Source organism: Tumebacillus amylolyticus (assembly GCF_016722965.1).
Taxonomy (GTDB): domain Bacteria; phylum Bacillota; class Bacilli; order Tumebacillales; family Tumebacillaceae; genus Tumebacillus; species Tumebacillus amylolyticus.
The window spans coordinates 168,115-225,785 of the sequence record NZ_JAEQNB010000002.1; the positions used below are offsets into that span (position 1 = coordinate 168,115).

General features: G+C 55.0%; 53 protein-coding genes and 1 riboswitch (2 of these 54 only partly in view). Of the genes, 15 read left to right on the forward strand and 38 right to left on the reverse strand.

What is annotated here, in order from left to right:
- A protein-coding gene (gene paaD, locus JJB07_RS07750) for a 1,2-phenylacetyl-CoA epoxidase subunit PaaD (RefSeq protein WP_201633221.1) crosses the window boundary here: on the forward strand, positions 1–264 show its 3' portion. The gene continues 207 nt to the left of window position 1, outside the view; the window shows 264 of its 471 coding nt (coding positions 208–471); its start codon lies beyond the left edge, outside the window; the stop codon is at positions 262–264.
- A gap of 40 nt (positions 265–304) precedes the next feature.
- Here the strand turns inward: paaD and JJB07_RS07755 are convergent, their stop codons facing one another.
- A complete protein-coding gene (locus JJB07_RS07755) occupies positions 305–943 on the reverse strand; it encodes a pyridoxamine 5'-phosphate oxidase family protein (RefSeq protein ID WP_201633223.1) in 639 nt (212 codons plus the stop codon).
- Positions 944–1,057: 114 nt separating this feature from the next.
- The gene (locus tag JJB07_RS07760) at positions 1,058–7,075 is read right to left on the reverse strand and encodes a cadherin-like beta sandwich domain-containing protein (protein WP_201633226.1); all 6,018 of its coding nucleotides are present in this window, start codon (positions 7,073–7,075) and stop codon (positions 1,058–1,060) included.
- A 304-nt stretch (positions 7,076–7,379) separates the two neighbouring features.
- On the opposite strand from JJB07_RS07760, the gene JJB07_RS07765 reads away from it, so the two are divergent.
- From JJB07_RS07765 to JJB07_RS07790, 6 genes are all read left to right on the forward strand, one after another.
- On the forward strand, positions 7,380–7,886 hold the full coding sequence (locus tag JJB07_RS07765) for a phage tail protein (protein ID WP_201633229.1): 507 nt from the start codon (positions 7,380–7,382) through the stop codon (positions 7,884–7,886).
- 16 nt (positions 7,887–7,902) lie between these two features.
- Complete coding sequence (locus JJB07_RS07770; RefSeq protein WP_201633232.1) at positions 7,903–8,400, forward strand: phage tail protein; 498 nt, start codon at positions 7,903–7,905, stop codon at positions 8,398–8,400.
- An 18-nt stretch (positions 8,401–8,418) separates the two neighbouring features.
- Positions 8,419–8,955 (forward strand): phage tail protein, encoded by a 537-nt coding sequence (locus JJB07_RS07775; protein WP_201633235.1) that lies wholly within the window; start codon positions 8,419–8,421, stop codon positions 8,953–8,955.
- A 122-nt stretch (positions 8,956–9,077) separates the two neighbouring features.
- Entirely contained in the window at positions 9,078–10,082 is a 1,005-nt protein-coding gene (locus tag JJB07_RS07780; protein WP_201633237.1) for a G1 family glutamic endopeptidase, read from the forward strand.
- Positions 10,082–10,588, forward strand: a complete 507-nt coding sequence (locus JJB07_RS07785; protein ID WP_201633239.1) for a hypothetical protein — start codon at positions 10,082–10,084, stop codon at positions 10,586–10,588. The genes JJB07_RS07780 and JJB07_RS07785 overlap by 1 nt, the downstream gene beginning before the upstream one ends.
- Before the next feature lie 60 nt (positions 10,589–10,648).
- Positions 10,649–11,146 (forward strand): hypothetical protein, encoded by a 498-nt coding sequence (locus JJB07_RS07790; RefSeq protein ID WP_201633242.1) that lies wholly within the window; start codon positions 10,649–10,651, stop codon positions 11,144–11,146.
- A gap of 45 nt (positions 11,147–11,191) precedes the next feature.
- On the opposite strand, the gene JJB07_RS07795 is transcribed toward JJB07_RS07790, so the two are convergent.
- From JJB07_RS07795 to JJB07_RS07870, 16 genes are all read right to left on the reverse strand, one after another.
- Entirely contained in the window at positions 11,192–12,220 is a 1,029-nt protein-coding gene (locus JJB07_RS07795; RefSeq protein WP_201633244.1) for an ion channel, read from the reverse strand.
- 179 nt (positions 12,221–12,399) lie between these two features.
- Complete coding sequence (locus JJB07_RS07800) at positions 12,400–13,932, reverse strand: MDR family MFS transporter (RefSeq protein WP_201633247.1); 1,533 nt, start codon at positions 13,930–13,932, stop codon at positions 12,400–12,402.
- A 141-nt stretch (positions 13,933–14,073) separates the two neighbouring features.
- A complete protein-coding gene (locus JJB07_RS07805) occupies positions 14,074–15,360 on the reverse strand; it encodes an APC family permease (RefSeq protein WP_201633249.1) in 1,287 nt (428 codons plus the stop codon).
- Positions 15,357–15,680, reverse strand: coding sequence for a cupin domain-containing protein (locus JJB07_RS07810; protein ID WP_201633252.1), 324 nt, complete (start codon positions 15,678–15,680; stop codon positions 15,357–15,359). Before JJB07_RS07810 ends, JJB07_RS07805 begins: the two co-directional genes overlap by 4 nt.
- A 15-nt stretch (positions 15,681–15,695) precedes the next feature.
- Entirely contained in the window at positions 15,696–16,475 is a 780-nt protein-coding gene (locus JJB07_RS07815; protein WP_201633255.1) for a YqcI/YcgG family protein, read from the reverse strand.
- A 166-nt stretch (positions 16,476–16,641) separates the two neighbouring features.
- The gene (locus JJB07_RS07820; protein WP_201633258.1) at positions 16,642–17,196 is read right to left on the reverse strand and encodes a cupin domain-containing protein; all 555 of its coding nucleotides are present in this window, start codon (positions 17,194–17,196) and stop codon (positions 16,642–16,644) included.
- Positions 17,197–17,229: 33 nt separating this feature from the next.
- Positions 17,230–17,889, reverse strand: a complete 660-nt coding sequence (locus JJB07_RS07825) for a methylthioribulose 1-phosphate dehydratase (protein WP_201633261.1) — start codon at positions 17,887–17,889, stop codon at positions 17,230–17,232.
- The gene (locus JJB07_RS07830) at positions 17,886–18,557 is read right to left on the reverse strand and encodes a 2-hydroxy-3-keto-5-methylthiopentenyl-1-phosphate phosphatase (RefSeq protein ID WP_201633265.1); all 672 of its coding nucleotides are present in this window, start codon (positions 18,555–18,557) and stop codon (positions 17,886–17,888) included. The genes JJB07_RS07825 and JJB07_RS07830 overlap by 4 nt, the downstream gene beginning before the upstream one ends.
- Positions 18,558–18,583: 26 nt before the next feature.
- Positions 18,584–19,828 carry a 2,3-diketo-5-methylthiopentyl-1-phosphate enolase gene (locus tag JJB07_RS07835; RefSeq protein WP_201633268.1) on the reverse strand — a complete coding sequence of 415 codons (1,245 nt, stop codon included), beginning with the start codon at positions 19,826–19,828 and terminating at the stop codon, positions 18,584–18,586.
- Between the two features lie 99 nt (positions 19,829–19,927).
- Positions 19,928–20,049: riboswitch (SAM riboswitch) on the reverse strand.
- An 89-nt stretch (positions 20,050–20,138) separates the two neighbouring features.
- Positions 20,139–21,305: a pyridoxal phosphate-dependent aminotransferase gene (locus JJB07_RS07840; protein ID WP_201633270.1), complete on the reverse strand. Its 1,167-nt coding sequence runs from the start codon at positions 21,303–21,305 to the stop codon at positions 20,139–20,141.
- A gap of 125 nt (positions 21,306–21,430) precedes the next feature.
- Positions 21,431–22,057, reverse strand: coding sequence for a C39 family peptidase (locus tag JJB07_RS07845; RefSeq protein WP_201633273.1), 627 nt, complete (start codon positions 22,055–22,057; stop codon positions 21,431–21,433).
- Between the two features lie 140 nt (positions 22,058–22,197).
- A complete protein-coding gene (locus JJB07_RS07850) occupies positions 22,198–22,728 on the reverse strand; it encodes a PCYCGC motif-containing (lipo)protein (protein ID WP_201633276.1) in 531 nt (176 codons plus the stop codon).
- A 42-nt stretch (positions 22,729–22,770) separates the two neighbouring features.
- Entirely contained in the window at positions 22,771–25,413 is a 2,643-nt protein-coding gene (locus JJB07_RS07855; protein WP_201633279.1) for a heavy metal translocating P-type ATPase, read from the reverse strand.
- Positions 25,414–25,440: 27 nt separating this feature from the next.
- Complete coding sequence (locus JJB07_RS07860; protein WP_201633282.1) at positions 25,441–25,806, reverse strand: ArsR/SmtB family transcription factor; 366 nt, start codon at positions 25,804–25,806, stop codon at positions 25,441–25,443.
- 100 nt (positions 25,807–25,906) lie between these two features.
- Positions 25,907–26,479: a TlpA family protein disulfide reductase gene (locus JJB07_RS07865; RefSeq protein WP_201633284.1), complete on the reverse strand. Its 573-nt coding sequence runs from the start codon at positions 26,477–26,479 to the stop codon at positions 25,907–25,909.
- Between the two features lie 18 nt (positions 26,480–26,497).
- The gene (locus tag JJB07_RS07870) at positions 26,498–27,223 is read right to left on the reverse strand and encodes a cytochrome c biogenesis CcdA family protein (protein WP_347338326.1); all 726 of its coding nucleotides are present in this window, start codon (positions 27,221–27,223) and stop codon (positions 26,498–26,500) included.
- A gap of 122 nt (positions 27,224–27,345) precedes the next feature.
- Between JJB07_RS07870 and JJB07_RS07875 the strand changes: the two genes are divergently transcribed.
- Positions 27,346–28,605 carry an MDR family MFS transporter gene (locus JJB07_RS07875; protein WP_201633290.1) on the forward strand — a complete coding sequence of 420 codons (1,260 nt, stop codon included), beginning with the start codon at positions 27,346–27,348 and terminating at the stop codon, positions 28,603–28,605.
- Between the two features lie 266 nt (positions 28,606–28,871).
- Here the strand turns inward: JJB07_RS07875 and JJB07_RS07880 are convergent, their stop codons facing one another.
- Positions 28,872–31,175, reverse strand: coding sequence for a GGDEF domain-containing protein (locus tag JJB07_RS07880; protein WP_201633292.1), 2,304 nt, complete (start codon positions 31,173–31,175; stop codon positions 28,872–28,874).
- Positions 31,176–31,336: 161 nt separating this feature from the next.
- On the opposite strand from JJB07_RS07880, the gene JJB07_RS07885 reads away from it, so the two are divergent.
- Positions 31,337–32,551, forward strand: a complete 1,215-nt coding sequence (locus tag JJB07_RS07885) for a spinster family MFS transporter (RefSeq protein ID WP_201633295.1) — start codon at positions 31,337–31,339, stop codon at positions 32,549–32,551.
- Positions 32,552–32,564: 13 nt separating this feature from the next.
- On the opposite strand, the gene plsY is transcribed toward JJB07_RS07885, so the two are convergent.
- The 7 genes from plsY to JJB07_RS07920 form a co-directional block, all read right to left on the reverse strand.
- Positions 32,565–33,266: a glycerol-3-phosphate 1-O-acyltransferase PlsY gene (plsY, locus tag JJB07_RS07890; RefSeq protein WP_201633298.1), complete on the reverse strand. Its 702-nt coding sequence runs from the start codon at positions 33,264–33,266 to the stop codon at positions 32,565–32,567.
- Between the two features lie 81 nt (positions 33,267–33,347).
- Positions 33,348–34,181 (reverse strand): glycerophosphodiester phosphodiesterase family protein, encoded by an 834-nt coding sequence (locus tag JJB07_RS07895; protein ID WP_201633301.1) that lies wholly within the window; start codon positions 34,179–34,181, stop codon positions 33,348–33,350.
- 33 nt (positions 34,182–34,214) lie between these two features.
- Entirely contained in the window at positions 34,215–34,595 is a 381-nt protein-coding gene (locus tag JJB07_RS07900; RefSeq protein WP_201633304.1) for a hypothetical protein, read from the reverse strand.
- A 14-nt stretch (positions 34,596–34,609) separates the two neighbouring features.
- Positions 34,610–35,272 carry a DUF1802 family protein gene (locus JJB07_RS07905; protein WP_201633307.1) on the reverse strand — a complete coding sequence of 221 codons (663 nt, stop codon included), beginning with the start codon at positions 35,270–35,272 and terminating at the stop codon, positions 34,610–34,612.
- 5 nt (positions 35,273–35,277) lie between these two features.
- Positions 35,278–35,922, reverse strand: coding sequence for a VTT domain-containing protein (locus JJB07_RS07910; protein ID WP_201633310.1), 645 nt, complete (start codon positions 35,920–35,922; stop codon positions 35,278–35,280).
- A gap of 222 nt (positions 35,923–36,144) precedes the next feature.
- On the reverse strand, positions 36,145–36,531 hold the full coding sequence (locus JJB07_RS07915; protein ID WP_201633312.1) for a hypothetical protein: 387 nt from the start codon (positions 36,529–36,531) through the stop codon (positions 36,145–36,147).
- A 36-nt stretch (positions 36,532–36,567) separates the two neighbouring features.
- Positions 36,568–38,184: an ATP-binding protein gene (locus JJB07_RS07920; RefSeq protein ID WP_201633315.1), complete on the reverse strand. Its 1,617-nt coding sequence runs from the start codon at positions 38,182–38,184 to the stop codon at positions 36,568–36,570.
- Between the two features lie 116 nt (positions 38,185–38,300).
- Between JJB07_RS07920 and ftsW the strand changes: the two genes are divergently transcribed.
- Both ftsW and JJB07_RS07930 read left to right on the forward strand, forming a co-directional pair.
- Positions 38,301–39,491 (forward strand): putative lipid II flippase FtsW, encoded by a 1,191-nt coding sequence (ftsW, locus tag JJB07_RS07925; protein ID WP_201633318.1) that lies wholly within the window; start codon positions 38,301–38,303, stop codon positions 39,489–39,491.
- 13 nt (positions 39,492–39,504) lie between these two features.
- Positions 39,505–40,458: an MBL fold metallo-hydrolase gene (locus tag JJB07_RS07930; protein WP_201633321.1), complete on the forward strand. Its 954-nt coding sequence runs from the start codon at positions 39,505–39,507 to the stop codon at positions 40,456–40,458.
- A 60-nt stretch (positions 40,459–40,518) separates the two neighbouring features.
- On the opposite strand, the gene JJB07_RS07935 is transcribed toward JJB07_RS07930, so the two are convergent.
- The 7 genes from JJB07_RS07935 to JJB07_RS07965 form a co-directional block, all read right to left on the reverse strand.
- Entirely contained in the window at positions 40,519–42,234 is a 1,716-nt protein-coding gene (locus JJB07_RS07935) for a methyl-accepting chemotaxis protein (RefSeq protein WP_201633324.1), read from the reverse strand.
- Between the two features lie 163 nt (positions 42,235–42,397).
- Entirely contained in the window at positions 42,398–44,107 is a 1,710-nt protein-coding gene (locus JJB07_RS07940; protein WP_201633326.1) for a methyl-accepting chemotaxis protein, read from the reverse strand.
- 148 nt (positions 44,108–44,255) lie between these two features.
- Complete coding sequence (thpR, locus tag JJB07_RS07945; RefSeq protein ID WP_201633329.1) at positions 44,256–44,816, reverse strand: RNA 2',3'-cyclic phosphodiesterase; 561 nt, start codon at positions 44,814–44,816, stop codon at positions 44,256–44,258.
- A 28-nt stretch (positions 44,817–44,844) separates the two neighbouring features.
- Positions 44,845–45,567, reverse strand: a complete 723-nt coding sequence (locus JJB07_RS07950) for a phosphocholine cytidylyltransferase family protein (protein WP_201633332.1) — start codon at positions 45,565–45,567, stop codon at positions 44,845–44,847.
- Positions 45,568–45,585: 18 nt separating this feature from the next.
- Positions 45,586–47,424 (reverse strand): aminotransferase class V-fold PLP-dependent enzyme, encoded by a 1,839-nt coding sequence (locus tag JJB07_RS07955; RefSeq protein ID WP_201633335.1) that lies wholly within the window; start codon positions 47,422–47,424, stop codon positions 45,586–45,588.
- 10 nt (positions 47,425–47,434) lie between these two features.
- A complete protein-coding gene (locus tag JJB07_RS07960; protein WP_201633336.1) occupies positions 47,435–48,145 on the reverse strand; it encodes a CDP-alcohol phosphatidyltransferase family protein in 711 nt (236 codons plus the stop codon).
- Positions 48,146–48,371: 226 nt separating this feature from the next.
- Positions 48,372–48,866, reverse strand: coding sequence for a GAF domain-containing protein (locus JJB07_RS07965; RefSeq protein WP_201633339.1), 495 nt, complete (start codon positions 48,864–48,866; stop codon positions 48,372–48,374).
- A gap of 155 nt (positions 48,867–49,021) precedes the next feature.
- Between JJB07_RS07965 and JJB07_RS07970 the strand changes: the two genes are divergently transcribed.
- Positions 49,022–49,777 carry a tRNA threonylcarbamoyladenosine dehydratase gene (locus JJB07_RS07970; RefSeq protein WP_201633341.1) on the forward strand — a complete coding sequence of 252 codons (756 nt, stop codon included), beginning with the start codon at positions 49,022–49,024 and terminating at the stop codon, positions 49,775–49,777.
- Positions 49,778–49,914: 137 nt separating this feature from the next.
- Here JJB07_RS07970 and JJB07_RS07975 read toward each other — a convergent pair whose 3' ends face one another.
- From JJB07_RS07975 to JJB07_RS07995, 5 genes are all read right to left on the reverse strand, one after another.
- The gene (locus tag JJB07_RS07975; RefSeq protein WP_201633344.1) at positions 49,915–50,364 is read right to left on the reverse strand and encodes a hypothetical protein; all 450 of its coding nucleotides are present in this window, start codon (positions 50,362–50,364) and stop codon (positions 49,915–49,917) included.
- 94 nt (positions 50,365–50,458) lie between these two features.
- Positions 50,459–50,737 (reverse strand): hypothetical protein, encoded by a 279-nt coding sequence (locus tag JJB07_RS07980; protein ID WP_201633346.1) that lies wholly within the window; start codon positions 50,735–50,737, stop codon positions 50,459–50,461.
- A 130-nt stretch (positions 50,738–50,867) separates the two neighbouring features.
- A complete protein-coding gene (locus JJB07_RS07985) occupies positions 50,868–52,154 on the reverse strand; it encodes a sensor domain-containing diguanylate cyclase (RefSeq protein WP_201633349.1) in 1,287 nt (428 codons plus the stop codon).
- A 113-nt stretch (positions 52,155–52,267) separates the two neighbouring features.
- A complete protein-coding gene (locus JJB07_RS07990; protein WP_201633351.1) occupies positions 52,268–54,910 on the reverse strand; it encodes an immunoglobulin-like domain-containing protein in 2,643 nt (880 codons plus the stop codon).
- A 176-nt stretch (positions 54,911–55,086) separates the two neighbouring features.
- Positions 55,087–55,956, reverse strand: a complete 870-nt coding sequence (locus JJB07_RS07995; RefSeq protein WP_201633354.1) for a tyrosine-type recombinase/integrase — start codon at positions 55,954–55,956, stop codon at positions 55,087–55,089.
- 171 nt (positions 55,957–56,127) lie between these two features.
- Here JJB07_RS07995 and queD point away from each other — a divergent pair, with 171 nt between their 5' ends.
- The 3 genes in view from queD to queC are tightly spaced (at most 4 nt apart) and all read left to right on the forward strand, a layout consistent with a single transcriptional unit that may run on beyond the window.
- Positions 56,128–56,547 carry a 6-carboxytetrahydropterin synthase QueD gene (gene queD, locus JJB07_RS08000; protein ID WP_201633357.1) on the forward strand — a complete coding sequence of 140 codons (420 nt, stop codon included), beginning with the start codon at positions 56,128–56,130 and terminating at the stop codon, positions 56,545–56,547.
- Entirely contained in the window at positions 56,534–57,190 is a 657-nt protein-coding gene (locus tag JJB07_RS08005; protein WP_201633360.1) for a radical SAM protein, read from the forward strand. The genes queD and JJB07_RS08005 overlap by 14 nt, the downstream gene beginning before the upstream one ends.
- Before the next feature lie 4 nt (positions 57,191–57,194).
- Positions 57,195–57,671, forward strand: partial view of a 7-cyano-7-deazaguanine synthase QueC gene (gene queC, locus JJB07_RS08010; protein WP_201633363.1) — the 5' portion only. It continues 234 nt past the right edge of the window; 477 of the gene's 711 nt are visible here — the first part of the coding sequence; its start codon is at positions 57,195–57,197; its stop codon lies off the right edge, out of view.

Consider the following 57,671-nt stretch of genomic DNA (forward strand, 5'->3'; position numbering starts at 1 on the left):
GTGCAGGAAGTCCGCGTGCAGTTCGTCTTCGAACCTGCTTGGACCTCCGATCGCATCTCCGACGTGGGACGTGAGAAGCTCAAAACGTTCGGCATCGCCCCGCCGCCGGAGCTGTTGCAAATCGAAGAGAGCTTCGACGTTCCGTGCCCGTTCTGCGGCTCGTCGAATACCCGCCTCGACAATCTCTTCGGCCCCGCCGCTTGTCGGAGCATTCTCTATTGCGATTCCTGCAAGAACCCGTTTGAAGCAATGAAACCCGTCTAGGAAAAAACGCCCGTGTGCGCAGAGCACAGCGGGCGTTTTTTTAATACAGTCGTTTCGTGTAGCTCTCTTGCAACGACTGCGCGATGTCTTCTGTTGTGAGGCCGGGGAGTTTGCAATGATCGCGCAGCATCTGCGCAGGATTGGGAAGTTGGTCGCGGGAGGCCCACGATTCCGGCTGCCAGAGCTTGGAGCGTTTGAGAGCTTTGGCGCAGTGGACGAAGCATTCCTCGACTTCGACCCCGATGCCGAGTGTCGGTGCCTTGCCTTGTGCGCTCATCGGTTCCAACACGTCCGGGTCGCGCACGATGCAGGCACGCCCGTTGATTCGAAGCGTCTCTTCCAGACCGGGGATGAGGAAGATCAGCCCGATCCTCGGATTGTTCAAGATATTGCGAAGCGAATCGGCTCGTTTGTTGCCGGGGCGTTCCGGGATGACCAGACGATTTTCGTCCAGCACCCGTACAAACCCCGGTGCATCGCCGCGCGGCGACACATCACAAGATCCGGACGCATCCGAAGTGGACACCACGACAAACGGGGACTTTGCCAGAAAGTCTCGGCAATGCTCGTCCAATTCCGTGATCACTTTGTTCGCCGCGAGTTTTGAAGGAGTGGAGCCCAGCAGAGATTGCAGTTCATCTTCACTGGACACGGTTTGTCCGAATGCACCATTGCTCATCTCGTGAATTCCTTTCGTACTTTCATCGGATTTTAGGGGAAAGTATAGCACAAAATTGTGGAAAAGGAAGCTGAAAAAAATCCCCCGCCTTTTACAGGAGGGGGATTTTTTGACTTACGGTTTCCAGACTTCAAGACCGTTTGTGAGGATGAGATACGAGTGGAAAACGGACGCTTCCATGATGTCGGCGTAGGCCCAGAATGTGGGCGGGACGTCTTTCCATCTCGGAGTCTCGGCGACGTAGGACGGTTTGCGATCCAGCAGTTTGTTGAAGATGACGACCGTTTCTGCGCGGGTGAGCATTTGTTCCGGACGGTAGGTTCCGTCCGGATACCCGCTGACGAGACCGGCGGAATAGGCTTGGAGGATGTAGTCTCGTGCCCAGTGGCCGGTGATGTCGGTGAGCATCGTTCTGACGCCCGGCGGTGCGTATCTCAATTTGGAGAGCACGACGGCGATCTCGGCGCGGGTGACAGCTTGATCCGGGTAGAAGTTGCCGTCCGGGCTGCCGATCATGATCTTGTGCTGGCTGACTGCCGCGATGGAACCTGCGGCCCAAGAAGAAGTTGAGACGTCGCGGAAAGGAGTTTGTTGGGGAGACGTTGCTTCATAGTGAAGGATTCGTGCCAAGATGGCGGCCAGTTCCGCGCGGGTGATGCTTTGGTCCGGGTGGAAGGTTCCGTCTTGGTAGCCGTAGATGTAGGGTGAGTGTTCTCCTTGGTTGGTGGATTTGGGGGTGAGTTGGATGTTGCGTTCGACGGCGGTTTGGTCGATGTGAAGGAGTTGGGAGCGAGAGTCGTAGGTTTCGTAACCGTCACGTTCGGCGATGAAGTAGTAGTCGGCTTGCGAGATGACTTTGAAGCTGTACGTGCCGTCGTCTTGGGTGAATTGCGGGTTGGTGTTGGGTTGGTTCAAGACGACTTGGGTTCCCGGCGTTCTGCCGTAGAGTTGGTTCAGTGCTGTGTCTGCCCAGTAGAGAGTGAGTTTGACGTTGTTGAGTGTTTGTTGAGTGATTGCATCGCGCACGACTCCGTAGGGTCCGACGATGGTGTTATCGGTTGGAGTAGGCGGTGCGTTGCGAGTGATGGCGAGTGTGTACGTTTTTTGAGTGGTGTTGTCTTGGGCGGTGACTTGGATGGTGAAGGTGTTCAGGCCCTCTTGGAGATAGATTCTTTGTGCGGTTCCGCTGGTTACGGCGGTTCCGTTGAGTTTGAGTGTGGCCGTGTTGTCAGCTGTGGTCGGGGTGAGGTCGAGTGAGATCGTTCGATAGGATACGCTCGTTGCGTAGGTCGTTGTCCCCGGTGTGAAGGTTGGGAGAATCGTTCCTTTGTTCAACGTAAGGTTCCCGAGATCGGCGTTGCTCGACGGAGCACGGGTTATGGTGACGGTGTATGTTTTTTGGGTGGTTCCGTCTTGGGCGGTTACTTGGATGGTGATGGTGTTGTCACCTACGAGGAGTGGCAACGTGACTGCGTTTCCACTGGTTGCGTTAGTCCCGTTGACCTTCAAGGTCGCCGTTCCGTCTGCAATCGTCGGTGTGACATCCAAATTGGTTACTGCATTTCCGACACTCGCTGAGTAAGTCGTGGTTCCTGATGCAAATACAGGTGTCAGTGTTCCTTGGCTAAGTGTCAGGTTGCTGAGGTCAGCGTTACTCGATGGAGCACGAGTCACCGTGACGGTGTATGTTTTTTGCGTCGTCCCGTCTTGGGCGGTTACTTGGATGGTAATCGTATTGTCACCTACGACCAGTGGCAACGTAACTGCGTTTCCACTGGTTGCGTCAGTTCCGTTGACCTTCAAGGTCGCCGTGCCGTCTGCAATCGTCGGCGTGACATCCACACTCGTTACTGCATTCGCGACACTCGCCGTGTAAGTCGTGGTCCCTGATGCAAATACAGGTGCCAACGTTCCTTGGCTGAGTGTCAGGTTGCTGAGATCAGCGTTGCTCGACGGAGCACGAGTCACCGTGACGGTGTACGTTTTTTGCGTTGTTCCGTCTTGGGCTGTTACTTGAACGGTGATCGTGTTGTCGCCTACGAGGAGTGGCAACGTAACTGCGTTTCCACTGGTTGCGTCAGTTCCGTTGACCTTCAAGGTCGCCGTTCCGTCTGCAATCGTCGGCGTGACATCCACACTCGTTACTGCATTTGCGACACTCGCCGTGTAAGTCGTGGTTCCTGATGCAAATACAGGTGCCAACGTTCCTTGGCTGAGTGTCAGGTTGCTGAGATCGGCATTGCTCGACGGAGCACGAGTCACCGTGACGGTGTATGTTTTTTGCGTCGTTCCGTCTTGGGCGGTTACTTGGACGGTGATCGTGTTGTCACCTACGAGGAGTGGCAACGTGACTGCGTTTCCACTGGTTGCGTCAGTTCCGTTGACCTTCAAGGTCGCCGTGCCGTCTGCAATCGTCGGTGTGACATCCACACTCGTTACTGCATTTGCGACACTTGCCGTATAGGTCGTGGTTCCTGATGCAAATAAAGGTGCCAACGTTCCTTGGCTGAGTGTCAGGTTGCTGAGATCAGCGTTGCTCGACGGAGCACGAGTCACCGTGACGGTGTACGTTTTTTGCGTCGTTCCGTCTTGGGCAGTTACTTGGATGGTGATGGTGTTGTCGCCTACGACCAGTGGCAACGTGACTGCGTTTCCACTGGTTGCGTCTGTTCCGTTGACCTTCAAGGTCGCCGTGCCGTCTGCAATCGTCGGTGTGACATCCACACTCGTTACTGCATTCGCGACATTCGCCGTGTAAGTCGTAGTTCCTGATGCAAATACAGGTGCCAGCGTTCCTTGGCTGAGTGTCAGGTTGCTGAGATCAGCGTTACTCGACGGAGCACGAGTCACCGTGACGATGTACGTTTTTTGGGTGGTTCCGTCTTGGGCTGTTACTTGGACGGTGATGGTGTTGTCGCCTACGAGGAGTGGCAACGTAACTGCGTTTCCACTGATTGCGTCAGTTCCGTTGACCTTCAAGGTCGCCGTGCCGTCTGCAATCGTCGGTGTGACATCCACGTTAGTTACTGTATTCGCGACATTCGCCGTGTAAATCGTGGTTCCTGATGCAAAAACAGGTGCCAACGTTCCTTGGCTGAGTGTCAGGTTGCTGAGATCGGCGTTGCTCGACGGAGCACGAGTCACCGTGACGGTATACGTTTTTTTCGTCGTCCCGTCTTGGGCGGTTACTTGGACGGTAATGGTGTTGTCACCTACGAGGAGTGGCAACGTAACTGCATTCCCACTGGCTACAGCGCTCCCATTGACCTTCAAGGTCGCCGTTCCGTCTGCAACTGTCGGCGTGACGTCCACACTCGTTACTGCATTTGCTACACTCGCCGTGTAAGTCGTGGTTCCTGAGGCAAATACAGGTGCCAGCGTTCCTTGGCTGAGTGTCAGGTTGCTGAGATCAGCGTTGCTCGATGGAGCACGAATCACCGTGACGGTATACGTTTTTTGCGTCGTCCCGTCTTGGGCGGTTACTTGGACGGTAATGGTGTTGTCACCTACGACTAGTGGCACCGTAACTGCATTCCCACTGGTTGCAGCACTCCCATTGACCTTCAAAGTCGCCGTACCGTCTGCAATCGTCGGCGTGACATCCACACTCGTTACTGCATTCGCGACATTCGCCGTGTAGGTCGTGGTACCAGACGCAAATACAGGTGCCAACGTTCCTTGGCTGAGTGTCAGGTTGCTGAGATCGGCGTTGCTCGACGGAGCACGAGTCACCGTGACGGTGTACGTTTTTTGCGTCGTTCCGTCTTGGGCTGTTACTTGGACGGTAATGGTGTTGTCACCTACAACTAGTGGCACCGTAACTGCATTCCCACTGGTTGCAGCACTCCCATTGACCTTCAAGGTCGCCGTTCCGTCTGCAATCGTCGGTGTAACGTCCACACTCGTCACCGCATTCGCGACATTCGCCGTGTAAGTCGTGGTCCCTGATGCAAATACAGGTGCCAACGCTCCTTGGCTGAGTGTCAAATTGATGAGATCAGCGTTACCTGACGGAGCACGAGTCACCGTGACGGTATACGTTTTTTTCGTTGTTCCGTCTTGGGCGGTTACTTGAATGGTAATGGTGTTGTCACCTACGACTAGTGGCAATGTAACTGCATTCCCACTGGTTGCAGCACTCCCATTGACCTTCAAGGTCGCCGTTCCGTCTGCAATCGTCGGTGTAACGTCCACACTCGTCACCGCATTCGCGACATTCGCCGTGTAAATCGTGGTTCCTGATGCAAATACAGGTGCCAACGCTCCTTGGCTGAGTGTCAAATTGCTGAGATCAGCGTTACCTGACGGAGCACGAGTCACCGTGACGGTGTACTTTTTTTGCGTCGTTCCGTCTTGGGCTGTTACTTGGACGGTGATGGTGTTGTCACCTACAACTAGTGGCACCGTAACTGCATTCCCACTGGTTGCAGCACTCCCATTGACCTTCAAAGTCGCCGTACCATCTGCAACCGTCGGCGTAACATTCACACTCGTCACCGCATTCGCGACATTCGCCGTGTAGCTCGTGGTTCCAGACGCAAATACAGGTGACAGCGTTCCTTGGCTGAGTGCCAAACTACTCAAATCCGCATTGCTCGACAACGCAGCCGCTCGCGTCACAGTCACGGTGTACGTTTTCTGCGTTGTTCCGTCCTGGGCGGTCACCAACACGGAAATCGTGTTCGCCCCCACATTCAACGGTACCGTTACGGCATTCCCGCTCGTCGCCGCCGTACCATTTACAGTCAATGTGGCCGTGCCGTCAGCAACCGTTGGCGTAACATTCACGCTGGTCACCGCATTCGCCACACTTGCCGTATAACTGACCGTCCCGGCAGCAAAAGCGGGCGACATCGTCCCTTGACTCAGCGTCAACGTACTCAAATTCGCATTGCTCGACAACGGTGCCGCTCTCGTCACCGTCACTACATAAGGTTGCTGCGTAGTTCCATCCTGCGCCGTCACCAACACGAGAATGGAATTCGATCCAACATTCAACGGCACAGTTGCCCCGCTGCCGCTTGCCGTCGCCGTACCATTTACCGTCATGGTAGCCGTCGCATCTGCCGTCGTTGCCGTCACGACAACGCTAGACACACCGTTCGCCACACTTGCCGAGTAACTGGTAGTTCCTGAAGCAAACGCCGGCGACAACGTGCCTTGGCTCAGCGTCAACCCGGACAAATTCGCGTTGGTGCTCAACGGTGCAAACTGCGAGACAATCAACCCCGACTGCCCCACCGCTATGAGTTGACTTCCACCATACGCCACGAAGTTAAAATATTTCGGTGTGCCCGACGTTTCCGCGCTCCACGAAATCGTGTCGCTCGACGAGAGAATCGTGCCACTGTCCCCAACAGCGACAAACTTCCCGCCCCCATACGTCACGCCGTACAAACTAATGGTTCCACTCGGCACACTTCGCTGAGTCCAACTGACCCCGTCTGCTGAGGTGAGCAGCGTACCAACATCCCCTACGGAAACATACTTCCCTCCCGCATACGAGACGGCGTACAAAATCTGACTCGTTCCCGAAGTCCTTGGCGTCCACGCGGTTCCATCCGGAGAGGTGGCAATCACTCCGCCGTCCCCAACCGCGACAAAAAGACCGCCCGCGTACGTAACACCGTTGAACCTCGCAGCGCCGACCGTCGCTTTCGACCAAATAACTCCGTTCGTCGAAGTGAGGATCGTCCCTCCGGCTCCCACCACGACAAACCGAGTCCCGTCGTGCGCGACCGAGATCAAGTCATTGCTCACGCCAGACGTGCGTGACGTCCACGTCGTGCCGTTCGACGATGTATAGATCTTGCCGGCCATTCCCACGATGACCCACTGGCCTCCTGCGTACGCAACGGCCATCGGAGAGATCGTCAACGTCTGGAAGCTCCAACTCACACCGTCTGTTGAAGTGACGACATTGCCGCCGTTTCCGACTGCGACCCAGCGACCTCCTCCGTACGAAACTCCATTGAGATCCGCCGCAACATTGGACGTCTGGGTCGACCATGTGCTGACCGCCTGCGCCATGTGAGCGAAATTCCCCGCTCCACTGGCTGCCAGCATCAACAGAAATACCAAGAACGAACACCACGACCTCCGATATCGCTTCATCATGCGATACAACCTCATGACATCCCTCCCCTCACAGGGTCCTCACCTGTACATGAGTCCCGTAAACTACCGAACGATACATCTCTTCATCTACTAGCTGAGTCGCCACTACCACCTCCTCCTCTTCATTTATTCAAGAACAACCATAAAATACTCAAATTAGTGACTCCATATTTTTTTCGTTTTTAATACTGTTCGTTAATCGGCAATCATACAGTAGGATTATCCCGGGAAAATCAAATCTAAAAAAACCGCGTTTACACGAGGATTTCTCGTGTCCCGCTCCGAGCATGACCCAAAAACCTTCAAGAGGTGACAAAAAATGAGTGAACCCTACATGGGCGAAATTCGGATGTTTGCAGGCAATTTTGCTCCGGTTGGCTGGGCGTTGTGCCAAGGACAAGTACTCAGCATCGCGGAGTACGACGCGCTTTTTGCCCTGCTTGGAACCACGTATGGCGGTGATGGCGTTACCACGTTCGCCCTGCCGGACTTGCAAGGTCGTGTCCCGCTTCAGTCGAATTCCACCTACCCGCTCGGAGCCAAAGCAGGTTCCGAAACGGTTACGCTGATCACCAATCAACTGCCCGCCCATTCACATGCACCGCTCGCCACCACCGCACAGGGCACACAAAACTCCCCCGGCAATGCGATCTGGGCCGCAACGGGTGTCACCGACTACTCGGACGGCAGCGGGTCGACTCCGGTCAACATGAGTCCACAAGCGATCACCGCGGTGGGCGGCAATCAGCCGCATACCAACATGATGCCGACGTTGACCCTCTCGTTCATCATCGCACTGGAAGGCATCTTCCCGTCTCAAAACTAAAAAAGGAGGAGTCAACATGTCGGAACAGTACCTTGGTGAAATTCGCTTGTTTGCCAACGGCTATGCCCCCCGCGGCTGGGCGCTCTGCGAAGGTCAAATTCTCTCGATTCAGCAAAATGCCGCGTTGTTCTCCCTGCTTGGAACCACCTACGGTGGAAATGGACAAACCACCTTCGCGTTGCCCGACCTGCGGGGTCGCGTGCCGATTCATTTCAATTCGAACCACCCGCTCGGAGCTTCGCAAGGAGAAGCCGCCCACACCTTGATCTCCACGGAGATCCCCATGCACACTCATCTCGCCCAAGGCTCGTCTGCAGCGGCAAGCGACATTTCTCCTCAGAACAACGTCTGGGCTACGCAAAGCAACCTCTACGGTCCCGCGTCCTCGCTCGCCCTGATGAACCCGGAATCCATCGCCGCCACCGGAGGCAGCCAACCGCATAACAACATGCAACCGTACTTATCCGTGAACTTTTGCATTGCACTGGTTGGAATTTACCCATCGCGCAACTAACAAGGAGGTTCAGACGACATGTCAGATCAATTTCTTGGAGAAATTCGAGTCTTTGCAGGCAACTTCGCTCCCAAGGGGTGGGCGTTCTGCAACGGTCAATTGCTTCCGATTTCGCAGAATACAGCGTTGTTCTCGATCCTCGGCACCCAATACGGCGGCGATGGCAAAGTGACGTTCGCACTGCCGAATCTGCAAGGCACCGCCCCGATGTGCCAAGGAGCGGGCGCCGGCCTGACTCCGCGTTCCATGGGTGAACTCGTTGGATCGGAGAATGTGACGCTCCTGACCACAGAAATTCCGTCACACACCCACCAAGCCAAAGCGATCGCAGGGGCCGGCAACGCGACCGACCCGTCGAACCACTACTGGGCCGAAACTCCTTTTGAAGGACGTCACCCGGTCCAAACTCCACTCTACGCCCCGACCCCCGACCAAACGCTGAGCCCTGCCGCCCTCTCCGCAAGCGGCGGCAGTCAACCGCACAACAACATGCAACCCTACCTCGCCCTCAACTTCATCATCGCGATGGAAGGCATCTTCCCGCCGCGGGGTTAGGGTAGGAAAAAAGAGTCTGGTTCTCTACCAGACTCTTTTTTCACGTCTTGACGCGGTCATCAAATGGGAATATGATGAATTTTGTTACATTTTTACATATCATAATTCAGAAGGTGATTAATATGAATAAAACCCTTGTAGTCACTGTAACACTCTTGACCTCCATCAGCGCATTAACCACCACTTCTTACGCCTCCACGATGGGGGCGGCAAAAGCTTCCCAAGCAAATGATCCCGTTCTGGTAGAAGCAGCGAAGAAAATCAACTCTGACATGACCGTCAATCTGCCGCCCAAGGGCTTCGATCCTCTTACGGCAACCGAGCAAGAACTACGACAGTACGGATTCCCTCCAAAGCCGAAGGACTCAACCGAACTCAAAGTTTGGGAAGACCACATGAAACAAGCCAAAGAGTTTGTCTTCCCTAATCTGAGTGTAGAACCGCTCAAGAAAACTGCAGCCTATTATGACTCCAATATTTGGTCCGGTTATATCGCAAGCGCAGGATACGATGGTTGGTATTCTAAAGTGGCAGGAGGTTGGACTGTCCCGACTGTCACCAGTTCGACTCAAGATTCGGATGCAGCCTGCTGGGTGGGACTCGGCGGTCAGCAAAGCCGACTTTTGATCCAAGCAGGTACGATTTCAGAAGCCACGACGCACTGGTTAAGCTCGACCACCAGTACGAACTACGCGTTCTGGGAGATGCTTCCGAGCTACCCCAGTGTACAAAAAATCACAGGGCTACCAGTCTCGCCTGGTCAACTGATCTATACGCACATCAACTATGTCTCCAACGGTGCAGAGTTCTATGTGCAAAATCAATCAACTGGGCAATATACCTCCTTTGTCATGGGCAATGCCGCACAGAACTATGACGGCAATACGGCCGAATGGATCATGGAGAGAACAACCTCGAATAAAACGGCCACCGCTCTAGCTAACTTCAGCTATAACAACTACAACAGTTCTTTTGCAGGTACAAACAGTGTTTCAAAATCGGCCGGCGCATGGAGTGCAGCTGCCTTCCGCATGTTCAACACGGGCACAAACAAACAACTCGCACACCCAGGTGCGCTTGATTCTGCAGGTACAAACTTTACCGTGTTCTGGGACAACTATCTCTAATGCCTAGTCGCAAGAAGTTCGTTGCTTGGTCACTCACTTTCTTGCTCGTCTTCACGGCTATAGCCGGAGTCTTCACCTACCAACATCATGCAAAAAGCGTTCAGAAAACCCAACTTGAACAACAACGAGAAACGGAAGTAATTAAAGCCTTCCTATCCGCTTTGGCGCATGTTTCATATCAGGACACAGACTCTCTCGATCTGCTGTCGAAGTTCACACTGCCCGAAGACCTACCTCTTGTAAAAGAGGAACTGTCGCCACTCCTAACTCAAGTCAAGCAACATCAATGGGTTGGTCAAGACGATATGTCCATTGTCTCGTTTGGAACGAGAGCGAACGGGCACTCGGAGTATCATTGTAATGTAGCCTTGACGATGCGTAGCGACCAAACGGGGGTTATCTCAACGTATGCTAACCTACTACTGATCAACGTCAAAAAGGGTCCAAACGGCGAATATGTACTTGCTGGTATCACGCAAGACAACGTGGCTACCCAGACGAACTGAATCCTCGCACAGGTCATATAAAAAAAGGCTCGGTCTCCCGCAGGAGGCCAAGGTTCTCTTTTGAAGAAAAAAGTCCTCACCTGGGCTCTTGGCTTGACGATGTCCGCAACCCTCGTACTCGGATATCTCGTATTTCACCAACATGAAGTGAAGATACAACAAGAGGTCCTCCTGCAACAAAACGGGGCAGCGTTCGTCCAAAACTGTTTCGAGAAACTAGGCTCCCTATCGTACCAAGACTCGGAACCCTTTGCTCCACTTCAAAGGTATGGTTCCAATGAAAATGGGTCTCCTGCACGTATCTACTTAGATCACTTTCTAGAAATCATCCGAAAAAATCAGTGGATCGGCACCGGAAGTCATACCACAGTGACGTATGAGTACGAATCAGATGGCAACTTGTCCTACCATTGTGAGACGTTATTTTTCTTCCGTGACCCTACCGGAAAGCAGGTCTTGCATACTGAACTCCTTGGTGCCAGTATCAAACAGGATCGACCGGACCATTTCGTACTGGTCTCCGTCATAAATGATCCTGTTGGAGCAAGACTTCCTTAATCCAAAAACCCCTTCCAAACCAATTGGAAGGGGTTTTTACCTACATCACTTCACCAACCGCCGATACGTCTCCTGATCACAGATCACAAACAACGAAACACCGTCCGGAATCACTTCATCCAGCCTCCGATTGATACTCTGCTGCGTACTGTCTGAAATCAGTGTCGCTCCTTCTTGCAGCAACTCCGTACACGCATCTCGGTAGGTGTTCCAGTGCGGTTTCTTCCGAAGTTCGTGGAGTTCGTCTCCTTGCCCGCGTTTCAAGAGTTGGGATAGCAAGTTTGAAGTCCCCGGGAAAAACGCAGAGCGAACTGCCAACTGCGCAATCGTATCATGACCCAGAATGAACTCATCGACTTTCACATGCTGGAAGTTCGGCAGGTTCTCCTCATCCTTGATCTCGACGATTGTATGTACATGGTTGTACTTCCGTTCGATAGCCGTGGCGATCAGCAGCGTCTTGCCGTCGATGAAGGAAGCGTCCCGAATCACGACCTGGTTCTCGGTGACGTCGTTTGCGAAAATAAACACCGCTCGTGCCGCCCCCAAGTTGGCGAATTCGAGGACTTCTGATTTGACGGGGTTGCCTTGGATATAATGCACGCGAGGATGTTGGATCGGTGTTTTCTCCAAGGTATCAATAAGCACGATTTCTGCCTTGGGATCCGTTTTGAGGATTTCGTGAATGGCGAGTTCCGAATGTTTGCTCCAATCCACGATGACGAAGTGATTTTGTCCGGCGAACTTCAATTTCCCTTCCTCCTTCTTGCGCTGGTAGACGAACAGTGCATCGACCACTTTGCTGATGGTGACCGAGATCAGACCAATCCCGAAGACGTACAAAAAAATACCCAAACACTTGCCCGCCACCGTATTCGGATAAAAATCACCATACCCCACCGTCGTCAAGGTGGTCATCACCCACCAAAACCCGTTAAAAGGCCGCTCGAACGTCTCCGGCTCCAACCAATACGCCATCCACGAAGAGACCACGATCAAAAAAGCCGCCATGCCAAAAATGAGCCCGTTGCTCATTCGCATGATCCGTACAAACAATTTCGTGAAAAAAATCATCGCTGCCTCCTTGCCGGACGGCTCTCCATATTCAAACGTTGTGACAATTCGTAGTGTTTATACGCAAATACAAGTATTTTCCTTCTATATTATTATACTCCCCTATTTTGAAAAAGGGGTACATGAAAAAACCCTTCCGACACCACTCCGGAAGGGTTTCTTCGTGTTTCATTTATTCGTTAGAGGGCTTTTTTGGCAACCTTGACCTTCTCCGGGACGATCATGCGATCGTTGCCCATCATCAGTACGAAGACGAACGCCAGCACCGCCGGGATCAGCGCCCAAACGAACGTGTGCGCGATCGAAGAAGAGAGGGCGTCGGTGATCTTGGACAAGATCGGGGCCGGGATTTGCGCACGGCCATCCGGAGAGAGCAGAGCTCGCGGGTCCATGTTGGCAAACGAACTGGGCTCTCCACTGCCGCCCGTTCCTGCGAACGCATCTTGCAGATCTTTGGTGAACACGTTGCGTTGCAAGATGCCGTAGATCGTCACCCCAATCGTCATGCCAAACGAACGCACGAACGAAGAAGTGGACGAGGCGGTGCCGCGCTCCCAGTCTTCCATGCCTTGAATCGAAGCCATGCCGACCACGGAGAAGGAGAAGCCAATCCCCACTCCGATGACGATCATATACAGGGTCACCATCAACTTCGATGTGTCAGCGGTGAGCGTTCCGAGCAGATACGTCCCGACCAGCAAGATGACGGCCGATACGATCATAATGTTGCGATACTTGACTTTCTGCGCGGACATCCCGCCGATTTGCGCGGCAAATACAGAACCGAGCATCAACGGCAGCAAGATCAGACCGGAGTTGGTCGCCGTCCCGCCTTGCACACCTTGGATGAAGATCGGGATGTACACCGTCGCCACGATCATCGAAATTCCATAGAAAAAGCCCACTGCCGTACTCGCGGCAAACAACCGGCGTCGGAACAAAGCGAACGGCAAGATCGGTTCCTCCGCCCGACGTTCTGCGATCAGAAACGCCACCAACAGCACCGCAAATCCGGCAAACAAACTCCAGATCGGAGCCGAGTTCCACTCGTACTTGTTGCCGCCAAGTTCCAGCGCGAACATCAAGCAGACGACCGATCCGACGAGCGTAATCGCGCCGGCCCAGTCGATTTTTTGCCGAGCGTGTTCAATCGATTCCTTATAGAACACCCCGATCAGAATCACGGCGATCAACCCGAGCGGCAGGTTGATGTAGAAACACCAATGCCAACCGAACGACTCCGTGATCCACGCGCCAAGCAACGGGCCGAAGATGCTGGACATGCCGAACACCGCGCCGAACAGACCGCCGATTTTGCCCCGGCTCTCCATCGGAATCACGTCAAAAATGATCGTGAACGCAATCGGCATCAACGCACCGCCGCCAATCCCTTGAATCGCGCGGTAGATGCTGAGCTGCACCAAGGAAGTCGCCGTCCCGCACAAGATGGACCCCAGAAGGAACACAATAAGTCCAAACATGAAAAATCGCTTGCGTCCGTACATATCGGACAGCTTCCCAAAAATCGGCATGCCCGCCATCTCGGCGACCATGTAGGCGGATGTGACCCAGACGATTTTGTCGAGCCCCCCGAGATCGGAGACGATCGTGCCCATCGCCGTTGCGACGATCGTGTTGTCCATCGCCGCCATCAAGATGCCAAGCATCAGTCCAACCATGATCAGACCGAATCGATTTCCTTTTTGTGTCATGCGGCAGATCCCCCTCCATTCGCTTTCGTCTCTCCTACTGTACCAATCCCTGGCTGCGTCTGACTTCCGCCCTTAGACGGAGGTTTTGTAAAAAAACACCCCTCGACGCGAGCGTCGAAGGGTGTTCGTTGTCTTCCTCGATCAGGCATTCTGGTGCGTTTGCACGCCTTGCCCTTTTCGCAAACCGGACACTGTGAACCCGATGGCCAACAAGCCGAGCGGGTACAGAATCCACCATGTGAACGTCCCCATGACGAGGATGACGATCAACAGCGTGAGGACGCCGAAAATCTTGAAGGAAGTCCGCTTGACCAACTTCAGATACGCGAGCACGCTCAGGCCGTACAGCAGGAAAAAGTTCTGACCCGCCACTTGCAACAGCGACTGCAGAGAAATGATCTTCGCCGCAGACAGAGCCACCACGCCGGAGAACACGAGGAACACTGTGATCAGTGCAACACGCGGACTTTGCGACTTGGAATCAACAGTGCTCAGCGCGCGAGGCAGCAAGCCTTCACGTGCCGAAGCAAACACCAACCGCGACGCGGCCCACATCGCCCCGACCAAGTTCGCCGCGATGATCACCACGCCAAGCACCCCGACGAGTTGCGAGCTTGCCTTGCCCAAGAAGGAGAACAGCAGGGCGGAGACCGGTGCCGTTGCGACACGCGCATCTGTCGGAGAGAGCGTCAATTGCACAGCGAGCGCAATCCCCAGATAGAGCACGATGACGCTCAAGAAACTGACGGTGACTGCAATCGGGAAGTCACGCTTGGGATTGCGGTACTCTTCCGCTGTGAACGACAGCATCTCCCACCCCGTGTAGGCAAAAAACACCATGCCCATCACCGAGAGTCCCTTCGTCCATTCCGAAATCGGCGCAACTCCGCTGCCTGCGTTCGTATCGCCAAAAATCAACGCAGCACCCGCGACGACAGCGAGCAAAACCACGAGGGTCACAGCCAAAATCTGCTGGATGCGCCCCGATACTTTGGCACCGAAGTAATTGACCAGCGCCGCCATGATCAACAGGCCGAAGGTCGCGGCGATTCCCGTGCCTTCCCCGCCGTTCACCGCCGCCGCAAAGTAATTGCCCCCCGTCGTGGCAATCGCCGGAATCCCGAGCGAGAACGTGCCGAGCAACAACACTTCGGTCGCCGCACCGGCCCGTCTGGAAAAACCGGCTTGCACGAAGCCCGCAATCCCCCCCGCACTCGGGAAGTTTGCCCCCAAGTAGGCGAAGATGACGAGGAGCGGGATGACGATCAGCGCGTCGACGATCCACGAATAGAGCGCCGCTCCGTTCGCTTGCTGATAGGCCAAGCCAGGGAGAACCAGCAGACCGCTTCCCACCACGATGGTGATGGCAAGACCGATAGCTTGTCCAACTGTCAGAGTTTTTGCCAGTTCTGTGGAGTTCTTGCTCATGCAGACTTCATCTCCATCAATTTAATGATGTAGAGACAGCCTTCATCTCCCGCGATGGAGGAATGCAAGGTACCTGCCGGAAGCAACAGACGATCTCCCGAATCACAAGTCCAAGACTGTTCCCCGATGGTGAACGTGATCGTGCCGTCGATAATCAACAGCGTTTCATCGACCGGATGCGTATGCGTGGGATGTTCGCGGTTCGGCGTATCCCGTTGAACTTCTACAGAACCGGTGATCGGCAACAATTCCATGACGGCTTCTTCCATGGTGACGCGAGAGCCGCGCACGATTTCCGGTGTGGCAAAGCGAGTGGTCATGATCTTACACTCCTTTTATTTTTTGTCGCCAAAGAGGGCGTGGAAAGGACATTTGGAAGGCGAGGTGTTCTCGTCGGTGATGAAGTATTGCTTCCATTCGCGGTTGGCTTCGCTGCCATACACGCCCATCGCCGGGTGAACTTCCACTTCGTCGTACTTGGCGAGACGTTGACGCACCAGCGCGCGGCCCTTCTCGCCTTTTTCCCCGTGCAGTTCTTCGAACACCCAGCGGGGTTGGAACGTCATGAGGAACGTCTTGGCGCTGCGGCTCTTGCGCTTTTCGTGCGCCGGCGTGTTGCAGACGACGAAAATCGGCTCCCCGTTGAAGCAGAATTCCCAGAGCGGGTCTTCCGTATCTTGCGGAATGTCGGCGGGCCAAGCTTGCGGATCATGAGCGTTCAAGAAGCGAAGCACGCTCCAGAACAGACTCTGATACTCCTCCATCGCAAGCTCTTCCTCAGACGGTTTGAAAAATGCAACAAACGAGGTGTTCCGGCCTAATTCACGGAACATCCGGGTGTACTCGACGAGTGCGTCGCGCAAGTTCAGCAGGTCATGTTCGTTGTAAGCGTCTTCAAAGAAAGAGTAGCAAAGCAGGTCCTTTTTGAACCCCTCTACTCCAAACACACAAGGGAACGGAGATTCTTCGGAGAGCAGATCGTGTTTCAAAGCATCGTACACGTCTCTCCCCCACTCGGGGATGTTCGCACCTTGCTGTTCGATGTCATTCCTTCTGAAAAGATTCTTGTTGTGAGTATCATGATGTTGGAGTTTGTCAGTAGATACTCGTTCCATTCCTGGCACCTCGTTTTTTTCTTTTATTATACGAAGTGAATTCTATATAGTCAAATAATAATTATATATTTTATGTAGGCTGGTAATAAATGCATTTTACAAATACGAAAAAAAGACCCCTTCGCTCGGCGGGAAGGGGTCTTTTTTGGATAAGAATATGCTATTTTTACAGCACTTTCGCTTTGTCGGTCGGGATCAGGCTCTCGTCATACACCGCGACCCAGCCGTCTTTGCTTTCGAAGATGCGGATCGCTTTGACTTTGCGCAGGTCGGTCAGCGTGAACCAGTGGCGGGTGTACGCCGGGACGGAGATCAGGTCGCCCGGGTAGAGGATGACGTCGTAGTAGGTGTCGTCGTTCGGGCCTTTGATCGTGAAAATGCCTTCGCCGTCGACGATGAAGCGAACTTCGTCCTCCGTGTGGTGGTGCTCGTCAACAAACTTCACGAGCAGGTCTTCAAGACCCGGCGTTTGCTTGGAGAGCACGACGATGTCTTGCGATTGGTAGCCGCGCTTTTCAGACAGGGCTTTAATCTCGGCGCCAAACACGTCGATGATCGCTTGTTGCAGTTCCGGAGTGACTTCGTAGGAGTCTTTCAGTTCGCCTTGCAGACGGGTGATGTCCCAGTTTTCGTAGATGATGCCTTGGGATTCCAGGTACTTCGCAACGTTCTCGGTGCCTTCGATCAACTCTTGCGATTCAACAAAACGGATCACTGCCATAGTTGAATACCCTCCTCTAATCTCTCGTCTCTCTTAGAGAGCCAGCCCGGCCAACGCATCGCGCTGCACGGACAGCTTCAAGAACATGTAATGGAACATCCACTCAAACGCCTGCACATGGCGTTTCGCGGCAAACACGTCCGCGCCCCATGCGTAAATCCCGTGGTTGCGAATCAACACAGCCGGGACTCGCGGGTCGAGCACTTCCCCGATCTCCGCCGCCAACTTCGGGATGTCGGCAAAGTTCTCCACGATCGGGATCTCAATCGCCGCGTTCTCTTCCCAAATGTTCAGCGCTTTGATCAGTTCCAACCCTTGAATGCGCAGCTTGCCTTGCTCGAACAGCAGATCCGAAATCAAGTTGTTGTACAGCGTGTGGACGTGCAGACAAGCTCCTGCTTCCGGCACGCGCTTGTAGACTTCGGCGTGAATCAACGTCTCCGCCGACGGCTTCAAGTTCGTCGGTTCGATGGCTTTGGAATCACCATCCACCGCCAAAATGTCGTGAATGGTGAGGTTTTCCTTGTCCTTGCCGCTTGCCGTTACGCCAAACACCAACGGCTCCCCGCTCAATTTGATCGACAAGTTGCCGGCCGTTGCCGGGAACCAGCCTTTGTTCGCAAAGTTTTTCGCCACGTCCACGAGCTCTTGGGCTACGCGGATGCGGTCTTCTTGGTTAAATGCGTAGGTCACTGGAAAACCTCCCCCTTCACGAGTTGTTGAATTACTTCCATCACGTCATAGAACGTCGAAAACGGTGCATGCGCAAGCCCGAGCGCTTCGCAGTCCTGCAGCAATTTTGAACGCGCGATGACAAAATCGGCAAGCTTCGCCGCCTGCAAGTCGGTAATGGAGTCGCCGATGACGATCTTGAACACATCTTCATCCGGAAACTGTCGCAACACCGACGGCTTGCACATGCCGCAGCCGTTCTCGCACTGCTCATCACACGCATGCGGCCACGTCACTTCAATCGTTTCGCCTGAGAAGTCACTGCCGTTGCAGTAGATCGGGTTCTCGATGGCAAACGGCTCCAACAACGGTTTGACAAAAAAGTCGATGCCGCCGCTCGTCACCCAGAAGTCGATCCCTTGCGCCTTGCAAAACTCCAAAAACTCCGGGAACCCCGCGCGAATCACCGCCACTTCCTGTGCATAGGCAGCGACGTCATCGCGGAGGGTGGAGGAAATTCCGTGGAACAGACGGCCCACGCCGGTCTGAATCGGAATCTCTTGGTGTAAAATCTGATCCTTGGTCGTCTCCCAACCCGGCGCACCGAACCGCTCCATGATCGTAATGATCATGTCGCGCTCGGTGATCGTGCCGTCAAAGTCACAGAAGATGGCGATGCGTTTGCTCATGAGTCCTCCTTCTTTCTACTTACCGATTATTTTTCCGTTCCTGTTTCGGACGGGTTGCCCCACAGATCGAGGGCCGTCCGAATCTCTTGAGAAGTTTCCGCCGCTTCGGAGAGTGTCTTGCCGTTCACAACGGCTGCAATTGCTGCGTTAAACGCACGACCGCCTGCCGCCGAACCGCCCGGATGACCGTGAACCCCGCCGCCTGCATTGATGATTTGGTCGTTGCCCAAATCACGATACAGATACGGAACCAGCCCCGGATGGATGCCCGCACTCGGAACCGGAATCGCACGCTTGAGAACGTGGTTCGGTTCGGTGAGAGCTTGTGCAATTTTCAACGTCTCGCCTCGCTCCAGCGCCACGGAGCCATAAGCGGACGGGTACAGACCGATGTCCGCCCCTGCGATGCGCATCAGTTGACCGAGCACGACATGTGCCGAGATACCGTACTGATGCGACGGATACAACGCGCCCGCGAGTGCCGGGTGCGCCATGATCGGAACGTTGACACGCGGGTCCTCTGCCAGTCGTTGCAACACGTCGTAGCCGTACGTCAGGACATTGAGCAACAACGCCGAAGCTCCTGCGTCCACGGCACGGCGTGCTTTTTCAAAAATCTCTGTGACCGGACCCGTCAAGTTCGCCGCATAGAGGGTGAATTTGCCCGTCTCTGCCTGCGCGCGTTCGGCAGCCGCGCGACACGCCGCGATCCGTTTTTCAAACGGTGCGTAGGTCTCGTCGAAGAAGATCTCGTCATCCTTGACCAAGTCCACACCGCCAAGTGCTTGTTGGTAAAAATGCTCCGCCAACGTCTCCGTGTCGTAGCCGATGACCGACTTGAAAATGCTCATGAGCAGCGGTCGGTCGTAGGCGTTCAGTTGTTCGCGCAGACCGTCGATGCCAAACTTCGGACCGGGGAACCGGCTTGCGAACGTCGGCGGGAGCTCGATGTCCACGAGGCGAATCATGCCGTCCATCGAGAGTTTGCCAAACACGGAGGTCAGCAGAGCCGGGATGTCCGGCGTGAAGTTGATGGTCGGGTACGCGATCGTAAGCATTGCTTGCTCCAAACCGTGCGGGTCGGTGCCGATCTGCTTCACATCGGCGACGTGTCCGAGGTGTTTTTGCATCGCGTCTTTGCGTGCGGCCGGCAAATCGGTCCAAGAGCCGACGGTGAGCCCGACTGCGATCCCGTTGGCTTTTTTCAGCCAGTCGGTGCCGGGTTTGCCGTGCGCCAGATAGGTTACGTGAACAAATTCTGCAGTTGTCATCCAAAAGGTCTCCTCTCGAATCCAAACCAAGAATCCATAAAAAAGCCCCTTTCTCATGAAACAAGAAAGAGGCGTTGCTTATATCATAAGCGTTCGTGCCTCTTATCTTTCAGGAACCATGAAACTTGGTGTATTCCTGTAGGAGGTAGCACCGTGTATGAAAAAACATACCGGTTGCCGGGCGTCATCGGGCCAGTCCCTCAGCCTGCTCTGGATAAGAAGTTCGTGCGTATTGTGTATGCAATTGTCTTGCAACTAGATGATATATTACAGGGTGTACCCCCTGCTGTCAATTCTTTTTTTGTATATGTTACAGGGACATTTTTACCATGCGGTCGACCGCTTCTTGCAAGCGTTGCTCGGAAGTCAAGAGACCCACTCGCACGTAGCCTTCGCCGCTGTCGCCAAATCCGTTCCCCGGTGCAACCATGACATGCGCTTTCTGAAGCAACAGGTCGGAGAATTCCAAGGACGTGAAGCCCTTGGGCACCGGTACCCAGGTGAAGAACGAACCCTTGGGCATCAGCACGTCCCACCCGGCCTCGCGCAAGCCGCCGACGAATACGTCACGACGACGCTGGTAGGTGGCCGCCAACTCGTGTACGCAGTCTTGCGGAGCGGTCAGCGCCGCGACCGCCGCACGCTGGATGAAAGCCGGAAGCGAAACGTAGTAATGGTCTTGGATCAAGTTGATCGCCGAGATGACGTCTTTGTTCCCCAGAGCAAAGCCTACGCGCCAGCCTGCCATGTTGTAGGTTTTGGAGAGCGTGTAAAATTCCACGCCGACTTCCTTCGCCCCCTCTGCTTGGAGGAACGAGACCGGTTTCTCCCCGTCAAAGCCGATGGCACCGTAAGCGAAGTCGGATGCGACGACGATGTTGTGCTTGCGGGCGAATTCGATCGTATCTTCATAGAAGGAAAGCGGAGCCGTTGCCGAAGTCGGGTTGTTCGGGTAGTTCAGGAACATGATCTTCGCTTTGTCGAGCTTGTCCTTGGGAATCTGCGAGTAGTCCGGGAGGAAGGCATTCTCACGGAGCAGCGGCATCATCACCATCTCTGCTTGAGCCAACGCCACACCCGACCAGTAGTCCGGGTAGCCCGGGTCCGGGACGAGCACGGCGTCGCCCGGGTTGCAGAGGCAGACCGGGAGTTCGACGAGGCCGGTCTTGCCGCCGAACAGGATCGCGACTTCCGTTGCCGGATCGAGGTCGACGTTGAATTCAGACTTGTACCATTGGGCGATGGCGATCTTGAGTTCGATCATGCCGGAGAACGGCGGGTATTTGTGCGTAATCGGGTCGAGCACTTCGGTGCGAAGCGATTCGACGATGTGCGGCGGCGTCGGCAGGTCCGGATTGCCTTGGCCGAGGTTGATTACGTCATTCCCTGCTGCGATGGAAGCGTTGACTTTCGCCACCATCGTGGAAAAAAATTGCGTCGGAAGAGACTGCAAACGATCCGCTTGCTTTATGTTCATGGGTAGGAGAAACCCCTTTCTCACAAAAATCATTCTTACTAACTATACAGCGAAGCCGTAAGAAAGAAAAGCAAAAAAGACAGCACAAACCCGAAGGAATGTGCTGTCTTTTTCTCATCTTCAAATTACTTGGAGTATACAACACCGCGGTACGGGGTGTAGGACAGACCGGTGTAGTAGCTCAGGGTGCGGGTTACGCCGCCTGCCGGGTCTTTGATCGTGAAGTCGGACGCAGATGCGCCGGTGGTTGCGTAGCCGGAGATGACGACGAAGTGCGTGCCGCCGGCCGGTTTGTTCATGCCGACGATGTACGGGTGGCCTGCGTCCAGAGCGGATTTCGCTGCGCTGTAGACGGTGCTCCATGCGGTCGGGGAGGACGTGGTCACGTGGTTGACGATCCCGGCGCCTGCCTTCGTGATGGCATCGCCGTAGACGAACGGGCAAGCGGAAGCGCCCATCTTGGAGTTCATTTGACCCGGGTCAATGGAAACGCCGTAATATTTGAAGACCATGGTAGCAGAAGTCAACGTGCAACCTGCTGCAGAGATGGTTTCCGCGCAAGATTGCATCGTTTGGCTGCTCCAAGTTTGGCCGGATTGGCTGTAGAGCGGCACTGCGAGAGATACGGATGCGGTGGTAACGGTGTTGACTTCGGAACCTGCCGAGATCGTTGCGATTCCGGTGTCTGCCATTGCCACTTGCGTGGTCAGGGTCATCGCTGCGGCGACGATTGCGATCAGTTTCTTTTTCATTGTAAAACCTCCCTATGTTCTGTAAATTTATTATATTATGGATAGATATCGTATTTCAATAGTGTTTTTGATATAGTTTGATAATTTTTTGAACAAAAAAAGGACCCCTTCCGCGTGGGAAGGGGTCCTTTTTTCCTATGTTAGGCTTGTGGCATGGGGGTCGGCGTGGGTTGTGCGTAGCCTTCTTTGTATTTGTTGTCGATGTACTGGCGAATGTCGAGTACGGTCTTGCCGGACTGCTTCATCTGCGCCGACTCGAGCGTGATGTTCATACAGGTGTCGCAACGGGTGCCGTGATCGTCCCAGACGACGGTGCCGTCGGGCTTGACTTCATGGATGAAGCAGGACAAGTTGCTCATGTGTCCGGCGCTTTGACCACAGCCGCAGTAGCACGGCATTTGCTTTACGAGGTCTTTGTTCGCGGCGGCCGTTTTGTAGGCGGTCACGATCTTGGGATCGGCGTTGGTTAGAAAAGTCGGTAGGTCGGTTAGAGACTTGGTCTCCTCTTGGATATCACCGTTTGCGACTTGGTGTTGGTGTTGGGTCAGTTGTGCGACAGGCTGATCGGCCACGCCGCTTCCGTTGCTATTCGCGGAATTCGTTGCGGTACAACCGGCAAGCAGCATCATCGAGGCAGACAGCGCGCCGACGGCCAGGTGCGTAAATTTCATCGCAATAGGTCCTCCTCTAAGGTGAATACGTTTCATTGTACGTTAGTTGTCCTGCTTTTTAAACCTGTAGCGCATCAAACGCATGCCGTTGGCGATGACGATCAGCGCAGCTCCGGTGTCGGCGAAGACGGCCATCCAGAGATTGGAGAGACCGACGAGCGTCAGGGCGAGGAAAACGAGTTTGACGCCGAGCGAGAACCAGATGTTTTGTTTGATCACGCCGAGAGCGCGGCGGCTGAGGGCGAAGGCGTTGGGCAATTGGTGCAGATCGTCAGACATCAGCACGATGTCGGCGGTCTCAAGGGCGACGTCGGTGCCGGCGCCTCCCATTGCAATGCCGATGTCAGCTGCGGCAAGGGCCGGGGCGTCGTTGATCCCGTCGCCGACCATCGCGACGGAGCCGAAGCGTTTTTTCAGAGCTTGGATGCGACCGAGTTTGTCCTCGGGGAGCAGTTCGGCTTGCACATCGTCCAGCGAGAGGCGTGAGGCCATGCTGTTTGCAACACGCTGGTTGTCGCCGGTCAGCATCACCGTGTGTGAGACGCCGGCGGAGCGAAGTTGTTGCAGAGTGGATTCGCTCTCGTCACGGAGCACGTCTGCGATGGCGATCAAACCGTGAACCCCGTGTTCATCCGCGAGAAGGACGACCGTACGACCGAGGTCTTGGTGGGTAGATACGGCTCCTGCGGATCCTTGCTTTGCATAATAGGAAACTTTGGGTTCACTTGAAGCATTGGTTTCTCTTGAGGCATTGGTTTCTCTTGAGGCATTGGTTTCTCTTGAGGCATTGGTTTCTCTTGAAGCATTGGTTTCTCTTGAAGCATTGGTTTCTCTTGAGGCATTGGTTTCTCTTGAAGCATTGGCTTCACTTGAAGCATTGGTTTCTATTGAAGCAATGGCTTCACTTGAAGCATGGGCTTCATTCGATGCTTGGGTTTCTGCGATCCATGAGGGGCTTCCTATATAGTAGAGATTTCCGTCGACGATGCCTTGGGCTCCCTTGCCTGCGAGGGCTTGGAAGTTTTGGACGGTGGGCAACGGGTTTGGGTCGAGTTCTTGGAAATGGGCGACGATGGCTCGGGCCAGCGGGTGTTCCGAACGCGATTCGAGCGCCGCCGCCACAGGCAGTATGCGGTCGGGAGCCAAGCTGCCAAACGACTCGATCTGCACGACACGCGGCTTGCCTTGGGTGAGTGTGCCCGTTTTGTCAAACGCGATGGCTTTGACTCGACCTGTCTGTTCGAGAATGGCACCGCCCTTGATCAGCACGCCGTTTCGTGCCGCATTGCCGATGGCCGCCACGATGGAGACGGGGGTTGAGATGACCAGTGCGCACGGGCAGGCGATGACGAGCAAAACCAGCGCCCGATACAGCCACTCATGAAAATTGCCAAGTCCAACCAGCGGCGGTACGATCGCAATCAAGACCGCCAACAAAACGACGATCGGCGTGTAATACGTAGCAAAGCGGTCGACGAATTGTTGAGACGGCGCTTTTTGTGATTGCGCTTCTTCGACCATGTGAATCATGCGTTGAATCGTGGAGTCCTCCACCCGTTTGGTGACACGGAATTCAAAAGCGCCCTGTTCATTGAGCGAACCCGCATAGAGAGTGTCGCCCGGCTGTTTGAAAACGGGAATCGACTCCCCGGTGACAGCCGCTTGGTTGACGTGCGACGAGCCGTCGGTGAGGATGCCATCCATCGGGATTCGTTCTCCCGGACGAACGATCAAGATATCGCCGACACGCAGTTCCGTAAGTGGCAGAATCATTTCTTGGTTGTTGCGACGGACAAGCGCTTGCTTGGGTGTCAAGTTCATGAGGTCGCGAATCGAGCGGCGGGTGCGCTCCATCGTGCGAGCTTGCAACCAGTTGCCGACTGCGAACAAAAATACAACCGTGGCCCCCTCCGACCATTGTCCAATTGCAGCAGCCCCGATGGCGGCAACGGTCATGAGGAAGTTCATGTCGAGCGTAAACGATTTGAGTGCGAACAGTCCGGCACGAGCGGCGTAGAATCCGCCTGTTAGGATGGCGAGCACATACAGAAACAGAGCAACGGACGGGCTGACGTTGCTGTAGTCGAGAGCCATCCCACCTGCGAGAAGGACCCCGGAAATTCCGGTGAGAATCGCACGTAGATTGCGCGTCGGGGAACCTTGGGTGAGGGCGGCGCTTTTTTCCCCTTCGAGGGTGGTGTCGAGCAGGGTTGGTTGGTAGCCGACTTGGGTAACGGCTTTGGCGATGGTGTGGAGTTCCGTTGTGGTGGAGGTGTGGATGATGGTCATCTTGGTGGTGCTGAAATTGACGTCGACGTTGCGGACACCGTCGATTTTGCTGACAACGCGTTGCACCGTGCGGGCACATTCCCCGCAGTCCATGCCATCGACCTGAAAAATCGTGCGAGCCTCGCCCGCTTGCAAGTCCGACCCCGGGGCCGATGCAGTCTCCGAAAGCATCGTAAGTTCCTCAAAGCCCTGCGCAGGCTCACAGCAAGAACCAGAAGAACAGCATGAATCCCCAGAGAGAACCAAAAGCTCGTCGTCAGAAGCATGAGAATGCTCATGGTCGTGCGAATGGCCGTGGTCATGCGAATGCCCATGCTCATGTGAATGCCCATGCTCATGTGAATGTCCATGCTCGTGCGAATGTCCGTGGTCGTGTGAATTTCTTTGGTCGCTCAACTGCTTCCCCTCCTTTCTGACGGTTTGTTATCTATGAGAAACGTGGTGGAGTCCGGTTTCGAACAGGCTGAGGATATGATCGTCGTCTAAACTGTAATAATTCATGCGCCCTGCCTTGCGACGCTTGATGATTCGCATGTTGCGCAAGAGCCGCAATTGGTGGGAGACTGCCGATTGGGTCATTTCCAATGCCGCCGCAATGTCACATACGCACATCTCGCTGACACTGAGCGCCCGAAGGATGCGCACGCGCGTCGGATCGCCCAACGCGGCAAAAATCGCCGCCAAGTCGGTGACTTCCTGTTCCTCCAACCCGGCCGCTCGAACCTGAGCCACCGTTTCTTCATGAATCACGTTGCAACAGGTTTCCGTCGTCGTCTCCTTCGTCTGCATGCTCTCACGCCCCCTTCTTGATGTACCTATATGATAACATATGAGCAAGTGTTCATGTATTGGGTTCCCAAAAAAAGCTGACAGGCCTCCTGCGAGGCTGTCAGCTTTTCTGTGCGGCGATGGTGCGTTGAACCATGCCGTCCATCTGAATTTTGGTGAGTGCGCCCTCGCGACGTTCACGAACGACGCCCTTGCGATCAATCACAAACGTAGTGGGAACGGAATTCACTTTGTACGCAAGTTGAGCGGCACCGTCCACGTCCTTGAGCACAGGCACCGAAATCTGCAGTTCCTGCAAGAACTTGTTAGCGTTCTTGAGATCATCCTGCGACGTGAGATTAATCGCAAAGAAGTTCACTTGATCCCGATACTTCTCATACGTCGCCTGCAAATCGGGCGTCTCGCTCCGGCACGGCCCGCACCACGAAGCCCAAAAATTCACAACCACGGGCTTCCCCTGCAAATCGGCCAGTTTGACGACTTTGTCACTATCCAGCGCCCCCAAAGCAAAAGCCGGAGCCCGATAGCCTGATTGCGGCGCGGGATCAGCCATTGCCGGATCGGTGACCCCGTTGCTCTGCTTGGTATCGCCCTTGTACGTAGTCAGCCAAGCGGCCCCCGCCAGCACGATGAGAACGACGCCTCCGATGATGAGATTTTTGGTACGAGCCATCTCATTTCCCTCCCACGATTAGAAACCGATCCACCCGCCAAACAGACGTTGCAGCCATTGGGTGATCAGCGTCATCCCGTTCGTAATCAGCAAGATGCCCATCAGCACCATGCCGATGCCGCCGATTTTCGAGATGATCTCCGAATACTTCAGCAACCACCGCACAGACCCCAGCGTATACGCCAAGATAATGAACGGAACAGCAAAGCCCAGCGAGTAGAACAGCATCAAACTGCCACCCGAAACCGGATTCGTTGCAGCGATCAACAGAACGGAAGCCAAGATCGGACCCACACAAGGAGTCCACCCGGCCGCAAACGAGATACCGACCACGATTGCGCCGAGATAGCCCACCGGTTTGTTGCGAGTCTGAAACTTCTTGGTCTGCATGAGGAAATCAATCTTGACGACCCCCGCCATAAACAAACCCATCACCACAATGAAAATCCCGCCCACACGGCGAATCAACTCTTGATTGTTGAGAAAAAACGTCCCAATCGTACCCGACGTAAACCCGAGCGCCACGAAGATGATCGAGAAGCCGAGAATAAAAAACAACGAATGAGCCAGAGCTTTTCTCCGAACGAGACGCGTATCGCGTTCGGCCCCATACATCTGGTCATAGGAAACGCCGGTGATAAAAGACATATACGACGGAAACAACGGCAACACGCAGGGCGACACAAACGACAAGAGCCCTGCCAAAAAAGCAATGATAAACGTTGGATTCGAAGATGAGAACACGAAAGTCAGTCCTCCTTTTTGACTGTCTTCTATCATACAGGAGAACCCTTCCCCCTACAAATGAACGTCCTGTGACTAGACCGCTTCGCCTCTAGGCAACTTATAGAAGAGGTGATCCAAACATGCCAATGACCCTTCCACGCCTTGGCACCCAAGTCTGGGTGTTACTTGCGGGCGTGTTGTTCACACACTTAGGAACCTACATGCTCCTCCCTTATCTCTCCATCATCTTCTCCACCGAAAAAGGTCTCTCGCTTGCCCGCGTCGGCCTCGTCCTCGGAGCAGGTTCCGTCGCCTACCTCTCCGGGTCCCTCGCAGGCGGATTCATCGCCGACCGACTCGGTAAAAAAACGACGATGATCGCCGGCCTCCTCATGCGAGCCGCTGGGCTTGCTCTCTTCATCTGGATGGGCTCTTGGATTGCCCTCTTCGTGACCAACCTCCTCGCCGGAGTGGGTAGCGGGCTCTATATGCCCGGGGCGAAAGCCGGAATTGCATCCTCTGTCACCGAAGGCAACAAAACCACAGCTTTCTCCTACCGAGGCATCGCCGCCAACATCGGCGTCACGGTGGGTCCCTTGTTAGGAACCTTCCTACACAACCAATCCAGCGCATCACTTTTTGCGGGAGCAGCCTTCGTCTATCTCGGACTCGCGGTAGCGCATGTCTTTCTCCTAACGAAAGACTGCGTGGGTGCAAACTGTCCCGAAGCTCCCAAAACGAAATTCAGCGACATGTTCACCGACCGTCCGTTCCTCGTCTTCAGCTTCGCGACGATCTTCGTCTGGGCACTGTTCACTCAATTCTCACTAGCCTTGCCATTACGAGCCCAACAAATTCAAGCAGCGCATAACATCGGGATGATTTGGACCATCACATCCATCGTGCTCATCGCCACACAAAGCACCGCCACCAAACTCTTCACCAAGTACCTGCACCCGCTGTCTGCGATGGCCCTGGGCATGTTGATCCTCGGAGTGGCGCTGGGAACCGTGGCGTTCAGCCATTCATTCTGGCATTTGCTTGCCAGCGCCATCCTCTTCACCATCGGTGAAATGTTGATCATGCCGACTTCAGACGCCATCGTCTCTGATCTGTCCCGGCCCGAAACCATCTCGGCGTACTTTGGCGTAGCCTCTTTCGTGTTCGGGGCCGGTGAAGCCTTGGGCAATATCGGAGGTGGGCGTTTGATGCAAGTCGCCGTTGATCGAGACTTTCTCGCCATGCCATGGATTCTGTATGCCGTCGTGGGGATTGTCTTGGCGGTAGCCTATTTCTTCATGTCGCATTGGGCTCCGTTGGCGAAACCGTTAGCGCCTGTGTTGGAGGAGAGTGTGGGGACGGGGCGGTTGGTGGGGAAAAAGAAAAAGCAAAGGACGTAGGTGGGGGTCCGAGGTTGCGAGGGGGGCGGCATTTCCTTCTTGCTCCGGTAGATCAGAAAAGCGCTGATCTAAAGTCGCTCGCAGGAAACGCCGCCCCCCTCGTCCCACCCCAGGCTTCCTTAGGAAGCCTAGCCCGTTTTAAAAGATCTAAGATCAGCGTGGAATGGGGGTTTGTGCTGGGGAGGGAGGGGGTCTGTGGACGCTGCGACTTTAGAAGCTTTTTTCTCACCATATAACGACTTTACTAATTCAAAAGAACAAAAGTTCTACCGGAGCAGCTCCACAGACCCCCGACCTCCCCCACCACCAACCCCGCGCACATACACATCCCCGACTTCCACCTTCGCCACCCTCTTCATCTCGGCCGCCAGCTCTGCGACCCCCGTCGGGTCCATCCCACAATCCTCGGCCACATCAACCGCAGCAATGGACAGCGACAATCCAACCATCTGCTCAGGAGGAAGCAACTGCCGCAACCGTAACCTCACAGCCCGCCCGAACAGCTTCACCGTCTCCTCCCCCAGCAAATCACACCGCTCCAAAGAAGTGAACACCACAAAGTCATCCCCCCCAATATGCCCCAAGAAGTCACTCTCCCCCCCATATCGACTCAACTGCCGCCTCAACAACTGCGACAAAAACAAGATCATCTGATCCCCATGCTCAAACCCGCACCTATCATTAAACCGCTTAAAATGATCCAAATCCACATACAACACCGAAAAAGCCTCCCCACGCCTCACCCGCGTGCGAAGCTCCTCTTCGATGCGCAGATTCCCCGGCAACCCCGTCAAAGGATTGGCATACTTCGCAATCTCAATCTTCACCTTGGACATGACATCCAAAAGAGTCTGCACCGAAACCACCCCTCGGTACTCCCCTTCGTCGGTCACGATAATATCATCATACCGCTTCAAATTATTTCGCCCCGTCGCCAGCGAAGACACCTCGTCGATCATCACATGCTGTTCCACCATCAACGGATGCGTATCCATGACCTGCCGAACCGACCGCTTGTAATACAGAGGAACCCCATACTGCGACCCGAGCATTGCATACAAATGGTCCCTCGTAATCAACCCCAATGGCCGTCCCAACTCAGCCACGACCACCGAAGTAAGCTGCCTCCGGTTCTCCAACAACTCATGCACATCCTTCACCGTAGCGGTCGAAGGCATCACATAAGTCGGAGTCGCAATCGTCCCGATCTGCAACATCGACCCGCTGGACAACAGAACGCGCTCCACCCGCTTGCGTTCAATCTGCCCGAGCACCCCTTGAGGAACAGAGGAGGCGATGATCGCATGAGGACGTCCCAGCAAGAACCCTTGTCCAAAATCAATCCCCAGAGCAAGCAACGTCTTGACCTCTTCCTCCTTCTCGATCCCCTCCGCGATAATCTTGCAGCGAATCTTCCCCGCCAACGTCACAAACGCCTCCAACAGCGCCTGCTTCACAGGGTCGTTATGAACATCCCGCACCAACGACATGTCCATTTTGATGAAATCAGGACATAACTCAACAATCGACTGCAACGACGAATACCCCGCCCCCGCATCATCCACCGCAATCAAATACCCCTGCTGCCGATAATGCTCCAACGTCTTGCGAAACGCCGAGTAATCCTGAATCGAATGCCGCTCCGTAATCTCAAACACGATGTTCGAAGGCGACAACCCGTACAAATCCAACAGCCGCTTCGTCTCCCCCTTCGTAAATCGAGGATCATCCAACGTCCGCGGATTGATATTCAAAAAAAGCTTCGCCCCCCGAGGCAACTCCTGCGCCCGCTCAATCGCCCGCTCGCGGCAGACTTTCTCCAGCGCGAACAACTCCCCCGCCTCCTCCGCAAACGAAAACAGCGTATCCGGCCGCTCAAACCGACTCCCCTTGGGTCCGCGCGCCAACGCTTCCCACCCCAGAGGCTCGCCCGAATCAAACGAAATGATCGGTTGAAAATGCGCCTCAATCTGCCGGTTCATCAACAGATCGCGAAACTCGTACAGATTCTCATCGCCACCCACAGCCTTTTTCCTCGCCATGCGAACGGCCGACTTGATCGTCTGGTACAGCTGACGATCCAACGCCTTCCCCGAATTGTCCAGCGCTGCGTATCCAATATGCAAATCAATCGGAGAAGACAACAACACAGGTCGATTGGCATTGACTTCGCGCACGATCTCCAACCGAACATCTGTCGCCACCTCATACAACCTGCGGGTCTCCCCCGGACTCTGACTGAAACAAATCAAGAAATCGTCGCCCCAAAAATTCTCGACGTCGATCAACCTCTCCTCCGAAAACATTCGCAAACTCACTCGGCGGATGCACGATTCGACCAACTGCAACAAGTCCCCCGCCGTGCGCTCACCGACCCTCTTTTCCAACTCGGCGAACTGCACGATGTCGAGATAGAGGAACACGATCTGCTGTCGTTCTTGAAGTATTTTCTTCATGCGTTTGGCAAGCGGATGATGCTTCATCACCTCGCGCACCACACTACCACGCTCGCCCTCTGCGGAGCGTCCGCGCTCCAACCATTTTGCAAACCAACCGCGGCTTCCTTCCATATAGAAACCCTTCCTTCCCTTACCCTCCCTTCATTGTAAGAAGCCAATGTAAACTCCCAATCAAGTTTTGGTAAAGATTCCATGACCACCAAAACATATCCAACTTCTCCCTCTCCGTGGTACACTACAAGAAAACGATTTCACAAAAAGGAGATCGAACCATGAGTACCACTCCAAAGGTCCGTCCCTCTCAGATTCTGCTCTTGTTCCTTTTCATGAACATTATCAACTATGTCGACCGTCAAGTAGTCTCCGGCGTCCTCCCGCTTCTCAAGGACCACTTCTCCCTGACAGACGCCGCCCTCGGTTTACTCGGCACCGCCTTCATGATTACGTACTCCCTCACCGCCATCCCCTTCGGCGCTTGGTCGGACCGCTGGATGCCGCACAAAGTGGCGGCGATCGGAGTCGCGGTCTGGTCCGTCGCGACGGTGTCCTCCGCTCTTGCTTGGTCCTTCGCTTCGCTGTTCGTCTTCCGCGCACTCGTCGGGGTTGGGGAAGCGGCGTACGTCTCGACCGCGAGTACGATTCTCTCGGGAGCGTATCCGGAGGGCAAACGTTCCGGCATCCTCGGCCTCTTCAACCTCGGCATGCCGATCGGAGGAGCCATCGGGGTCATGCTCGGAGGTTGGATCGGAACGCAGTTCGGCTGGCAGTGGGCGTTCTTCCTCGTCGGGGTTCCGGGTCTCCTCCTCGCCTACTTCGCCTGGAAACTGCCTTTGCAAAAACCGGCCAACACGCCGACTCGTCCCAAATTCAAACTCAGCGAACTCGGCACGCTCCTGAAAAACAAAGCGTTCTTCTGGGTCGCACTCGGCTATGCAGGCATCTCCTTTGCATTCGGAGCGATTGTGCTGTTCGTCCCGACCTTCTTCCAACGAGAACTCGGTTACGAACTGGGTACGGCCACGATGCTCGCCGGAGCCCTCCAAGTCGGAGCCGGCCTGCTCGGAGCTCCCATCGGAGGCTGGGTGGCAGACTTCTGGCAGAAACGCGACAAAAGAGGCCGTGCCTACACGCTGGTTCTCTCCATGACCGCATCGGCCATCTGCTTGTGGATCGGCTTGATTTTCCACAGCCTGCCGCTGTTCTTCCTCTCCGCGTTCTTCATGCTCTGGCACGTCGGCGTCGCGGCCGCCTTGATTTTCGACGTGACCGATGCGAGCGTCTGGAACACCGCCAATGCACTCGCCATGTTCACCATGCACTTGCTCGGCGACATCCCCAGCCCGGTCATCGTCGGCTTCATCTCCGACAAGTTCTCCCTGACCACGGCGTTCGCAGTTATGCCGATCGCCCTGCTCCTCGCTTCCCTGTTCTTCTGGAAAGCGAGCACCTACCAATCTCGAGAAAGCAAAACCCCGCGTCTGCTGTAGACGCGGGGTTTTTTTATGCCTTCACCCAGTAGACGACCGCGAGGAACGCAATCGCCACAATCCAATACACAACCTTGATCATCGCTTGCTTTTCCTTGGACAGACGCTCCAAGTGAATCTCTTCTACCTTGTTCCCGATCTTCGGTTCGTTGCGCAAGTAGATGCGCTCCCAGTTCGGGAGATGGCGATAGAGAATCCCCGCCACCATCACCAGCAGCGCGAGCGAACTCCCCAGCGGCTGGTCGATCCAGAGAAAGAACGCAACCGCCCCGAAGATCACAATCGTCGTCGCGACGACGATGTAGCGAATCAACAAGACCAACAACACGTATGCTGCCACAACCACGATGATCGGAATCGGATACAGTGCCAACAAAGACCCGCCCGCCGTCGCCAGCGCTTTCCCGCCGCGGAATCCGGTGTAGAACGAGAAGGCGTGCCCGAGCACCGTCCCTGTTGCCGTCCAGAACGCCAATACTTGATCGTCCGTAATCAACAAGACGATCAGCGTCGGCAGGAAGCCCTTGAGGATGTCGCAAATCAGGACGGTGATCGCCGCACTCTTGCCGTACATCGCCAGCGTGTTCGCCGTACCCGGATTGCCGCTGCCTTGCTCAAAGATGTTCCCGCCTCGACTCTTAGACACCAAAAACGCAAACGGAGTCGAACCCACGATATAACCGATCAATAAAACCATCAACATAAAAAAGGTCATTTCGTCACCTCATGACGTAACATTCTGAATCCATTGTATCAAAAAGGGCTGTCGGGAGAAATCCCCCGACAGCCCCGGACGTTACTCGCGATCCCACAACCCCATCTCGCGCATCACGTTCACGACGCGATCCGGGTAGTCGCTGCAGATCCCGTCCACGCCCCACGAGAGCAACTTGCGAATCTCGTCCTCGTCGTTAATCGTCCAAACGTGGACCTTCACTCCATGCTCATGCGCAATCTGCACAGAGCGCGGTGTGACAACCGAGATTCCATACTGCGAAACCGGAACTTGAAACGCATCGACCGGCGGCTTGTAGAATTTCTGCATCCCGCAGCGCCAATAGCAGATGAACTCCACCATGTTGCGCGTATTGGCCGACGTCGCGACATGGCTCATCCCGAGCTTTCGGAAGCGGTTCATCGTCACGCTGTGAAACGACGTCACCAACACCCGTTCCTGCGCGCGAAAACGCTTGATCGTCTCCACCAGCGCCATCTCCATCGGCGGGGTCTTCTGCTTGATGTCCATGTTCACGCGGATGCCCGGAAACTCTTCCAACACTTCCTCAAGCGTCGGAATACTCACGCCCTTGCCTCGAAACGGGAACGTCCGCCCCCCGTCCAGCGTGAACTTGTAGCCGAAATCGATCTCCTTGAGCTCGGCCAGCGTTTTGTCACGAATCCACCCGCGAGCGTCGGTCAAACGGTCGACCGTCTCGTCATGACTGAGCACCACATGCCCGTCCTTCGTCATGTGAATGTCCGTTTCAAACGCATCGGACCCCATCTGCACCGCCAACTGAAACGCCTCGCGCGTGTTCGACGGCGCGTGGCCGGATGCGCCTTGGTGTGCAAGTACCATCGGACGCGGCAGGTCCAAGTAGGGCTTGATCTTGCTCTTGCGATCCCCCATGAGTCTCCCCCGTTTCTCTCTCCCGAAACATCCCTAGATCGTACGCGCGATCATCTGTGCGCGTTCTGGATGCGCTTTCACCGAAACTTCCGTGTCTGCTCCCCGAAGCGTCAACACGGCTTCGCGAGGGTCTGCCAGTTCCAGACCCGCCACTTCTGCACCTTCCAAAGCCAGCATTCGCTTCTGCGGCGAAACCAAGCAGACGACGCCGTCCAGCACAGACAGGTACAACCTCGCCCCCGCCTCCACGTCCTCCCAAGGACCGCGCAAGTACGTGACGGGCCCTTCGTAGCGGACGGCACGCTCTTCGTATGCAACGCGTGCGAGGGACAGCAGGCCGCTTTTTTTCGACTCGCGAACTTGGCCGATCACGATGCCGATCAAAATCAACGTCGCCAAGATGCCGATAAACATCCCGAGCCCCCCTCTCAGTGAGCGTCGTGCGCGTTGCGCGGGTCTTGTTCATGCCAAAGCCCGATGCTACGCAAGATCTCTTCTCGTTGGGCCTCGTACTGCGAAGTCGGAATCACCGGCTCCAAGTCGGTGTCCTGGATCGGATTCGCCAAAGTGAGCCACGACTTGCATCCGATGTACTCGTCCTCGACGTTGATCGTCTTCGGCTCCGTCAGACGGTACGCACGCAGGAGCAAGATGTGCAGAGGGCGGTCTCCTTGCCAGTTCAGACGCTCTTCTGCATAATTCTGCGTCATCACATGGTAAGCGTCGAACTTTTTGAGCAGTTCCACGTCGTCCTTGATCACGATATCGTCGGTCACATGTCCAACGTGCGTAATCGTCACGAGTTTGGGCGGCAGTTCGCGACCTTCGAGGGTTTTGGCGATCACGTCTTTATACGCGGGTTTGATCAGGTCGGCACGCTGATGCTCATACGTCGGATAGAGGTAGAACGACTGCTCCTCCAACCGGAATTCCCGCGTCTCTTCCGTGATGCCGCCCTTGCGAATCAAGACGATCTGATCGCCCGCGGCAATCGCTTCGATGCAGACAGCCCACTCCTTCAACGCCACTTCCTTGATCGGCAAGTGGGGGCTGTGTACGTTCACGGAGAAAGATCGGAAGCTCACTGACATGGAATTCACTCCTTCGGTTCGGGTGGTACACCTTGAGAGGTTAGTTTTGCCAAACGTCGCTTTCTTATCACGCGATAGAGAATCGGCGCCAACAGAGAAAGCAAAACGACCACGACGATCCAATAGCGGAACGGGTACACGATTCCTTCAATCTGCCGCCACCGATGCCCCACAAAGCTTCCGAGCAACAAAAAAGTCAGCGCCCACACCAGCGCGCCCAGGTACGCAAACGGAGCAAAAATTCGAAACTTCATCTGCGTCACACCGGCGGTCAACGCCGTCACATGACGGAACCCCGGCACGAAATAGCCAAAAAACAACATGACCCGCCCGTAGCGTTCCATGTAGCGCTCCACTTTGAGCAACCGCTCCTCCGTCAAATGCAGAAATCGTCCAAACTTGGTGACGACCCCGTACCCGACGAAACGACCGATCAGATAACTGAGCGTGATGCCGCAGATGCTGCCAAGCACCGCCGCGGCCAAAACACCCCAGAAATTCATATGCCCTTTATGAACAAGCACTCCGACGAACGAAAGCAACGTTTCATCCGGCAGAGGAATCCCTACAATCCCCAGCAACAACAAGATAAACAGCCCTAGGTACCCATAATGGTCGAGGAACTGCAACCAATGTTCGATCGAAATCACCCCATCGATATCAAAAAAGCAACTCGGCCGTCCTCAGTCCGGCAAGAGAGTATTGAACCATTCTCCCGCAAGATAGATCGCCAGCACAGATGAGACAGACAACAACATCATCCACATGAATTTACGCATCTCGGGACCCTCCTGGACAATCTATGTCGTGTACGCAAGAAAAAGCATGCATCACTGCATGCTTTTACTATGTCCAGAAGCGTGCCCCAAGCATTACTCTGTTGCCGCAGCCAATGCCGGGCCGCCGACCAACTTGGATTCCACGCCGTTTTCCTTCCACTCCTCGATGAGGGTGGCCACGGTATCCGGCGCAAGCGGGAAGACTTGGATCACGACGAGCATGTCGAGCATGGCTTTCTGCTCGTTTTTGCGCGCGCGTTGCAGCACGTCCGCCACGGTGTCCATCTCATCCGGCACGAGGCCGCCCTCAGCTGCACGGATGTAGATGATGTTCTGACCGAACGCCACTTCGTAGACATTGTCAGACTCGGCCGGAGCCGGGAATGCACGTTCTTTGAAACGGGAGGTCAAGCCCATTTTTTGTACCGGATTCAATTTGGTGCGCTTCAACAGCGCTTTGATATCGAAAGTTTCGCTCATGTGCGGAATCCCCTTCCAATCAATCAAACTACGATTCTAGTCTAGTATAGCTTCCTCGGGACACATGGGCAACCAAATCGAAATGCGCGTGCCCCGCCCAATCTCGCTCTCAATCTCCATGTCTCCTCCGTGCGCCTCAATGATCGCTTTGGAGTTGTGCAGACCGAGTCCGGTGCCCTTGCTTTTCGTCGTGTAAAACGGCTCGAAAATGTCTTGCAAACGGTCCTCCGGAATCCCTTGACCCGTGTCCCGAACTTCGATCACGACAAAGTCAGGCTCCTCCTCCGGGCGCTTGACCGTCAACTCGATCTCGCCGCCTGCAGGCGTTGCGTCGATGGCGTTTCTGAACAAGTTCAGGATGACTTGATGCAATTGATCGCAATCGGCACGAAGGAGGCCGACTTCCTCATAGTTCTCCACCAGCCGCAAGTTCGCTTCTCGGAACACACCTTGCATGAGATTGCACGTACTTCTCAAGAGTTCGATGATGTCGCACTCCTTGAAATCGGGATTCTGCGGGCGCGAGATGTCGAGGAAGTGGTTGACGAGACCTTCGATGCGGGAGATTTCCCGTAAGATCATCTGCCCTTTTTTCTCCGACTTTTCGGAAAAATCTTCCTGCCCCAGCATCAATTGCATCGCCAATTTGATCACGGCGACCGGATTGCGAATTTCGTGTGCAATCTGGGCGGCGAACATGCCCATCGTGGACAAGCGCTCCGATTGGCGCAAGTTATGCTCCATGCGGACATAGCGGGTCATGTCACGTCCGACCAGCAACAACGTCGTCTGCTGCACCATCGGGTCGATGACCCAGCGGGCATCCCAAAACAGATGACACTCCGCCCCCGTCACCGGGTGGAGGAGTTTTTCATGAAAGTCGGTCAGGTCGCACTGTTCCAGCAACGCGACCACCGGAGCGCTTTTTTCGGAAAAAAGGTCTTGCAGCCGTGGAGCTCCTGCGACCGGCATCATAAGCTCGGCCGCCTGGTTGCGGTGTACGATGTTGCCCTTCGCGTCTGTGATCAAGATGAGATGGTTGGACGTTTCGGTGATTTTCTCTTGCAAAAGCAACGTACGGTAATGTTGCGATTTCAAAATCATCGCTTTCTCGATGGCATGCGTGATCGAGAGGACGGTTCCCAGCATATACGGGCTGTGCTCCGTCTTGTACGCGGCAATCGCGAGCGCTCCGATGACAGTTCCATGCTCGTCATGGAGCGGAGACGCCGCGCAAGACATCCCGTGCAAGTCGGTCAGATAATGATCGGTGCCGACGATGTGGACCGAACGATTTTCGGCGATCGCCGTGCCCAGGGCATTGGCTCCGAAAATGGGCTCCGACCAGCACATGCCGGGCGTTGTATGCTGCTTCAAAATTTCATCAGGCAAGCGTTCTCCGCGCGTGGCAAGCAGAACGGAGTCAACGTCACAAACGGCGACGATGCACTCGCTTTCCACGGTACGGTAGAGGTGATCAATATAAGGAAGCGCCGATTCCAGCAAAAGTCGGTTCGCAAAGATGCGCTGTTGCAAGTCAGAAGCCGGGACGGGTAGAACGGAGGGAAATGCGTTCGGATCGATCCCATACGAACGGGAACGAGCCCACGCTTCCGCAAACTCGGGCGACGGGTTCAATTTTAGATCATTCATCGCGTGTAGGTCCCTTTCTGCTCATTTCGAACTTCCGTTATTATAGCAGATTTCAAAAGGGTTGTCGGTTCGGATGTCGAAGTACTGGTAAGACATGAACAATCTGGAGGCCATGCATGAAAGTAACAAAACACCGCCCTGACTTCGTACTGTTCCTCGTCGTAATCCTGTTGTCGTTAATCGGGTTGGTGGCCGTCTATAGTGCCAGTGCGATCTATGCGTACAAGACGCAAGACACGCCTGACTATTATTTTCTGCGCCAACTCATGTTTTTTGTCATGGGGCTGTTCGGGATGTTGTTTGCGATGAACACGCCGTACAAGTTGTGGTACAAGTTGTCGCGTCCCATGCTTTTGGTCACCTATCTCCTGCTGCTTCTGGTCTTGATTCCGGGAGTCGGCACGAACGTCAACGGAGCGAACCGTTGGATCGGCCTCGGGCCGTTCTCGTTCCAACCGACGGAGATTGCGATGATCACGATCAACCTCTACCTCGCCTACCTGCTCACGAAAAAAGGCGACCGGGTCGCCGACCCGAAAGCCTCTTTTTGGCCGTCGATTATCCTCGTGGTGGTCGGTTTCGTCCTGATCATCGCAGAGCCGGACATGGACACGGCGATCACGTTTGCAGGAGGTCCGTTCCTGATCATGTTCGTCGCGGGCGTGCCTTGGAAGCACTTGCGCAACACCGCCTTGCTCGCCGTCGTGACCTCGGTGCCGCTGGCGCTGATGGGCTATCGCGGGGAACGAATCTGGTCGTACATGGACCCGTTCAAGCATATGGACGGTGACGGCTACCAGATCGTGCAGTCTCTGTTTGCCATCTCGACCGGGGGTTGGATGGGACGCGGCTTGGGACACTCGATTGAGAAGTTCTCGTACTTGCCGGAAGCTCATACCGACTTTATCTTCGCGATTTTCTCGGAGGAGTGGGGCTTGTTCGGCGGACTGTTCCTGATCGTGCTCTACGGCGTCGTCATCTGGCGCGGCATTCACATCGCGCTGACGGTGCAGGACAAATTCGCCCAGTTGGTGGCAATCGGGATCACGTCCGTCATTGCGATGGCTGTTTTTTTCAACATCGGTTCGGTTACCGGACTGCTGCCGGTCATCGGGGTCCCGCTTCCGTTCATCTCGTACGGCGGGACGTCGTTGCTCTTAAAGCTGTTTATGATGGGCATCCTGTTGAACATCTCGCGCTACACGGCACGACCTGAGGAAGTGGACAATTCCTTGTTGCCCGCCAGTGCTCCGCGCATCAAGCACGGAGCCTCGATCGATATGACCAGTTCGCGTTTTGACGCATAATGAGGTGACTTCTATGACGAACACTCCGCAAGACTTGGGTTTTGGTGTCAGCCTGATCGACCTGCAAGAATCGGGTGAAAAAGGCCGCACCGGCGCGTACATCGTGCGCGGAGAGAGCAAAACCGCGCTGATCGAAGTCGGTTCTTCCCACGCAGCCCAGACGATTCTCGACAACATCGCGGCGATGGGGTTGCAACCGACCGACATCGACTATGTGATCGTGACGCACATCCACCTCGACCACTCCGGCGGTGTGGGCTACATCTTGCCGCAGTTTCCGAACGCGACGGTGGTCTGCCACCCGCGTGCGGCACGCCATCTGATCGACCCGACGCGGTTGATCGCCGGTGCGAGTGCCGTGTATGGAGAAGACTTGGAGCGCATCTTCGGCACGATCTTGCCGGTGCCGGAGGAACGAGTTCTGGCACTTGCGGACGGCGAGACGCTTGATCTCGGCGGACGGACGTTGACGTTCTATGACACGCCGGGCCACGCGAGACATCATTGCTCCATTCACGACAGCGGCTCAGAGGGGATCTTCACCGGCGACACGGTGAGCATCCGCTATGTGCCGGAGTTGACGGGCTGGGATTTCGCTTGCTTGTTCCCGTCCACGTCGCCGTCGGAGTTTGATCGTGACGCGGTGTTCCAGACGGTCGAGCGTTTGCAGAAGCTTCATGCGAAACGAATCTACCACACGCATTTCGGTGTGACGGAACCGGCAACGTATGCGTTTGAACGAACGCTCAAGACGGTCGCCGACTACGACGCTTTCTCCCGCGAGATGTTCCGACCGGGCCTTCCGTGGGAAGACTTGGCGGAACGAATTCGCGAGTACATCCGCGCAGATCTTGCCGAGCACGGGCACCACGTCCACGATCTCAGCGGGATCGAACTCGACATTCGCTTGAACGCGCAAGGCATGCTGTTCGTGCTGGAGAAGGAACACGCCAAGCAGAATCAATAAGGATTGCGAAAAAAAAACACCCTGTACGCCGACGCGTCAGGGTGTTTTTTTTTTCGTGGATCAGAACTTGAACTTGTCGACCAACATCGTCAACTCCTCGGCGAGCGAGGAGAGCGAGGAGGCGGAACCTGCGATTTCTTTCATAGAAGCGAGTTGTTCTTGGGCGACGGCGGAGACGTTGTGCGTCCCTGCGGCGGCGCTGGTCGAGACTTGGGAGATGCGTCCGAATTGCTGAACGACATGCGTGGTGCCGTCCGACATTTGGTCGGAGGCGGTGGAGACCGTTTGGATGCGTTCGGCAACTTGCGTGACCGCTTCCAAGATCTGCTGAAATTTCTCCCCCGCTTCGTTCACCACGCCGATCCCGACGGTGACTTCCTCCGTTCCCAACTCCATCGAAGAGATCGCCAGCGTCGTCTCCTCTTGAATGGCCTGAATCAAACCGGAGATCTCCTGCGCCGACCGACTTGATTGCTCCGCCAATTTGCGCACTTCATCTGCTACGACCGCGAATCCGCGTCCTTGCTCGCCGGCGCGTGCCGCTTCAATCGCAGCATTCAACGCCAACAGATTCGTCTGCGCTGAAATCGCCGTGATCGCCCCGAGGATGTTGCCAATCTGTTCGGAGCGCTCGCCCAGTTTCTGCACGACACCGGACAGCCCTTCAATCGTCGTGTGGATCGATGTCATCTGGTCAATCGCCGAACGGATCGACTCATTGCCCGCCCGCGCAATCTCCGACGTGTGTTGCGCCATCTCCGAGACACGGCCTGCGTTGCGGGCAATCTGCTTCGAAGAGATCGACATGAGCTCCATCTCTTGGGCACACGCCCCCACGCTCTCGACTTGGTGTTCCGCGCCATCGGCAATCTCTTGGATCGTCGACGAAATTTGCTCGGTCGCCGCCGTCGTCACCGATGCGGTCGTCGTCAACGCCTCCGACGAGACCGACACTTGATCGGCGCTGACCCGAATCTGGGAGATGAGGCCGCGAAGTTTTTCCGTCATTTTGTTATAAGAGCCGGCGAGATCGCCGATTTCGTCGTTGTGGTTGACGTTCAACTTGCGCGTCAAGTCGGCATCGCCCTCGGCGATCTCCACCAACTGCAAGTTGATCTCGCGCAACGGGCCCAGCACCGTGCGAATGAACACGAAGATCGCCAGCACCGCCGAAAGTACCGCACTTGCCCCTCCGTAGAAAATCCACCCCTTCGCATCGGCAATCGCTTGTTGCCCGTCCGCCCACGTCGCAGCGTTGATCTTGGCGAACTCCGCGAGCAACTTGTTGCTCTCCGTGCGAAGGCTCTCCACGTCCGCATCGACCGTCAAACTGTCAGCACGCGCCGCGTCGAGATGCCCGCCGCGGGCTTGTTGAACCTCAGCGTCCAACTTGCTTTGCAGAGCTGTGACTTTCGGGAGGAGGTTCGACTCCACCAGTTGTTGGATCCCCTCATGACCCAACTCCCCGGAGCGCACGACCTCCATGTCTTGGTGCAACTTGCCGACGGCCGCTTCATAACCTGCCAACGCATCCTCTCGACCGGACAGCAGATACCCGCGCACCGAGTTCTGCATCGCGGCGAGATCGACGACCAACCCCTCGGCCGCCTTGGACTTTGGCTGCAACTGCTCCACGACCGTTCCTTCCAGATGTTCCAGACTCGTGAAGTGCTGGTAACACCTCCACCCGATCAAGAGCAGCAACACCACGACAATGCCGTTCCAAATCACCATGCGCACGCGCAAGGAGTAACGCCGTTTTTTCTTGATGTTCATATCCCCAAGTACCCCCCAAAGTTTCAGGCCCAAAATTTCTAAATCTCCTTCGACATGGGTTAACTTGAAACCTTTTTAATTAAATACGATGTTTTGAGCCGTTCGTAAATGAGAAGGTTTAAAAAAAAGAACCATGCGCCCTCCGGCACACGGTTCTCCTGTTCTAGTATTTGAACTTTCCGACCAACTCTTGCAATTCGTCGGCGAGATGGGCCAGACTGGACGCCGAACTCGCAATTTCTTGCATCGACGCCAACTGCTCTTGCGCGACGGCGGAGGCATTCTGCGTGCCGGACGCAGCGCCCTCTGCCACTTGCGAAATCATCTCGAATTGCTGCACCACTTGCGAGGTCCCTGCCGACATCTGTTGCGACGCCGCAGAAACTTCGCGAATCTGGGACGCCACATCGTTGACCGCTTCGAAGATTTGCTCAAACGAGGCCCCCGCCGTGTTCACCACGTTGATCCCCACCGTGACTTCCTGCGTGCCTTTTTCCATCGAGGTCATCGCAAGTCCCGTCTCCTCTTGAATCGCACGGATCAGTTCCCCGATCTCTTGCGCCGACGCGCTGGACTGTTCGGCGAGTTTGCGAACTTCATCGGCGACGACCGCAAAACCGCGTCCTTGCTCCCCGGCCCGTGCCGCTTCAATGGCGGCGTTGAGTGCGAGGAGGTTGGTCTGTGCGGAGATCGCGGTGATCACTTCAATAATATTGCCGATCTGCTCCGAACGCTGACCGAGTTTCTGAACGACGCCGGAGAGGTCTTCAATCGTCGAATGAATGGAGTTCATCTGGTCAATCGCCGACCGAATCGCCCGATTGCCGACGGTGGCAATTTCCGAAGTCTGGTTCGCCATCTGCGAAACATGGTTCGCACTCGACGCGATCTGTTGCGCCCCCGACGACATCTGGTCCATCTCTTGCGCGCAATCCCCGACGCTGCGCACTTGGTGGTCCGCCCCTTCGGCAATTTCGAGAATCGTGCCGGAGATTTGCTCGGTCGCTTGCTTGGTCAAATCTGCAGAAGCGTTCAACTCTTCTGCGGAGGACGCCACCTGCTCGGCACTTTCGCTGATCTGCGCGACCAGTCCTCGCAAGTTGTCGACCATGCCGTTAAACGAAGCGGCGAGGTCCCCGATCTCGTCGTTGTTTTTGATCGAGATGTGCTTCGTGAGGTCCCCGTCACCCGATGCGATCTCTGCCAATTGCGCGTTGACGTCTCGAATCGGGGTGAGAATCGTGCGAATGAGCACGAAGGTGAGGATCAGCGCAAATGCGATCGCCAGCGGGCCAGCGGTCAAAATCCACATCCTCGCCGACTTTGTCGCGCCTTTGCTGTCGTTCCACGAATCTGCCGTCAATTTGTCGATGTCTGCATTGATCTGCGTGTACAGGGTGCGGAAACTGTCCATCGCCGCTTTGCCGTCGTTGATATGCGTGCGTGCGTCCTCTACTTTGCCCGCTTTGACGAGTTGAATTTGACCCGCAAAGTAGGTTTGCAGCTTCTGAATGTGCGGGAGTGCTTGGCTCTCGACGAGGTCCTTCATGATCGGATGGTCACCTTCATGCGTGCGGATCGTCTCCAAGTCCTTCTGCAACTGGTCTTGACCTGCTCTATACGGATCGAGGTATTCGTCCTTGCCGGTGATCACGTAGCCTCGAACGCCGGTCTCCATATTCACGAGGTCGGTCAGCAGATTGTGTGCCGCCGTTCCGGTCGGAATGGCGTCCGTCACAATCGTGTTCGATTGTTGTTCCAACTCCCCGAAAATCTGGTAACAAGTTACACAGATGAAGATGAGGAAAAAGACAACGATGCTGTTCGTTAACCCTGTGCGAAGACGCAACGGAACCCGAATTCTCTTTTTCATAAGAACAAAACACCCTCCCTCAATTGCTTAATAATACTTTATATACTTTTATCTCCTATCCTTTCCCGTTCGACAATTGCTTCAAAGAAACCTCCTTTCACCGCTTTATAAAAAAAAGCAGGCAGGGCTTGTGCCCGCCTGCTTTTTCCTACTTCTGCAGAGAAAACGTGTGTCGAATCGGATAGTCAGGACCCGTAGGTCCCGAGGAGACCGACTCATACAGATGCACGCCGTCCACGACCCAGCTCAATCCCGATGGGGGCGCCCCCACCGACTCCGGACGAAACTTGAGGTCGGCGCTGTACAACCGCCCGAGCGTAATGTGCGGACGGTACTCGCCGTGGTTGTGCGCTTCTACGTCAAATTCCGCCGAGAGCGCCGTCACGACGCTGTGTTGGAGACGTTGCAACGCCGACATGTCACGCCCGATGCCGCACCAGACCACTTTGGCACGCGGAAACCAACCGACGTTGCCAAGTTCCAATTCGAACGCTTGATGCGCCCGAACGGCAGGTTCGACCAAGTCAATCAGCGTCGCCACCTGTACCTCGTCGAGGTTGCCCATGAACTGCACGGTGAGATGCATCTGTTCCGGCCGGTACCAACGTTTGAGATCGAGATGCGGTTCCAGCCTTTTTTGCAACTCGATCAGTTCCGGGCCGCATACGGACGCCGGAACCTCCACCCCGAGAAAGTAACGTCCTGCCATTCACGTCTCCTCCCTTGCAGAGAGTTTCTTACGCGAAAAACTTCTGTGCCCGTTCCAAGTCGTTGTGATCGTCTACTTCAACCCAACGCAGGTCGCCGACATCGACGACGCCGAGCTTCCACCCTTCACGGATCAGTTCTTGGAACGCACGCTCGTAGTATTCGTTGAGTTCGCCCTGTTCAACCAGTTGCGCGAGGTGGCGGATGATGCCCGGCACGTCCTCGGCGTTCATCTTGCAGAGGCCGATCGATTCGCCCAAGCCGCGCTCGACGGTGATCTCCTTGCTCAGTTCCGTCACATGGCCGTTCTCATCGAGGACGAATTTCATCGCTTCTTCGTCCAGTTTCATTTGCATGTCCACCGCCAAGTGGCTCGCCGGATGAGCTGCGACGCGGGAGAGAATCTCGTTGTCGAGCAACAGGTCGCCGTCGGTGAGCACGAAACCGTCCGTCAGGAACTCCTGCGCGCAGAGCAACGTGTAGCCGTTGTTGGTCTCGTCATAGCGCTCGTTGTGAACGAGACGCACCGGCGTGCCGTGCGTTTTTTGCCATTCCTCTACGAAAGCGGCGATTTGATCCTGCAGATAGCCCGTGATCAGAACCACTTCGGAAAAAGCGCGAGTTTCCTCGGCTCCTTCTAAAAAGCGTTGCAAAATCGACTTGCCCCCGACTTCAACCAAGCACTTCGGCTTTGAATCGGTCAACGGACGCAGGCGAGAACCGACGCCCGCCACTAAGATTACCAGTTTCATGATTGTCTTCACTCCTAATTAACGGGTCGCGGCCACTTCGACGGCTGCGTCCTCCTGCTTGATCTGGAATCCGCGCTCCATCAGGTCGAGGAACGCCAGTACATGCTCTTCGCGAACATGTCCGATGTTGGCGATTTGGAACGCACGACCGAGCAGCGGGCCTTTGCCGCGGTAGATGACGTAGTTGTGTTGCTTGACCCACTCGTGGAACGCTTCGACATCGATGCCGTCCGGGTAGTAGACCGTGGTCAGGACGCGGGACATCTGGGATTCTTCGATCGGGAACGACATGCCGAGTTTCTTCAAACGGTTGCGAATCAAGCTCGTCAAGTAGCCATAGTGCTGCATGCGCTTTTCCAGCGTATCTTGGAGCAGTTCGTCCAGCGCCGTTTCCAACGCGTAGAACAGCGAAACCGCCGGGGTGTTCGGGGTCTGGTAGTGCAAATCCTCGAACTCGTAATGGCGGTAGAGATCGAGATAGCGGGTGTGTGCTTGCTGGCCTTTGAGGGCTTGGAACGCGTTGCGCTTGCCACAGACGAACGCGAGGCCCGGAAGCGAGGCGAGGGCTTTGTTGGCAGACGCGGTGCAGAAGGTGATGTTTGCTTTTTCCACGTTCAGCGCTTCGGCTCCGATGGACGAAACGGCGTCGACGAGGAAATCGACGTTGTACGGTTTGAGCAGAGCTCCGATTTCGTTGATCGGGTTGAGCATCCCCGTGGACGTTTCGTGGTGCACCATCATCAGCGCATCGAAGGAGCCGTTTGCGACGGTCTCTTCGATTTTTTCGAGATTCATCGGGTGGGTCCAACCGAATTCCAAAGCGGTGAAGTTCAGATCATGACAACGGGCGAGGTCGATCAAGCGGTTGCCGAACTCCCCGTTGGAGAGAATCAGCAGTTTCTTGCCCGGCCCGTAGGAGGACAGCAACGCTTCGTTCGCGGCGGTGCCGGAACCGGTGAGGATGACGTTGGTGTAGTCGTGGGTCGCGCCGTAGACTTTGTTCAGTTTGGCACGGCAGCGGGTCAAGATCTCGATGAACTCCGTCTCGCGGTGCCCGATGTCGGCGTGCAGGAGAGCCGATTTTACTTTTTTCGAGACCATGACCGGGCCCGGGCAGAGCAGGACTTGCTCGGAGACTTGCGGAGCGGGAACTTCTTCACGCTTTTCCGTAAACAAGCGAACGGCTTGCAGGTAGTCGGTTACGAAGTCGATTTCAATCCACGTGTTCTCCTCGACCGCCTGCAACGTGAAACCGTGCGAAGCAGCGAGGTCATTGAAAGCTTCCTCATAATAGCCGTCCTTGTGAAGCTCAAGCGCTGCAAAAAACGGCGCATTCGCATCCGCCGTCACATACGCAACGCCGATGAACTCGCCACGGGAGCGGTCGGAAGGAATCGTTTTGCTGAGGAAGATCTCACCGTTCTCTTCGGTGACTTTCATCTCTTCGGGAGAGGAGATCGACTTCGCTTCGAACAGCAACGTATTCTCGGTCAAACCGATCAAGGCGTCGAACACGGCGTCCTCGGCCACCACGTCGCCGTCGAGCAGGAAGAACGAGTCGTTCTGCACAAACTTGGACGCAAGCCATGTCGAGTAGGCGGTCGATGTGGTTTTGTACGAAGCGTTTTCCACGATGTTCACGAGAACTCGCGGGTTGGATGCCGCGAGATGGTCGCGGATCGCTTGGCCTTCATAGCCGATGACCACGGTAACTTCCGTGACGCCGACATGGGCCAATTGACGAATCTGGCGGGAGAGAATCGTTTCAGAACCGATCGGCAAGAGTGCCTTCGGGAGAGTTTGTGTAATCGGGGCGAGACGTTCGCCGTCGCCGGCGGCCAAGATGACTGCTTTCATGCCCGAGACCTCATTTCATTGAAAAATAATGTTTCCATGCTTTCAGCGGTTTGTAGATCGCAAACAAAGCGGAGATCGCCACGATGCCGACCAGCGTCCAGTACGCGCCGAGAATCGCAGCCGCGAGGACGACGAACGCGTATTGCTCGTCAATGGAGAAGTCGATGACGAATTTGCGACGACCGGCGGTCGGACGTCCGAGTGCCGGACCGGCAGAAGCTGCGGCTTGTTGTTCAGCCTGGGATTGCGGGATGGCACGGTTCATTTGACCGTAGTACTCCAAGAGGAACAGGAAGAACAAAGCTCCAAGCGCCCACAGATAGACGGTCGTATCGCCGCCGTGCGTGCGCGAGTAGCCCAGAGCAAGCGTCGTGACAAAAGCGAACTCCTTGATTCGGTCGCACATCTGGTCGAGCCAACCGCCAAACGGACTCATCTTGCCGGTGAAACGGGCGAGTTGTCCGTCGCACCAGTCGAGGACATAGGACACGTAGAGAATCAACGCGCCGAGGATCAGCGCCAGGGTGGAGCCTTGGTAGAAGAACCCGCAGGCCCCGAGGCCGAGAACGAGCGAGATCAACGTCATGTGATTGGGATGCAAGCCCATGCGGGCCGCGACGTCGGTGACCGGAATCGACAGCCAGGTGTAACACTTTCCTAAGTAGTAGTTGCTGTACTTCGTGACCGACTCGATCTGTCGGTATCTGTCCTGCAAACTCATGTGAATGCCATCCCCCTGTTATTTCAAAAGTCTTGCAGATTTTTTACAAGAAAAGACTTGTTTTTAGTAGATTCCACACTCAAGCATACATCCAAACGAGGGCAAAAACAACAACAAAAGCTTGGCATCTCACGACCGAAAAAACCATTTCTTCCGAGCCGATATCGAAAAAAATAAGCCGACCCCCTCGTCGAGGGATCGACTTATTTATTTCCTACGCAATATATTAAAACTTGCTCCAGTCCACATGCTTGTTCAAAATCGAAACGAACGTCTCCAGACCTTTGCGGTCTTCGTCGTCGAAGCGTTCGGCAACCGGAGCGTCGATGTCGAGGACCCCGATCAGGCGGTCGCCGTCGAGAATCGGGACGACGATTTCCGAACGAGAGGCCGCGTCGCAGGCGATGTGTCCGGGGAATGCATGCACATCCGGCACCACGATGGTCTCACGGTTGGTAGCACTCGTGCCGCAGACGCCCTTGCCAAGCGGGATGCGCACACAAGCCGGTTTGCCCATGAACGGGCCGAGGATCAGTTGCTCCTCGCGATAGAGGTAGAAGCCCGACCAGTTGATAGTCTCCAATTGCAAGTACAAAAGACTCGCTGCGTTCGCCAGATTCGCGATCCAATCCGGCTCGCCTTCGAGCAGATGATCCAATTGCGAATTCAGTTCTTGATAAAAGGCGACTTTGTCACCTGAAATTTTCGTCGTTTCAAACATGGATGAATCCACTCCTCTCCATCATCTCAAACTGTCCCCCATTGTATCACAATTTGCCAATCCGAAAAACTTGATCGCTTTAATGGTGGATTGAATTATGTTATGATTCTTGGAGATTCTAGAGATATTATCAGCTAAAGGGGTTTCGAACCAATATGGCTTTGCATCGGTATTCTCGTACGGAATTGGTCATCGGGCCGGAGGGTCTGGAGAAGTTGAAAGGCAGTACCGTCGTCGTGCTCGGCATGGGCGGCGTCGGGTCGTACACCGTCGAAGCACTCGCCCGTTGCGGCGTGGGTCGTCTGGTGCTTGTGGACAAGGACGACGTGGACATCACCAACATCAACCGCCAGATTCCCGCGCTGACGCACACCGTCGGCTTGGACAAAGTGGACGTCATGATGGAGCGCGTCAAACAGATCGACCCGGAGATCGACGTGGTTCCGCTCAAAATGTTCTATCTGGAAGAGTCGAAGGACTCGATTTTTGCATACGAACCGGATTACGTGGTCGATGCGATCGACACGATCTCGGCGAAGATCCTCGCTATCGTCGAATGCCACAAACGCGGCATCCCGATCGTCTCTTCGATGGGCGCCGCGAACAAGATCGACCCGACGCAATTCCGCGTCATGGACATCTCCAAGACCAAGATCGACCCCATCGCCAAGATCATCCGCCGCAAGTTGAAAGACTACGGCATCTACAAGGGCGTCAAAGTCGTCTGCTCTCTGGAAAACCCGCGCAAACCGCGCGAGGACGTCACCGACCAGATCGTCCCGCAAGCGGTCAAAGAGGGCGAAGCTCCGCGCAAAGCGAAGAACCCGCCCGCTTCGATCGCCTTCGTGCCGCCGGTCGCCGGCCTCACGCTCTCCTACGTCGTCGTCACAGACCTCGTCGGCATCAAGTAAACGCAACACATAAGCAAAAAAGGAACGCAGCCTCGTGGCAAGCGTTCCTTTTTTACGTTTATCAACAGACTTTTACGTTTATACACAGATTTTATCCACATTATCCACAGACGTTATCAACAATATCCACAGGTTGATTATTCATATCGTTTGTCATGATACAGCACATACCCGACCGGATGGTGCGTGAAATGCAACACCGGGTCGCCGGGGTTGTCCGGAGTGGCGTAGGCATGATTTTTGTCGATGTACTCCCCTTGCATCTCAATCGGTTGTCCCTCTTCCAGTCCGACAATCCGCTGCTTGAGCCCGAGGTTGTCCCCAAAGCGCACCGCGCAGAACGCTTCCGGCAACACGAGGGATTTGTCTGCGCCCTTGATCGTGACCACTTCGATGTGGTCGATCAAGAAGTGCATGTGTCCGACGTGACCGTCCAACTTGTCCGGTTCAACCCGTTTGACCACCGCTTTGACATGCACGAGCGGTCCCTTCAACGAAAGCGCGTACTTGTGGTGCGGCAATTCGCAGTTCGCAAGCGTGTGCCCGAAGATCGGGTGGCGAAGCACTTGTTGTTGGTCTTGGGACATGAGAGACACCTCCGATAGGGTTTGGGTCACTGCATACTTTTATTATAAGTCATAATTTTCAAAAATAATAGATAGTAAAAAAGAAAACCCCGGCTCAATAAGCCCGGGGTGTTTTGATACGCTTCGAGCGAAACAGGGTCAAACCGGCAAAAGCGAGGAACAACAGCGTCTGCACTTCATGCAGTTCCGTCTGATAGGCCAACGTGGATGTAATATCGGTCACCGCCAACGAGAGAAACAAAACGCCTCCCCAGAAGTAGGTGGACCGCATCCCCTCCTCCTGTCGTTTGTAAAAAGCAAACTTGACCAAGACCATCAACGCTGCAAATACGAACACACCGATCATCAGTCCGTTAAACAGAATCATAGACATGTGGACTCACACCTTTCTCACGAGACTTGTTACTAAGTTAGACGATTGAACTTGCAAATGGTTTCATAGATTCTGCGTATTTTTGATAGAAGTTCGAATACTGTGAAAGATTTGTGACCGTCCTGCCACCTTATGCCATTTCAACCCGGTTGCGACCGTTTGCTTTGGCACGATAGAGCGCGAGGTCCGCTTTTTCAAACAGGGTGAGAGCGGAGTCTCCCGCCCGGTACTCGGCCACGCCAAACGACGCCGTGATGCGGTACGATCCGAGCGACTCTCTTTCGATCACGGAGCGCAGGTATTCCGTCTGTTCCAGGCAATTTGCCCTCTCCAAATGAGGGATCAAGATGGCAAACTCCTCACCGCCGTAGCGGGCCAGCATGTCCAAGGGCAACAGGTTGTCTGTGAGCACCTGCGCGACATGGCGCAGGACGACGTCGCCTTCGAGATGGCCATAATTATCATTGAACGCCTTAAAATTATCGATATCCAATAAAACAAGGGCGAACGTTCCTCCCCCCTGCTTCGCTTGCTGCACGAGGTCCTCCAGCCTCGCATCATACGAGCGGCGGTTCGGCACCCCGGTCAACCCGTCGATGTCGGCGAGACGTTGCGTTTGCTGGAAGCGCTCCTTGAGTTCTTGGCGCATGAGGTCGACGCCTTGGATCAGTGCGCTCAGTTCGTTGACTCCGTCCGCGATTGGCACCGGCACATCAAAATTGCGGTTGGCGTACTCGCGAACGCCGCGTTCCAATTCTACAATCGGTCGGACGATTTTGCGGAACTTATGGTTGACGCAGAACAAAGCAACCAGTGCGATCAGCACCGAGATGACGGCGATCACAATCCAAATCGTATCGACCTGTCGCTCCAACTGGGAGTTGATGAGCGTTTTCACCGTTTCGATACGCATCATCGCGTCACGCGATGCTTCCCGAAACGAGTCGAACGCTTCCTTGCCCGCTTGAAAATCCTCTCTCGACAGGTCTTCTCCCATGCGTCTGGCTTGCACAACCGGTTCGCCGTAGAGATTGTGCCACAGGGTGCCCGCTTCAATCATCCGCTGAATCGGTTCGCGCAAGTCCGGATAGTCGCGCAGGGACTGATTCAACACCTCCGACTTCTGGTCAAAAGTCCGTGTCCCCACGACATACGGTTCTAAAAAAGAAGACTCGCCCGTCAACGCAAATCCGCGTTGCCCTGTCTCTTGGTCGATCATCGCTTCTTTGAGCGACTCCACATTCTGGTCCAAGAGGTTCAGTTGACGAACTGCGCTGTAGGAATCATCAAATTGCAAATCCTCATAGGAAAAGCATCCGACCATGAAGAGAGCAAACACGATGCCAATCGCGATCATGTTGGCCTTCAGCTGGCTGCCCAGTTTCGTCTGTTGTCGATTCAAGAATCGGCCGAACATGACACCCCTCCATGTACACCAATATTTAATGACTTCATTCTACATGTATCGCCAAAGTCCTTGTATGACAAAAAAAGGAACTGTACGCGCTGTGGCGTACAGTTCCTTTTTTCTTAGAGATTCGGGTGGTTTATGTTGTCAGACGGAAAGAACTTCATCACTTTGTTCTCGACGTAGCCTGCACGGGTGTTGGAGACGTAGATCGTCGTGTGCTTGTGGCCGAGGTTTGCGAACGTGAGGGTCGTGGTCGGGTCTGTAGCCGTCGCTTGCGCAATCAAGGTCACGCCGTCTTCGGCGTAAACTTTGATCTCATCACCCGCTTGGGTGTTCGAAACGGTGACGCTGTCTTCGGCATGCGGATGTTTGTTGTTGACCACGGTGATCGACGATTCGTCGAGCGGGGTGTACTCATACGCTTTGACCGTTACGTCGAATGCATGGTCTTGCGTGACGCCGTTGCGCGTGACGTGGGCCGTCAGAGTCGCCGTTTGGTCACCGACAGTCGGATGCGCACGGTGGACGGTGCCGTCTGCTTCGATCGCTTGTGCGTTTGAAGTGCTCCACGTAATCGTGGTCCCGAATTGCCCTTCGGACGGGAGCGTCAGGTTTTCGGTCGTCACTTGCGGCAGGGTCAATTGATTCGCGACGAATTGCGTCGCTTCTTGGTCGGTCGGCGGCAGCGGATCGACGGTGAGTTCGTACGTTTTGGTGTAGGTGGTGAAACCAAATTCAAGCGTTCCCTTCAGATGGATCGTCACCGGGCCGGTCGTGTAGGACGGTCGGTGCAAGCTGCGTTGAACCGCGTCAAAGATTTCCGGATGGTCAGAGGTCCAGGTAACGTAGCCGTTTCCACGAGATGTGAAGGAATCTACGCTCAAGTTCGTTACATGTTGCGAATCTTCGCCGAATTGAATGTTGATCGAGTTGATGGCGGCGATGTAGTTCACGCTCTGCGTGAGGGCTCCTTGCACGTCTTGTACCGTTTGGAACCCGGCGGTCGGACGGTATTGGATCATCGTCGCGAGTGCATCCGTTTGCTCCTGTTGACTCAAACCGTTGAAGTTTGCCAGAGTCAAGTTGAGGGCCGGGTCAACGACCAAGGTGCGCAAATCGGAGGACGTCGACGCGGAGTTGATCGCGTTCAGAAGTTGTACGGTCTTGCTGTCTTGCTTGAGAACGGTGACAAAAATCGACTTGGAGAGCGTCTGGTTCGAGCCAAAGTCAAGCACGGCCGAGAGCACCACAAACGCATCGCGGTCTGTCGAAGCCGGGCGGGTTACTTTGCCCGTTGCCGGATCGATGATGGACGGTTTGGTCGAGGTCCATTTGATCGGAGTACCTTTGGACGTGGTCGTCGGCAGGGTCAAATTTTGAGTGATGGCCGTTTCCTTATCACCCGTTGCATAAATCGGCTGTACAGAAGCGAGTTCTACGTCACGGCCTTGCACTTTTGCCACGGCTGCGTTGAGAGCAACCTGCACATCGGCGAGGGAAGCAAATCCAGTGCTCGGACGGCTCTGGTACAGATAGTCGCCTGCTTGGTTCGTCAGGGGGTACGGCAAAGCCAGGTAGGCCGACGTATCGAGACCGATGTTGCCGTTGTTGAAGAGGGCGTTGGTCAGCATGTACGAATTGGTGGCAGAGTTGATGTCTTGGAGCGCGGAGGTCTCTTTCGCGAGAACCGTCACGACGAAGGTTTTGCTTCCTCTGGCGGTCGTTGCGGTCAGAGTGACGGTCGCGTTGCCGTCTTGGTAGAACGGACGGTTGATGCGCCCCAGATAGCGGTTGACGTCGATGATGTCCGGGCGGTCGGTCGTCCAGCTTACTTCATAGCCGTCGGCCGTCATCGTATCCAAGAAGAGGTCTTGCGTGACATGGTCTGCAGAGTCGCCCCAACTGAATTGCACGTCGATGGCGATCGGCTTGACGTTGTCGATGGCGGTTTCCAGAGCGACGGTGACAGACCAAGCATCCACCCACCCGTTGCTCGGACGATGCGCCAACATATACTCGAACGCTTTTTGTTTGACATCTTCACTTTGATATTCGTACTCCCAAACGTAGACGTTCAGGTCCGGATTCTCAACCGCTTTGCGCAGTTCGTCGACAGTCTGCGCTTGGTTGGCTTGCTCCAACGGCGACAGGTACACGGCGCCTGCTTGCAAAACGGTCACCGTGATCGAACGGGTGAGGGTTTCCGAATCGTAGCTCAGCGTCCCAGTCAGCACGACATTGGCATCGCCGGCCGTCGGACGGACAACATGCCCGGTCGAGTCGATGATCGACGGATTGTCGGAACTCCACGTGATCGCAACGCCGCGGTCGGTCGTTGCGCGCAGGCTCAGGTCGGAAGAGACATTTTGCGGGCCTTCGCCTTCTTTGAAGTCCGGATAGACGTTGGCATAGTCTTGCGAGCGGTCGTTGATTTCATTGACGCCCGCTTGAACGGCTTGGCGAATTCCATCGAGGGACGTGAACGGCTGCTTGCGGTTTACGAGCACGTAGCCTGCGACTCTAGATTTGAATCCATTGTCCACCCAAGTGAACCCGTCGATGTTGAGATCGTACTGGATCGCGACCAGAGCGTTCAGCATCTGCGCGGCGGTCGTCGCGTTGTTCACCGCAGCGTACGGATCTGTTTGATCGGCCAGCGTGGCTTGCGCGGCGGTCGTATCGGCAAACGATGTCACCGGAACCAAGCTCGTCATCATGACAAGCGTGACGGCGAGACTTGTGGAAAGTTTGAATTTTTTCATTTTACGAACCCCTGTGTAAAGCGATTTTTTCCCCATTTGATCGTTCCCCTTCCCCAACTGTAAAAACATACAAATATTCCTGTAAAACCCAGATTAATGTTACCACAAAAAACCATAAATCATCAACAGTTTAATCAACAAAAAAAGAACAGCCCACCGAAGCGGGCTGCTCTTTTTTACAAATCCAATGCGGAGATAAATTTTTGATAATCGTTGGATCGGACACCGCCCGCCGGAACCAAGACTTCCAGCGAGTTGGTGTTTTTCAGTCCGAGCATCTGCGCCACATGGCCGATGTCGATGCCCTGCTCGATCATGTGGGCCGCCAAGGAGCGGCGCAACGAGGAGAGCGCAATATGGCCTTCGAGCTTGGCTTCTTTGGCCGTTTCGATGAACAGCACTTGCAGACGCGCCAGCTTCAACGGGCCTTTTTCGTCCACGAAGACATTGGGCAATTTGCTTTTGGTCGAACGAATGTATTTTTTCAAGAGGTCCTTGAGCTTGCGCGAGAAAAATACCAATCGGTCGCGCTCGCCCTGCTTGTTTTTGACCACCATGAACAAATCATCCCAAGAGATATCCTCTTGGGTCAGACGGCTCAATTCGTCGGGACGAAGCCCCGCTTCGTACATGGTCGTGAAAATCGCTCGGCGTTTCACGTCGTTGCACGCAATGATGAACCGCTTCATCTCGTCGATTGTCAACGGGCGCGGCAGAGACAAAATATACGAGCGGCTCTCGCTGATCAATTCGTCCATGTCTGCCGATTCCCCACGGTCAGCCAAGAACTTGTAGAAGGATTTCACCGCTTTATACTTGCGATGCACCAGTTTCTCGGACTTGCCGCCTTCTCTCAAATCGCGGCCGAAGTCATTGACGTCATCCTCAGTCAGGGCATTGAAGAGCGTGTCGCGCTTGGCAAGAAAATCGGCGAACTGCCCCAGATCCAGCAGCACCCCTTGCACCGTCCCCGGCGACTTCTTCTTATCCTCGAGGTACTTTCCGAACGCCTGAATCTGAGCTTCGTGTTCAGTTTTACCTGTCATTGGTTCCCCTCCACTTTCATACTCACCGTCATATTTTGAACCAATCTCAGCAGAGAATGCAAGCGTCTTTCTAAGATAGTCGGGAACTGGAAATTCTAGAACTAGTGACAAACTGATAATGACTTTGTTATATTGGAGGTTAGATTACATCGGGAAAGGTGTGCGATACTAATGACCCAAGTCCCTTACCATACTAAGGAAGTCGCGGTAACGAAAATTTTTACGTTCGATTCCGCGCATCGACTGGACGACTATATCGGCAAATGTGCAAATTTGCACGGCCATACTTATAAACTTGAAGTGACGATCAAGGGTCGTACCGACCATCGCGGCATCGTGGTGGATTTCGGTGATATCAAGTCCATTGTCAACGAACAGATCATCGGCAAGTATGACCATCGCTTCCTCAATGACCTCATGGAGTTTAACACGACGGCGGAGAACATGGTCGTTCACTTTTTTGAGATCATCGACACCTACCTCCAACAGATCGACAACGCGACTCCGGTGCGCTTGATGAAGTGCCGTCTGTGGGAGACGCCGTCGTGTTATGCGGAAGTTACGCGGGAGGATTTTTATGAAGCTCAATGAGTTGTTCCTCTCGATTCAAGGCGAGACGGCATCGGCCGGCTTGCCGACGATCTTTGTCCGCTTCACCGGCTGCAACCTGCGTTGCACCTATTGTGACACGAAATACTCCTACTTCGAAGGCGACTCGATCACGCCGGAGCAAGTGATGGAGCAAGTTCGCGCGCTGAAAGTCAAGCGCGTCTGCCTCACGGGCGGTGAACCGTTGATCCAACCGCGTCAAGAGATGCAACACCTGCTGGACATGCTGGGTGCAGAAGGCTACGAAGTCTCCATCGAGACGGACGGCTCCATCGACATCTCGAAGTACAACCTGCATGAGAAGCAACGCTTCATCGTGGACATGAAAGTTCCGTCCTCCGGCATGAGTGAAAAAATGCACTGGGAGAACTTGCGCCACATCATCCCGACCCGCGACGAAGTCAAATTCGTCGTCGGAGACCGCGCCGATTACGAGTGGTGCGTGAACTTGATTCGCGAATATGAACTGGACCCGGCGAAAGGCTACCAACTGCTGTTCTCGCCGATCTTCCGTCAGATCGACCTCGAACAACTGGTGAACTGGATTCTGGAAGACGAGCTCGACGCCCGCTTCCAAGTTCAATTGCACAAGATCGTCTGGGACCCGGACAAGCGAGGAGTGTAACCCCATGACCACAGCGAAAAAAGCAGTCATCATCCTCTCCGGTGGACTCGACTCCACCACCTGCATGGCGGTGGCGCAAAACGAAGGGTATGAGCTCTACCCGCTCTCCTTCTTCTACGGACAAAAAGCGGCCATCGAACTGGAATCCGCCAAAAAAGTCTCCGCCTTCTACGGCGTCGGCGACCGTCACTTCATCGCCGACCTCAACGGAATCATCCGCGGCTCGGCGCTGACCGACGCCGACAAAGAGATCCCGACGAACCGCGATGAAAACGCAATGGAGAAGGAAATTCCGGCGACCTACGTTCCGGCGCGCAACATCATCTTCCTCTCCATCGCGCTCTCCTACGCCGAATCGATCGGGGCGACGGCGATGTACATCGGCGTCAACGCGCTCGACTACTCGGGCTATCCGGATTGCCGCCACGAGTTCATCGAAGCGTTCCAAGACGTGATCAACAAAGGCACGGCGGCCGGTGCG

Excerpts from the sequence above, each read along its gene's own strand:
- JJB07_RS07865 (WP_201633284.1), bottom strand. The coding sequence starts at position 26,479 with ATGGCTCGTACCAAAAATCTCATCATCGGAGGCGTCGTTCTCATCGTG.
- ftsW (WP_201633318.1), top strand. The coding sequence starts at position 38,301 with ATGAAAGTAACAAAACACCGCCCTGACTTCGTACTGTTCCTCGTCGTA.
- JJB07_RS07875 (WP_201633290.1), top strand. The coding sequence starts at position 27,346 with ATGCCAATGACCCTTCCACGCCTTGGCACCCAAGTCTGGGTGTTACTT.
- JJB07_RS07850 (WP_201633276.1), bottom strand. The coding sequence starts at position 22,728 with ATGAAATTTACGCACCTGGCCGTCGGCGCGCTGTCTGCCTCGATGATG.
- JJB07_RS07915 (WP_201633312.1), bottom strand. The coding sequence starts at position 36,531 with ATGAGCGAAACTTTCGATATCAAAGCGCTGTTGAAGCGCACCAAATTG.
- JJB07_RS07975 (WP_201633344.1), bottom strand. The coding sequence starts at position 50,364 with ATGTCCCAAGACCAACAACAAGTGCTTCGCCACCCGATCTTCGGGCAC.
- JJB07_RS07970 (WP_201633341.1), top strand. The coding sequence starts at position 49,022 with ATGGCTTTGCATCGGTATTCTCGTACGGAATTGGTCATCGGGCCGGAG.
- JJB07_RS07985 (WP_201633349.1), bottom strand. The coding sequence starts at position 52,154 with ATGTTCGGCCGATTCTTGAATCGACAACAGACGAAACTGGGCAGCCAG.
- JJB07_RS07960 (WP_201633336.1), bottom strand. The coding sequence starts at position 48,145 with ATGAGTTTGCAGGACAGATACCGACAGATCGAGTCGGTCACGAAGTAC.
- JJB07_RS07995 (WP_201633354.1), bottom strand. The coding sequence starts at position 55,956 with ATGACAGGTAAAACTGAACACGAAGCTCAGATTCAGGCGTTCGGAAAG.
- JJB07_RS07815 (WP_201633255.1), bottom strand. The coding sequence starts at position 16,475 with ATGGAACGAGTATCTACTGACAAACTCCAACATCATGATACTCACAAC.
- plsY (WP_201633298.1), bottom strand. The coding sequence starts at position 33,266 with ATGACCTTTTTTATGTTGATGGTTTTATTGATCGGTTATATCGTGGGT.
- JJB07_RS07795 (WP_201633244.1), bottom strand. The coding sequence starts at position 12,220 with ATGATTTTTTTCACGAAATTGTTTGTACGGATCATGCGAATGAGCAAC.
- JJB07_RS07895 (WP_201633301.1), bottom strand. The coding sequence starts at position 34,181 with ATGGGGGATCGCAAGAGCAAGATCAAGCCCTACTTGGACCTGCCGCGT.
- JJB07_RS07780 (WP_201633237.1), top strand. The coding sequence starts at position 9,078 with ATGAATAAAACCCTTGTAGTCACTGTAACACTCTTGACCTCCATCAGC.
- JJB07_RS07845 (WP_201633273.1), bottom strand. The coding sequence starts at position 22,057 with ATGAAAAAGAAACTGATCGCAATCGTCGCCGCAGCGATGACCCTGACC.
- JJB07_RS07785 (WP_201633239.1), top strand. The coding sequence starts at position 10,082 with ATGCCTAGTCGCAAGAAGTTCGTTGCTTGGTCACTCACTTTCTTGCTC.
- JJB07_RS07920 (WP_201633315.1), bottom strand. The coding sequence starts at position 38,184 with ATGAATGATCTAAAATTGAACCCGTCGCCCGAGTTTGCGGAAGCGTGG.
- JJB07_RS07965 (WP_201633339.1), bottom strand. The coding sequence starts at position 48,866 with ATGTTTGAAACGACGAAAATTTCAGGTGACAAAGTCGCCTTTTATCAA.
- JJB07_RS07760 (WP_201633226.1), bottom strand. The coding sequence starts at position 7,075 with ATGAGGTTGTATCGCATGATGAAGCGATATCGGAGGTCGTGGTGTTCG.
- JJB07_RS07835 (WP_201633268.1), bottom strand. The coding sequence starts at position 19,828 with ATGACAACTGCAGAATTTGTTCACGTAACCTATCTGGCGCACGGCAAA.
- JJB07_RS07930 (WP_201633321.1), top strand. The coding sequence starts at position 39,505 with ATGACGAACACTCCGCAAGACTTGGGTTTTGGTGTCAGCCTGATCGAC.
- JJB07_RS07805 (WP_201633249.1), bottom strand. The coding sequence starts at position 15,360 with ATGAGCAAGAACTCCACAGAACTGGCAAAAACTCTGACAGTTGGACAA.
- JJB07_RS07860 (WP_201633282.1), bottom strand. The coding sequence starts at position 25,806 with ATGCAGACGAAGGAGACGACGACGGAAACCTGTTGCAACGTGATTCAT.
- JJB07_RS07840 (WP_201633270.1), bottom strand. The coding sequence starts at position 21,305 with ATGAACATAAAGCAAGCGGATCGTTTGCAGTCTCTTCCGACGCAATTT.
- JJB07_RS07905 (WP_201633307.1), bottom strand. The coding sequence starts at position 35,272 with ATGTCAGTGAGCTTCCGATCTTTCTCCGTGAACGTACACAGCCCCCAC.
- JJB07_RS07900 (WP_201633304.1), bottom strand. The coding sequence starts at position 34,595 with ATGTTTATCGGCATCTTGGCGACGTTGATTTTGATCGGCATCGTGATC.
- JJB07_RS07880 (WP_201633292.1), bottom strand. The coding sequence starts at position 31,175 with ATGGAAGGAAGCCGCGGTTGGTTTGCAAAATGGTTGGAGCGCGGACGC.
- JJB07_RS07755 (WP_201633223.1), bottom strand. The coding sequence starts at position 943 with ATGAGCAATGGTGCATTCGGACAAACCGTGTCCAGTGAAGATGAACTG.
- JJB07_RS07935 (WP_201633324.1), bottom strand. The coding sequence starts at position 42,234 with ATGAACATCAAGAAAAAACGGCGTTACTCCTTGCGCGTGCGCATGGTG.
- JJB07_RS07830 (WP_201633265.1), bottom strand. The coding sequence starts at position 18,557 with ATGAGCAAACGCATCGCCATCTTCTGTGACTTTGACGGCACGATCACC.
- JJB07_RS07770 (WP_201633232.1), top strand. The coding sequence starts at position 7,903 with ATGTCGGAACAGTACCTTGGTGAAATTCGCTTGTTTGCCAACGGCTAT.
- JJB07_RS07775 (WP_201633235.1), top strand. The coding sequence starts at position 8,419 with ATGTCAGATCAATTTCTTGGAGAAATTCGAGTCTTTGCAGGCAACTTC.
- JJB07_RS07955 (WP_201633335.1), bottom strand. The coding sequence starts at position 47,424 with ATGAAAGCAGTCATCTTGGCCGCCGGCGACGGCGAACGTCTCGCCCCG.
- JJB07_RS07810 (WP_201633252.1), bottom strand. The coding sequence starts at position 15,680 with ATGACCACTCGCTTTGCCACACCGGAAATCGTGCGCGGCTCTCGCGTC.
- JJB07_RS07980 (WP_201633346.1), bottom strand. The coding sequence starts at position 50,737 with ATGTCTATGATTCTGTTTAACGGACTGATGATCGGTGTGTTCGTATTT.
- JJB07_RS07765 (WP_201633229.1), top strand. The coding sequence starts at position 7,380 with ATGAGTGAACCCTACATGGGCGAAATTCGGATGTTTGCAGGCAATTTT.
- JJB07_RS07940 (WP_201633326.1), bottom strand. The coding sequence starts at position 44,107 with ATGAAAAAGAGAATTCGGGTTCCGTTGCGTCTTCGCACAGGGTTAACG.
- JJB07_RS07800 (WP_201633247.1), bottom strand. The coding sequence starts at position 13,932 with ATGACACAAAAAGGAAATCGATTCGGTCTGATCATGGTTGGACTGATG.
- JJB07_RS07820 (WP_201633258.1), bottom strand. The coding sequence starts at position 17,196 with ATGGCAGTGATCCGTTTTGTTGAATCGCAAGAGTTGATCGAAGGCACC.
- JJB07_RS07990 (WP_201633351.1), bottom strand. The coding sequence starts at position 54,910 with ATGAAAAAATTCAAACTTTCCACAAGTCTCGCCGTCACGCTTGTCATG.
- JJB07_RS07885 (WP_201633295.1), top strand. The coding sequence starts at position 31,337 with ATGAGTACCACTCCAAAGGTCCGTCCCTCTCAGATTCTGCTCTTGTTC.
- JJB07_RS07950 (WP_201633332.1), bottom strand. The coding sequence starts at position 45,567 with ATGAAACTGGTAATCTTAGTGGCGGGCGTCGGTTCTCGCCTGCGTCCG.
- queD (WP_201633357.1), top strand. The coding sequence starts at position 56,128 with ATGACCCAAGTCCCTTACCATACTAAGGAAGTCGCGGTAACGAAAATT.
- JJB07_RS08005 (WP_201633360.1), top strand. The coding sequence starts at position 56,534 with ATGAAGCTCAATGAGTTGTTCCTCTCGATTCAAGGCGAGACGGCATCG.
- thpR (WP_201633329.1), bottom strand. The coding sequence starts at position 44,816 with ATGGCAGGACGTTACTTTCTCGGGGTGGAGGTTCCGGCGTCCGTATGC.